The organism is Paraburkholderia phytofirmans (assembly GCF_046028095.1).
Lineage (GTDB): Bacteria > Pseudomonadota > Gammaproteobacteria > Burkholderiales > Burkholderiaceae > Paraburkholderia > Paraburkholderia phytofirmans_A.
This window is the reverse complement of record NZ_JAQQDJ010000003.1, coordinates 1-56,287: the sequence shown is the minus strand read 5'-3', so window position 1 is coordinate 56,287 and position 56,287 is coordinate 1. Positions and strand designations below refer to the sequence as shown.

At 61.6% G+C, this 56,287-nt stretch carries 54 protein-coding genes and 1 pseudogene (1 of these 55 cut by a window edge); 20 read left to right on the top strand and 35 right to left on the bottom strand.

From position 1 onward, the window contains the following. The 4 genes in view from PQR54_RS09125 to PQR54_RS09110 are tightly spaced (at most 41 nt apart) and all read left to right on the top strand, a layout consistent with a single transcriptional unit that may run on beyond the window. Positions 1–97, top strand: partial view of a dihydrodipicolinate synthase family protein gene (locus PQR54_RS09125; RefSeq protein WP_408245070.1) — the 3' end only. Its footprint begins 1,073 nt before the window's first position; the window shows 97 of its 1,170 coding nt (coding positions 1,074–1,170); its start codon lies off the left edge, out of view; the stop codon is at positions 95–97. A gap of 2 nt (positions 98–99) precedes the next feature. Further along, the gene (locus PQR54_RS09120) at positions 100–519 is read left to right on the top strand and encodes a Dabb family protein (protein WP_408245069.1); all 420 of its coding nucleotides are present in this window, start codon (positions 100–102) and stop codon (positions 517–519) included. Beyond that, positions 434–1,285, top strand: a complete 852-nt coding sequence (locus tag PQR54_RS09115; RefSeq protein ID WP_408245068.1) for a sugar phosphate isomerase/epimerase family protein — start codon at positions 434–436, stop codon at positions 1,283–1,285. Before PQR54_RS09120 ends, PQR54_RS09115 begins: the two co-directional genes overlap by 86 nt. A 41-nt stretch (positions 1,286–1,326) precedes the next feature. Beyond that, entirely contained in the window at positions 1,327–2,295 is a 969-nt protein-coding gene (locus PQR54_RS09110) for a Gfo/Idh/MocA family protein (protein ID WP_408245067.1), read from the top strand. A gap of 68 nt (positions 2,296–2,363) precedes the next feature. Here PQR54_RS09110 and PQR54_RS09105 read toward each other — a convergent pair whose 3' ends face one another. From PQR54_RS09105 to PQR54_RS09080, 6 genes are all read right to left on the bottom strand, one after another. After that, positions 2,364–3,473: a porin gene (locus PQR54_RS09105; RefSeq protein WP_408245066.1), complete on the bottom strand. Its 1,110-nt coding sequence runs from the start codon at positions 3,471–3,473 to the stop codon at positions 2,364–2,366. 121 nt (positions 3,474–3,594) lie between these two features. After that, a complete protein-coding gene (locus PQR54_RS09100) occupies positions 3,595–4,701 on the bottom strand; it encodes a hypothetical protein (protein ID WP_408245065.1) in 1,107 nt (368 codons plus the stop codon). After that, on the bottom strand, positions 4,688–6,007 hold the full coding sequence (locus PQR54_RS09095; RefSeq protein WP_408245064.1) for an MFS transporter: 1,320 nt from the start codon (positions 6,005–6,007) through the stop codon (positions 4,688–4,690). The genes PQR54_RS09100 and PQR54_RS09095 overlap by 14 nt, the downstream gene beginning before the upstream one ends. A gap of 90 nt (positions 6,008–6,097) precedes the next feature. Continuing rightward, positions 6,098–7,249 carry a DUF5624 domain-containing protein gene (locus PQR54_RS09090; protein WP_408245063.1) on the bottom strand — a complete coding sequence of 384 codons (1,152 nt, stop codon included), beginning with the start codon at positions 7,247–7,249 and terminating at the stop codon, positions 6,098–6,100. Between the two features lie 15 nt (positions 7,250–7,264). Next, complete coding sequence (locus tag PQR54_RS09085) at positions 7,265–8,143, bottom strand: amidohydrolase family protein (protein WP_408245062.1); 879 nt, start codon at positions 8,141–8,143, stop codon at positions 7,265–7,267. Positions 8,144–8,166: 23 nt separating this feature from the next. After that, a complete protein-coding gene (locus PQR54_RS09080) occupies positions 8,167–8,943 on the bottom strand; it encodes an HpcH/HpaI aldolase family protein (protein WP_408245061.1) in 777 nt (258 codons plus the stop codon). Between the two features lie 108 nt (positions 8,944–9,051). Between PQR54_RS09080 and PQR54_RS09075 the strand changes: the two genes are divergently transcribed. Then, the gene (locus PQR54_RS09075; RefSeq protein ID WP_408245060.1) at positions 9,052–9,939 is read left to right on the top strand and encodes a LysR substrate-binding domain-containing protein; all 888 of its coding nucleotides are present in this window, start codon (positions 9,052–9,054) and stop codon (positions 9,937–9,939) included. A gap of 27 nt (positions 9,940–9,966) precedes the next feature. On the opposite strand, the gene PQR54_RS09070 is transcribed toward PQR54_RS09075, so the two are convergent. The 4 genes from PQR54_RS09070 to PQR54_RS09055 all read right to left on the bottom strand — a co-directional run bounded on the left by PQR54_RS09070 (position 9,967) and on the right by PQR54_RS09055 (position 14,954). Further along, positions 9,967–11,265, bottom strand: coding sequence for an L-fuconate dehydratase (locus PQR54_RS09070; protein WP_408245059.1), 1,299 nt, complete (start codon positions 11,263–11,265; stop codon positions 9,967–9,969). 110 nt (positions 11,266–11,375) lie between these two features. Further along, complete coding sequence (locus tag PQR54_RS09065) at positions 11,376–12,314, bottom strand: ABC transporter substrate-binding protein (protein ID WP_408245058.1); 939 nt, start codon at positions 12,312–12,314, stop codon at positions 11,376–11,378. Positions 12,315–12,399: 85 nt separating this feature from the next. Beyond that, the gene (locus tag PQR54_RS09060) at positions 12,400–13,425 is read right to left on the bottom strand and encodes an ABC transporter permease (protein ID WP_408245057.1); all 1,026 of its coding nucleotides are present in this window, start codon (positions 13,423–13,425) and stop codon (positions 12,400–12,402) included. Between the two features lie 17 nt (positions 13,426–13,442). Then, positions 13,443–14,954 carry a sugar ABC transporter ATP-binding protein gene (locus PQR54_RS09055; protein WP_408245056.1) on the bottom strand — a complete coding sequence of 504 codons (1,512 nt, stop codon included), beginning with the start codon at positions 14,952–14,954 and terminating at the stop codon, positions 13,443–13,445. Here PQR54_RS09055 and PQR54_RS09050 point away from each other — a divergent pair. Continuing rightward, complete coding sequence (locus tag PQR54_RS09050; RefSeq protein ID WP_408245055.1) at positions 14,953–15,090, top strand: hypothetical protein; 138 nt, start codon at positions 14,953–14,955, stop codon at positions 15,088–15,090. The genes PQR54_RS09055 and PQR54_RS09050 overlap by 2 nt on opposite strands. A gap of 183 nt (positions 15,091–15,273) precedes the next feature. Here PQR54_RS09050 and PQR54_RS09045 read toward each other — a convergent pair whose 3' ends face one another. Further along, positions 15,274–15,480, bottom strand: a complete 207-nt coding sequence (locus tag PQR54_RS09045) for a hypothetical protein (protein WP_408245054.1) — start codon at positions 15,478–15,480, stop codon at positions 15,274–15,276. 203 nt (positions 15,481–15,683) lie between these two features. On the opposite strand from PQR54_RS09045, the gene PQR54_RS09040 reads away from it, so the two are divergent. From PQR54_RS09040 to PQR54_RS09030, 3 genes are all read left to right on the top strand, one after another. Then, entirely contained in the window at positions 15,684–15,854 is a 171-nt protein-coding gene (locus PQR54_RS09040) for a hypothetical protein (protein WP_408245053.1), read from the top strand. Between the two features lie 121 nt (positions 15,855–15,975). Next, on the top strand, positions 15,976–16,710 hold the full coding sequence (locus PQR54_RS09035; protein ID WP_408245052.1) for a TetR/AcrR family transcriptional regulator: 735 nt from the start codon (positions 15,976–15,978) through the stop codon (positions 16,708–16,710). A gap of 106 nt (positions 16,711–16,816) precedes the next feature. Then, positions 16,817–18,154 (top strand): sensor histidine kinase, encoded by a 1,338-nt coding sequence (locus PQR54_RS09030; RefSeq protein WP_408245051.1) that lies wholly within the window; start codon positions 16,817–16,819, stop codon positions 18,152–18,154. Positions 18,155–18,172: 18 nt separating this feature from the next. Here the strand turns inward: PQR54_RS09030 and PQR54_RS09025 are convergent, their stop codons facing one another. Next, a complete protein-coding gene (locus tag PQR54_RS09025; protein ID WP_408245050.1) occupies positions 18,173–18,433 on the bottom strand; it encodes a hypothetical protein in 261 nt (86 codons plus the stop codon). Positions 18,434–18,672: 239 nt separating this feature from the next. Continuing rightward, a complete protein-coding gene (locus PQR54_RS09020; protein WP_408245049.1) occupies positions 18,673–19,254 on the bottom strand; it encodes an LOG family protein in 582 nt (193 codons plus the stop codon). Positions 19,255–19,515: 261 nt separating this feature from the next. Here PQR54_RS09020 and pdxR point away from each other — a divergent pair, with 261 nt between their 5' ends. The 3 genes from pdxR (at position 19,516) to sugE (ending at position 22,015) form a co-directional block, all read left to right on the top strand. After that, entirely contained in the window at positions 19,516–20,937 is a 1,422-nt protein-coding gene (pdxR, locus tag PQR54_RS09015) for a MocR-like pyridoxine biosynthesis transcription factor PdxR (RefSeq protein ID WP_408245048.1), read from the top strand. 123 nt (positions 20,938–21,060) lie between these two features. Continuing rightward, a complete protein-coding gene (locus tag PQR54_RS09010) occupies positions 21,061–21,516 on the top strand; it encodes a carboxymuconolactone decarboxylase family protein (protein ID WP_408245047.1) in 456 nt (151 codons plus the stop codon). Positions 21,517–21,694: 178 nt separating this feature from the next. Further along, positions 21,695–22,015 carry a quaternary ammonium compound efflux SMR transporter SugE gene (sugE, locus tag PQR54_RS09005; RefSeq protein ID WP_408246024.1) on the top strand — a complete coding sequence of 107 codons (321 nt, stop codon included), beginning with the start codon at positions 21,695–21,697 and terminating at the stop codon, positions 22,013–22,015. A 209-nt stretch (positions 22,016–22,224) separates the two neighbouring features. On the opposite strand, the gene PQR54_RS09000 is transcribed toward sugE, so the two are convergent. The 8 genes from PQR54_RS09000 to PQR54_RS08965 all read right to left on the bottom strand — a co-directional run bounded on the left by PQR54_RS09000 (position 22,225) and on the right by PQR54_RS08965 (position 32,401). Beyond that, complete coding sequence (locus tag PQR54_RS09000) at positions 22,225–23,859, bottom strand: M48 family metalloprotease (RefSeq protein ID WP_408245046.1); 1,635 nt, start codon at positions 23,857–23,859, stop codon at positions 22,225–22,227. A gap of 74 nt (positions 23,860–23,933) precedes the next feature. Beyond that, the gene (locus PQR54_RS08995) at positions 23,934–24,314 is read right to left on the bottom strand and encodes a hypothetical protein (protein WP_408246022.1); all 381 of its coding nucleotides are present in this window, start codon (positions 24,312–24,314) and stop codon (positions 23,934–23,936) included. 2 nt (positions 24,315–24,316) lie between these two features. After that, a complete protein-coding gene (locus PQR54_RS08990; RefSeq protein WP_408245045.1) occupies positions 24,317–26,029 on the bottom strand; it encodes a CHASE2 domain-containing protein in 1,713 nt (570 codons plus the stop codon). Between the two features lie 419 nt (positions 26,030–26,448). Then, the gene (locus PQR54_RS08985) at positions 26,449–27,552 is read right to left on the bottom strand and encodes a nucleoside hydrolase (protein ID WP_408245044.1); all 1,104 of its coding nucleotides are present in this window, start codon (positions 27,550–27,552) and stop codon (positions 26,449–26,451) included. A 122-nt stretch (positions 27,553–27,674) separates the two neighbouring features. After that, positions 27,675–28,607: a ribokinase gene (gene rbsK, locus PQR54_RS08980; protein ID WP_408246020.1), complete on the bottom strand. Its 933-nt coding sequence runs from the start codon at positions 28,605–28,607 to the stop codon at positions 27,675–27,677. Positions 28,608–28,745: 138 nt separating this feature from the next. Further along, complete coding sequence (locus tag PQR54_RS08975; protein WP_012426058.1) at positions 28,746–29,747, bottom strand: ABC transporter permease; 1,002 nt, start codon at positions 29,745–29,747, stop codon at positions 28,746–28,748. A 2-nt stretch (positions 29,748–29,749) separates the two neighbouring features. Beyond that, positions 29,750–31,363: a sugar ABC transporter ATP-binding protein gene (locus tag PQR54_RS08970; protein WP_408245043.1), complete on the bottom strand. Its 1,614-nt coding sequence runs from the start codon at positions 31,361–31,363 to the stop codon at positions 29,750–29,752. Between the two features lie 72 nt (positions 31,364–31,435). Then, positions 31,436–32,401, bottom strand: coding sequence for a sugar ABC transporter substrate-binding protein (locus PQR54_RS08965; protein ID WP_408245042.1), 966 nt, complete (start codon positions 32,399–32,401; stop codon positions 31,436–31,438). 191 nt (positions 32,402–32,592) lie between these two features. On the opposite strand from PQR54_RS08965, the gene PQR54_RS08960 reads away from it, so the two are divergent. Continuing rightward, a complete protein-coding gene (locus PQR54_RS08960; protein ID WP_106278522.1) occupies positions 32,593–33,465 on the top strand; it encodes a LysR family transcriptional regulator in 873 nt (290 codons plus the stop codon). Positions 33,466–33,485: 20 nt separating this feature from the next. Here the strand turns inward: PQR54_RS08960 and PQR54_RS08955 are convergent, their stop codons facing one another. Next, positions 33,486–34,442: a nitrilase-related carbon-nitrogen hydrolase gene (locus tag PQR54_RS08955; RefSeq protein WP_408245041.1), complete on the bottom strand. Its 957-nt coding sequence runs from the start codon at positions 34,440–34,442 to the stop codon at positions 33,486–33,488. Between the two features lie 92 nt (positions 34,443–34,534). Between PQR54_RS08955 and PQR54_RS08950 the strand changes: the two genes are divergently transcribed. The 4 genes from PQR54_RS08950 (at position 34,535) to PQR54_RS08935 (ending at position 37,665) form a co-directional block, all read left to right on the top strand. Then, positions 34,535–35,434: a LysR family transcriptional regulator gene (locus PQR54_RS08950; protein ID WP_408245040.1), complete on the top strand. Its 900-nt coding sequence runs from the start codon at positions 34,535–34,537 to the stop codon at positions 35,432–35,434. Positions 35,435–35,764: 330 nt separating this feature from the next. Then, positions 35,765–36,589, top strand: a complete 825-nt coding sequence (locus tag PQR54_RS08945) for an isocitrate lyase/PEP mutase family protein (protein WP_408245039.1) — start codon at positions 35,765–35,767, stop codon at positions 36,587–36,589. A 171-nt stretch (positions 36,590–36,760) separates the two neighbouring features. Next, on the top strand, positions 36,761–37,204 hold the full coding sequence (locus PQR54_RS08940) for a hypothetical protein (RefSeq protein WP_408245038.1): 444 nt from the start codon (positions 36,761–36,763) through the stop codon (positions 37,202–37,204). 77 nt (positions 37,205–37,281) lie between these two features. After that, complete coding sequence (locus tag PQR54_RS08935) at positions 37,282–37,665, top strand: hypothetical protein (RefSeq protein WP_408245037.1); 384 nt, start codon at positions 37,282–37,284, stop codon at positions 37,663–37,665. A 29-nt stretch (positions 37,666–37,694) separates the two neighbouring features. On the opposite strand, the gene PQR54_RS08930 is transcribed toward PQR54_RS08935, so the two are convergent. From PQR54_RS08930 to PQR54_RS08880, 11 genes are all read right to left on the bottom strand, one after another. Continuing rightward, positions 37,695–38,282: a PqiC family protein gene (locus tag PQR54_RS08930; protein WP_408245036.1), complete on the bottom strand. Its 588-nt coding sequence runs from the start codon at positions 38,280–38,282 to the stop codon at positions 37,695–37,697. Continuing rightward, entirely contained in the window at positions 38,279–39,880 is a 1,602-nt protein-coding gene (locus PQR54_RS08925) for a PqiB family protein (RefSeq protein ID WP_408245035.1), read from the bottom strand. The genes PQR54_RS08930 and PQR54_RS08925 overlap by 4 nt, the downstream gene beginning before the upstream one ends. Next, on the bottom strand, positions 39,873–41,180 hold the full coding sequence (locus tag PQR54_RS08920; protein ID WP_408245034.1) for a paraquat-inducible protein A: 1,308 nt from the start codon (positions 41,178–41,180) through the stop codon (positions 39,873–39,875). Before PQR54_RS08920 ends, PQR54_RS08925 begins: the two co-directional genes overlap by 8 nt. After that, entirely contained in the window at positions 41,177–42,727 is a 1,551-nt protein-coding gene (locus tag PQR54_RS08915; protein ID WP_408245033.1) for an efflux transporter outer membrane subunit, read from the bottom strand. Before PQR54_RS08915 ends, PQR54_RS08920 begins: the two co-directional genes overlap by 4 nt. 1 nt (position 42,728) lies before the next feature. Beyond that, positions 42,729–45,962, bottom strand: coding sequence for an efflux RND transporter permease subunit (locus tag PQR54_RS08910; protein WP_408245032.1), 3,234 nt, complete (start codon positions 45,960–45,962; stop codon positions 42,729–42,731). Positions 45,963–45,974: 12 nt separating this feature from the next. Continuing rightward, positions 45,975–47,213: an efflux RND transporter periplasmic adaptor subunit gene (locus tag PQR54_RS08905; RefSeq protein WP_408245031.1), complete on the bottom strand. Its 1,239-nt coding sequence runs from the start codon at positions 47,211–47,213 to the stop codon at positions 45,975–45,977. Positions 47,214–47,230: 17 nt separating this feature from the next. Then, entirely contained in the window at positions 47,231–47,644 is a 414-nt protein-coding gene (locus PQR54_RS08900; protein ID WP_408245030.1) for a hypothetical protein, read from the bottom strand. 29 nt (positions 47,645–47,673) lie between these two features. Continuing rightward, a complete protein-coding gene (locus PQR54_RS08895; protein ID WP_408245029.1) occupies positions 47,674–48,150 on the bottom strand; it encodes a YMGG-like glycine zipper-containing protein in 477 nt (158 codons plus the stop codon). Between the two features lie 190 nt (positions 48,151–48,340). Beyond that, positions 48,341–48,727, bottom strand: coding sequence for a response regulator transcription factor (locus PQR54_RS08890; protein ID WP_408245028.1), 387 nt, complete (start codon positions 48,725–48,727; stop codon positions 48,341–48,343). A gap of 189 nt (positions 48,728–48,916) precedes the next feature. After that, a complete protein-coding gene (locus PQR54_RS08885) occupies positions 48,917–49,552 on the bottom strand; it encodes a response regulator transcription factor (RefSeq protein ID WP_408245027.1) in 636 nt (211 codons plus the stop codon). Between the two features lie 6 nt (positions 49,553–49,558). After that, a complete protein-coding gene (locus PQR54_RS08880; RefSeq protein WP_408245026.1) occupies positions 49,559–50,707 on the bottom strand; it encodes a PAS domain-containing sensor histidine kinase in 1,149 nt (382 codons plus the stop codon). A gap of 871 nt (positions 50,708–51,578) precedes the next feature. Here PQR54_RS08880 and PQR54_RS08875 point away from each other — a divergent pair. Next, positions 51,579–52,028, top strand: coding sequence for a DUF3734 domain-containing protein (locus PQR54_RS08875; RefSeq protein WP_408245025.1), 450 nt, complete (start codon positions 51,579–51,581; stop codon positions 52,026–52,028). A 39-nt stretch (positions 52,029–52,067) separates the two neighbouring features. Here PQR54_RS08875 and PQR54_RS08870 read toward each other — a convergent pair whose 3' ends face one another. Beyond that, a complete protein-coding gene (locus tag PQR54_RS08870; RefSeq protein ID WP_408245024.1) occupies positions 52,068–52,352 on the bottom strand; it encodes a hypothetical protein in 285 nt (94 codons plus the stop codon). A 210-nt stretch (positions 52,353–52,562) separates the two neighbouring features. Between PQR54_RS08870 and PQR54_RS08865 the strand changes: the two genes are divergently transcribed. Then, positions 52,563–53,540, top strand: coding sequence for a transporter (locus PQR54_RS08865; RefSeq protein WP_408245023.1), 978 nt, complete (start codon positions 52,563–52,565; stop codon positions 53,538–53,540). 64 nt (positions 53,541–53,604) lie between these two features. On the opposite strand, the gene PQR54_RS08860 is transcribed toward PQR54_RS08865, so the two are convergent. Continuing rightward, positions 53,605–54,366 (bottom strand): bestrophin-like domain, encoded by a 762-nt coding sequence (locus PQR54_RS08860; RefSeq protein WP_408245022.1) that lies wholly within the window; start codon positions 54,364–54,366, stop codon positions 53,605–53,607. 259 nt (positions 54,367–54,625) lie between these two features. On the opposite strand from PQR54_RS08860, the pseudogene PQR54_RS08855 reads away from it, so the two are divergent. Then, a pseudogene (locus PQR54_RS08855) lies at positions 54,626–56,287 on the top strand (hypothetical protein); the annotation flags it as partial.

Sequence of the window (56,287 nt, the reverse complement as noted above, 5' to 3'; positions counted from 1 at the left end):
CTTCCGCCTCGCCGATCGAGCCCGCCTTCTGCGTGATCCCGCGGATGCCGTCGCGCGCATTCGCCGCGTCATGGCGCCCCTCGGTTGCGGAGACTGACGATGAGCCGCCCGACCGGTCCTGTGCGGCACATGGTGTTCTGCCGGTTTCGCGCCGACGTCACGCCGGCGCGGCGGCTCGCGTTCTTCGGGCAGATCCGTCGGTTGACGGAAGTGCCCGGCATTGCCTTCACGAACTTTCAGTGCGGGCCGAATGTATCGCCGGAAGGCTACGGCATGAACTTCGCCGACGGCTTCATGATGGACTTCGAGAGCCGCGCCGCCTGCTTCGCGTATCTTGCGCATCCAACGCATCAGGCGATCGGCGCGCGTCTGCTCGAAGCGCTCGATGGCGGCGCGCAAGGCCTGCTCGTGTTCGATATCGATCTGGAAACTTATGAGAAACCTGCAAGGAAGACTCGACCTGTGCTCCATCAATACCGCGACGCTGGGGCATCGGGAGCCGCTCAGCCGCACGATTGACCGCATTGCCAAAGCCGGATTCGGCGGGATTGCGCCGTGGCGTCGCGAAGTCGAGGAAACCGATCTCGCGCAGATCGCAAGACAGATCAAGGCGCTCGATCTCACCGTGACCGGCTATTGCCGCTCGACTTACTTGCCGGCGGCGACGTCGGTGGAATTCATGGCGAATGTCGAAGCTAATCGCGCTGCGTTGCGCGATGCGGCCACTCTCGGGGCGCGTTGTTTTGTGATGGTGGTAGGCGGATTGCCCGAAGGCCGCCGCGATCTGGACGGCGCGCGAAACCAGGTCATCGAAGGCATTGCGATGCTGCTGGAAACCGCTCGCGATTGTGGCGTGCCGCTTGCGCTCGAGCCGCTGCATCCCGTGTACGCGGCCGACCGTGCGGTGCTCAACACCATCGCGCAGGCGTTGGACATTTGCGAGCGCGTGGATAAAGATCGATCGGGCATGCTCGGCGTTGCCGTCGATGTCTATCATTGCTGGTGGGATCCTGCCCTGACGGCTTCAATCGAAGCAGCGGGACGCGCTGGGAGAATTCTTGCGTATCACGTATGTGACTGGCTGCGCGAAACGCGAGACGTATTGCTCGATCGGGGCATGATGGGCGACGGCGTCATCGACCTGCCTGCCGTGCGGCAAACTATCGAAAGTGCCGGCTACGATGGGCTGGTCGAGGTCGAGATTTTCTCCGCGCAAGACTGGTGGCTGCGAGATCCAGATGAAGTTCTGGCAATCTGTGCGGACCGCTTGCAGAACGTCTGCTAACAGCGCGACGCGCGCATCGCATCAACCATAAAGGAACGACAATGACAGACAGAGTCCGCTGGGGCGTATTGGGCGCCGCAAAGATCGCGAACAACTTCCTGGTGCCGGCTTTGCAGCGATCGCGCAATGGCCGGGTGACGACGGTAGCCAGCCGCGATCTCGCCCGCGCACAAGCGTTCGCGACGAAGCATGACATCGCCCATGTATCGGCCAGCTATGAGGAAGTGATCGCAAGCCGGGACGTCGACGCGATCTATATTCCACTACCGACGGCAAGCCACTTCGAGTGGTGCAAGAAAGCGTTGCTCGGCGGCAAGCATGTGTTGTGCGAGAAACCGATTGCCATGAGCGCTGGCGAGGTTCAGGAACTGATTGCTTTGCGCGATCAGACGGGCCTTGTATGCGGCGAAGCGTTCATGGTCGCGCATCATCCGCAGTGGGCCTATGTGCGCGACAGTCTTGCGCAAGGCCTGATCGGCGAACTCAATCTGGTGGAAGGCTCTTTTACCTACTTCAATGACGACCCCGGCGCGCTCAAGAACAATCTCGCGCTGGGCGGCGGCGGGGTGCGAGACATCGGCGTGTATCCGGTCGTCACCACGCGTCTTGCGACCGGGCTCGAACCGGATCGCATTCAGGGCAAGATCGTGTTGGACCCGCGTTTCGGCACTGACCGCTTCGCTCGCTGCGTCGCGGATTTTCCGGGGTTCACGCTGAGCTTCTATTGCGGCACCCAGATGGCGCGCCGCCAGCACATGATCTTTCACGGCACCAAAGGATGGCTGAGCGTCGACGCGCCTTTCAATCCAGGTAGCTATGGCCCCGCACAAGTCCGTCATCGTTTGGATGCAACCGGTAGCGAGCACACGCAAGAGTTCAGCGATGTCGACCAGTACCAGGCGATGGTAGAGGACTTCTCGGACACCGTCTTTGGCCGTACAACAGGGCTCGCATTTTCTCTTGAGAGTTCGCTTGCCAATCAGCGCGTCATCGATCAGATACTGCGCTGAGGATCTGAACGTCAGGGCGCCCGATCGACGGAACGACCGCCGATCAGGCGAACCTGTCAAACGGAAGCCTAAAACAACGTGCGAAGGCCAATGCGTACCGCCGTCGACGATTGGCCAGTACTCACATACTCGCCATTCGCAAACACAGGCGCCGCGCCACCGCCGAGAAACACAGGCGCGGCGCCGCCCGAAGCACGCAGATACGTGGCGCTCGTATAGACGTCGGTGCGCTTGGACAACGCATAGTCGAGCAGCACCGTCACGTTCTGCCATTTCTGCGCTTCGAGCTTGCTGTACCAATAGCCGCCCATCAGCGTAGTGGCGGGCGTGAGCTGGAATACTTCGTTAGCCTCGTAAGTGGTCATCGAACCGCTGTCATTGCGAACGCGGAAATGCGTATCGGTGAACAGCAGACGAGTCAGGCTGCGGCCAAAGCGGTAACTGCCGCCAATGCCGAAACTACTGACGCTATTCGCAATCACCGGACCGGCAGGCAGATCGGGAAACAGCGTGGTGCCCGCCTGCGTCGGTGCATTCACACCGAGGTCATGCGTGTCCGTATAAGCCGCGCCGAGATTCAGCGGGCCGTTCGAATAACGCAGTCCGAAGGCAATCACACGGCCAGTGCCTGCGGTGACCGACTGAGAAGGAAACGCGTACAACGTGCCCGCGGAAAAGCCGCCATAGTTCGGCGACGTATATTTGAGCGCGTTGTTGATATGCAATGTGCCCGCAAGGTGATCGAAGTCACCCGGATGCCATGCATATTGGCCCGCAACCTGCCCCATCGCGAACTGCGTGAGGTTGTCCCAGAAGAAATCATATTGCTTGCCGAGCGTGAACGTGCCGTACTTCGGCGCGCTCAGACCCAACCACGCCTGACGGCTGAACAGAACGCCGGATTGCACCATCGTCCCCGAATAGAGATTGAAACCGTTCTCCAGGACAAAGACGACTTTCGTGCCCCCGCCGATATCTTCCACGCCGCGCAAGCCCCAGCGATTGGACTGAATCGAGCCGTCGTTCGCGACGAATGTGCCATGGCCGTTCAGATTGCTGAAGTACGTCAGGCCGGCGTCGATAATGCCGTACAACGTGATACTGCTTTGCGCATGCGCGACGTGGCTGCTCAATGCCAGCGCTGCGGCCGTGCTCAAACTCAAGGCAAACTTTTTCATTGCTCGTCTCCAGGTTTTATTTTTTAAAGGCAAAGCGGCGCCCTCCCATGCCGAAGGGATATCGGTTCCCGTTGGGGATTGCCCGGCGGGCCGCCGGGCCAGTCAGTGCTCGGCCCGGCCGCTAACCGTTGAAGCGGTACACGGACGAATCGATACGAAAGCGAATGTCCGCGCTCAGGCTATTGCTGACAGCGAGATAGCGCTGCCCGTCGATCATGAAACTGCGGGCGTCTGTTGCAGCCGAAGTCTCGAATGTCTCGACGAGTTCGAAACGGTCCTCACGCCATTTAAAGATCTGCGATTGCGGCACGACCGTCGGTGCTTTCGGCGTGCCGGTGATAAAGCACACGCGCACCAGGTAAAGGCCCTGCTCGCCGTCGATCAGACAGAGCTCGCGCCCGCCCGCCTCGCCGAGTACCTGCACGGCCACGAACTGCGTGCCGTCGAATCGGTACAACGTGGTGTGCTCAAGCAGATTCGCGTGAAGCATCCAAAGCGCAGCGTTCGCTTCGAAAAAGCGAAATGCGCGGCCACCGTTTTCGTCGAACATCTGGAACGTTTCGAATCGCTCGCCGTTCCAGCGATAAACCGGCGAACCGCCGACATGATCCGCATACGCGAGATAGTGTTCGCCACCGAAAGAGACAAATGCGAAGTTGTAGCCCCACTGTCCGTCGAGCGTCTGAAACGGCACGAAGCGCTTGCCGTCCCATTCGAAAATGCGCGACGTGCGGGGATTTTTGGGTTCCACGCCTTCGATCACCACGCCTTGCGCCAGCGCGAGAAAATGCCGCTCGCCGAGCGAGAACGCGAACCATTGCTTCGCGGCGAAAGCCGGAAAGTGCTGCAACGGTATCCATTTCCGCTCGATTCGTTCGTACAGTGTGGCTTCGCAATCGAGTTCGTACGGGCCCTTGCCCGTTCGAATTCCAGCCGCCGCCAGAAACTGCCGTCCGCCGATCCTGAAGTAAGCGAGATCTTCGCCGCCCGGCAAAAACAGTGCTTCATGTTCGACAAAGCGGCCATCCTGCCAGCGGTAAATCGGCGCATCGGTGTCGCTGTCGCCGCCGTTCATGTACGGCGCTTCGCCGGCCACGTCGATTGCCAGTTGCGGCACGCCGACGAACGTGCCCTCGTCGTTCGTGAAGACTTCCACGGCGCGCGCGCCGCTCGTCGGTAGATGCTGCAGCGGTGTGAGCAGAGATCTGCTGCGCTCAGTGTTTGCCATTCCCTAACTCCGAACCTGTGATCGCAAAAGACGCAGGCGCGAGCGCCGCTCCACTTTCTTCGCGTGGCCGCCACATATTCGCGAGACCGATACCCAGCGCACCGCCCACCGCCAGCAGCGCGGCGACCATGAACAGCGTGTCGAACGGCAGATGCTGCGACAGCAGAATGCCGCCCACCAGCGGCCCGATGATCGAGCCGGTCCGACCTATCGCCATCGTCCAACCGATACCGGCCGCGCGAACGTCGGCGGGAAAGAGGCGGCTCGCGATCGCGGGGATCGTCAGCTGTCCGCCGACAAGACACGCGCCCACTGCGAACAGCATGGCGAACGCCACATTGCCCGCGCCGATGATGTGTCCCAGCGTGAACGTCAACAGCGCGCCGCAGAGAAACGAAATCGCCACCGGAACGAATGGTCCGCGCTTGCCGACCACGGTGGAGATCACCAGCGCGCCGGCGATCGCACCGACGTTCAGCACGACCGCGCCCAATGCGGCACGCGCCGGCGCCACGCCGTTCATGTTCAGAATGGTCGGCATGAAGCTGACGAGAAAGCCCGACAGGATCATGCTGCAGAGCACGCCGCCCCACAGCGCCAATGTCGCGGCGAGGCGGCCGCCGGCAAACAGATTGCCGAATAGCTTGCCGGGCAGGCCGGTTCGCTGTGCCGCGCTGCGCTGCCGCGCCGCGGCCAGTTCAGCGCGCGAAACGGTCTGCCGTGGAATCACCAGCAGCACCGGGATCAAAGCGATCAACGCGGAGACACCGCCCATGACGAACACGAACGGCCAGCCGAAGCGCGTCATCAACGCGGCGGTAATCGCGCCGCCCACTACCGCGCCGAGCGGAAAGCCGATGAACATCAAAATCACCAGCGACGAGCGGCGTTGTGGGGGACTGCTCTCGGCAGTGATCGCCGCCACCGGCGGAATCGCGCCCCCCATTCCGAGGCCACCGAGAAAGCGCAACGCAGCCAGCGTCGTCGCGGAAGTGGCGAACGCACAGCCGAGCGTGAAAATGCCGGTCACGCACAATGCGAGTACCAGCATGGGCCGGCGTCCGAAGCGGTCCGCCAGCGGCCCCACGATCAGCGAACCGAGCACGGTGCCGACGAAGCCAGCGCCGAATACGCGTCCCAACGACGCGTGATCGATCTGCAACGACTTCGCCAGCAGGGGCGCGACGAACGACAACATCAAAGTGTCGAAGCCGTCGATCATCGACACCGCGAAGCACACCAGCGTGATGCGCAGCACGTTGTTCGACGGCGGCCCGGCGGATTGCTCCGACCCAAAAGCGTTCATGACTGTCTCCATCCATCAAGGGCATTCGATTCAGCCAGCGCGCGTGCCCTGACGCGCCGGTCGTTTTTTTAACAGCCGGCAGGCATGCCGTTACGGCTTCACGACGTCCGGATACGACACGTTGGTGAAACCGGGAATCGCCACGTTTTGCGGCTGATTGCCGTTGTCATGAAGCTGATCGACGATGTAGTCCGCCACGCAATTCGACAGCAACTGCGCGGGATCTTCCATGATGCGGCGCAGCCGTGCGGCGGTGGCGTCGCGGTCGTCGAGAGAAGTGATGGGCGGCATGCCGTCGGCGGGCGTCGGCTCGACGCGATACGCGCGCTGCTCGGGAAACAGCAAACGCGCCACGTCGATGCTCGAACGCGTGTTGAGCCACAGGTGGCGATACGTGCGTTCGAGTTCGGCAAGCCCGGCCCCGTCGCCGACCTCGGCCACCGAGAACGACGGCGCGTGCGGTGCAACGAGAATCCGATCCGGTGGCAATACACGCTCCGACGCGCGCCACACCAAGTAGCACATATTGTTCGACGCCCACGTCGCGCCCGCCGTCGGGCGGCCGGATTGGCCGCTCACCAGCACCATCGCGCGTTGCCAGTCGATCGACTGCTCGCGCAGCCAGTTGCCGATCCGATAGGCGATGTCGAGGAACGCGAGCCCGAAGGTGGCGAACATCACGTCGTTCATCGGCACGGGCAACGCAGCGCTTAAGGGCGCGGCGAAGTACTCCGCATTCAGGCGCTCGAAACTCAGAACCTCCGGATCCTGTTCGGCTCGCGCAAGCCAGTCGATCGCCGCGCCGCAGGTGTAATCGACGAGGTTGGCGATCTTGCGCTCATGACCGCTGAAGCTCTTCACCGCAACATGATCGCGCCACAAGGCGACCGAGTTGGCCTCACGCACGGCCTGCGCGTGTTGGCGCAAGCGTGCCGCGTCGCTTTTCCACGTGTCGTCGTGCGGCGCCACTTCGCGCATTCTCGCCAGATAGGCCAACGCCAGCGGCAAATGCGACACCGCGGTCAACTCGATAAAGCCACGCGTCGATTGGCGAAAACTTTCGATCGACGGCGCCCGTCCGCCGCCCGGAAACAGCGCGATATCGCTGCCGGTCGAGACGAGCATCGCCGCGTCGTCGGCTTGCTGCGCCATCTGTTGCGTCAGATGTACGCCGATGCTCTGCGGGTCGGACGTGAAGGCACGAAACAGACCTGCAAAAGCTGCGTCGGGTTGATAGGCCATAAGCTTGCGTGCTCTCTAGTAATCGAACAGACGCGCCGGATTGTCCGACAGAATCAACTTGCGAACCTCTGCTTCGTCAGTCCATGCACCGAGCAGATTCAGCAACTCGCCGGTGTCGCGCGTCGAATCGGGAATGTGCGGCCAATCCGAGCCCCAGATCACTCTGTGCGGCGCCGCTTTGATGATCGCCTCGGCCATTGGCGCGACTGCTTCATAGCCGCGATGTTTGGCGATGCGATACGGTGCGCTGAGTTTAAGCCAGCAGTTGCCGTCTTTCAGCAAGCTCAATAAGCGGTCGAAATCGGCTTGCGTGAGACCGTCTTCTTCCAGCATGTAGCCCATGTGGTCGATAACGAAATCGCTCTGTACGTCGGCAAGAAACGGAATCAGATTGCGCACGATCCAACCCGGCGCATAGAACTGCACATGCCAGCCGAGGCTCGCGCACAAACGCGCCATACGCGTGATGTATTGCTGGATCTCCGCGGTCGGCAAGCCGGAGCGTGCGAACAGGTCGAGCCTTACCGCGCGCACACCGGAAAGATGAAAACTGTCGAGCGTCGCCGCGCTGGTGTTCTCCTCAATCATCACGACGCCGCGTGCGATCGATCCCGCCACATGCAGCGCATCGATCATGCAGCGGTTGTCGGTGCCGTAAAAACTCGGTTGCACGATTACGAAGCGCTTCAGTTGCAGCACGCTCATCATCTGCAGATAGTGCGAGAGCTTGCCGTCCGGCAGCGTGTAGTGCGGATGCTCGACCTTCGGATATTTGTCCTCGGGGCCGAACACATGCATGTGGGCGTCGCAGGCGAGCGCGGGCATGGTGAAAGACGGGCGCGAGAGCGTGTCGTAGTCGCGCATCGGCGTGGAAATCAGCGGAGTTTCTGCCATGATCTAAAAGTAGAAGTGTCGAGTTAGAGTTGACGTGCCTGCTCGGCGCGCTCGCGCAGCGCCGCGAGATAAACATCGCTGTCGATGCCGCCAAAGATGAACGGCGCCGCGCCGTCGCGGCGCAGTTCATCAAGCGCCGCGCATTCCGGCATGCCGCCGACGATCACCACCTTGCCGTGCCGCTGCGCCGCCGCGATCACCTGGCGGCACGCGGCCACCACCTCGGGATGCGCCGATTCGCCGGTGTAGCCCATATCGGCGGACAGATCGTTGCAGCCGAGCGCGAGCACGTCGACGCCTTCGATCGCCGCGATCGCGTCGGCCGCTTCCACGCCGGCGCGGCTTTCTATCAGCACTTTGAGCACGGTCGCGTCGTTCAGACGTCGATTGAGTTCGCGAGCGGGCAATTTTTCGAAGCCGACGTAGGGCAGCGTCGCCAGTTGCGAGCGCTGGCCGAGCGGCGGAAAGCGCGTCGCAATCACGGCGTCGCGCGCCTGCGCCGCCGTTTCGACGCGCGGCACGATGATGCCAAGCGCGCCGCCATCCAGCACGCGGTTGATCGTGCCGTAGTCGCGCTCCGGCACACGCACCCACGGCATCAGGCCGAGGTCGACCGCGCACGAGCAAAGTTGCGAGACGGTGTCGACCGGCAGCGAACTGTGTTCCATGTCCACCCAGATCGTGTCGTAGCCGGCGGCTTTGGCCCAACGGACGGCGTCCGTGGTGCGCGAGGCGCGAATGCCCAGCGCAATGATTTTCTGCCGCGCTCGCAGGCGCTCGACGAGTTCCGCACCGTTCATGCTGTCTCCCTTTGGTGTTGGCGTTGATGTTGGTGGAAAACAGTATCGCCCCGGAAACAGTTTTGATTTATTCTCTAAAGCAAGGTTATTGATTTACAGAGCAAATCAATGAATATCCGCCATCTGGAATTTTTCGTGGTCCTCGCCGAGGAACTGCATTTCCGCCGCAGCGCCGAGCGGCTGGGCATTACGCAGGCCCCGCTGAGTCTGGCGATTCAGGCGCTGGAGGCGGAACTGGGAGCGCGCCTGTTTCACCGCACCCGCCGCACGGTCACGCTGACCGAGGCGGGGCTGGCGCTGGTCGACGACGCGCGGGCCATCCTTGCGCGAATCGAGCATGCGAAAGAGAGTGTCTGGGAAACGGTCAGTGGCGAGGTGGGGCGTTTGCGGGTCGGCTTCACGAATGCGTCTTCGTTGTCGCCGCTCTTTCCGCGTCTGATTCACGCTTACCGCACGCAGCGGCCGAAGGTGAATATCTCGTTGCTCGAACTGTCGTCGTCGTTGCAGATCGAGGCGATCGAACAGCGTGAGCTGGATGTCGGTCTGTTGAGGTTGCCGGACGACACGCCGCGGACCGAACTCGTCTTCACGCCGTTAATGGATGAGCCGTTGCTCGTCGCCATGCATGCGGGTCATCGCCTGGCGAAAGCCGCGTCGATCAAGATCAAGGATTTGCGCGGCGAACCGTTTATCGCCTATCCGCGCGCAGCGGGTGTGGCCGTGTCGCAGCAGATACTCGCGCTGTGTGCGAAACGCGGCTTCGAGCCGCACGTGGTGCAGGAAGCGCAGCAGGCTTCGACGCTGATCGGGCTGACTGCCACGGGCCTCGGAATTGCCCTCGTGCCCGCTACGTTGCAGACCATCGCGGTGCCCGGCGTCGTGTTCAAAACGCTCGATGAGACCGACACTACGACCACGTTGTATATCGCGCACCGTTACGGCGATGCGAATGCGCGGGCCATGCAGTTTGCGGAGCTGGCGCTGGGGTTGCGCTGAGTGATCGAACCAAGGACGAACGCCGCCTCACCCCTTCCACGCCGCCCCCTCCGGAAAGTCATATTCATCGAGCGACGCCGCATGCATCTCGATGCTGTAACCCGAACGCTGCGGCGGCATATAACGGCCATTGCGGATCACGACCGGATCGACGAAATGCTCATGCAGATGATCCACGTATTCGAGCACCCGGTTTTCCAGCGACGCTGACACGCAGATATAGTCGAACAGCGAAATATGCTGGACGTACTCGCACAATCCGACACCGCCCGCATGCGGGCACACCGGCACGCCGAATTTCGCCGCCATCAGCAGAACGACGATCACCTCGTTCAAACCACCCAGCCGGCAGCTATCGACCTGACAGAAGTCGATGGCCTGCGCCTGCAGCAACTGCTTGAACATCACCCGGTTTTGACAGTGCTCGCCGGTCGCGACGCCGATCGGCCGAAGCCGTTGACGGATGGCCGCGTGGCCGAGAATGTCGTCGGGGCTCGTGGGCTCCTCGATCCACCACGGATCGAATTCCGCGAGGCGCCGCATGTTCGCGACCGCTTCGTCGACATCCCACACCTGGTTCGCGTCCATCATCAGCTTGCGGTCTTCGCCGATTTCTTCGCGCAGAATGCGGGCGCGGCGCATATCCTCGTCGAGGTTGCCGCCCACTTTCTGCTTGAAGTGCGTCCAGCCCTGCGCGACACCTTCACGCGCGAGCCGGCGGATTTTGTCGTCGTCGTAGCCGAGCCAGCCCGCGGATGTCGTATAGGCCGGATAGCCCTGCGCAAGCATTTCCTTTTCGCGTTCGCCCCGTGTCTTCGCATGACGATGCAACATCGCGATCGCTTCCTGCGGCGTGATCGCGTCGGTCACGTAGCGGAAGTCGAGGCAGCGCACGAGCTCTTCGGGGCTCATGTCGACAAGCAACTTCCACACGGGCTTGCCTTCCGCTTTGGCCCACAGATCCCAGGCCGCGTTGACGACAGCCGCCGTCGCCAGATGAATCGCGCCCTTGTCCGGGCCAATCCAGCGCAACTGGCTATCCGAGGTCAGCGCGCGCCAGAAAGCGCCCATGTTCGCGGCGATATCCTCGAGCCTTTTACCGACGATCAACGGAGCCAGCGCCTGAACCGCGGCCACGCAGATCTCGTTGCCGCGCCCAATCGTGAAGGTGAGGCCGTGGCCGGTAAGCGCGTCGGGCGAATCGGTTTCGAGCGTGACGTAGGCGGCGGAGTAATCCGGCGCGGCGTTCATCGCATCTGAGCCGTCCAATAAGCGCGAGGTGGGAAACCGAATTTCACGGACGGACAACCTGGTGATCGTGGGCATCTGAACACTCTCCTCTGCGACAGTCTTCGACTTCGTTCTAAATGCAAAGAGGGCCGTGGCATCGAACGACGCCGCGACCCTTGCCTCTCCACACGCTCAAAAGGCAGCGCTCAATCGTAGAGCACGGCTGCGATCTTTGGATCGGTCATATTCGTCTTGTCGTACCAGTAGAAGCCCGTGTCGACTTTCTTCGGCAGCTTCTCGCCCTTGAGCGCCTTCACCGCGGAGTCGACCACGCACTTGCCGATGCCAACCGGGTTCTGCGTAATGGCGCCCGCCATCAAGCCCGAGTTGATATCGTCCTTCTGCTCCTTGCCCGAGTCGTAGCCGATCAGCACCAGCTTCTTGCCCGATTCCTTGACACCGATCGCGGCGCCTTCCGCAGAGCCTTCATTCGCGCCGAAGATGCCCTTGAGATTGGGGTTCGCCTGGATCATCGTCTTGGCGATTTCCGCAGACTTCAAATGGTCGCCGCCGCCATATTGAACCGAGACGATCTTGATGTTCGGGTGCTTCGCTTTCATTTGATTGAGGAAGCCGTCGCGGCGATCGATGCCGGTGCGGCTCGTCTGGTCGTGCACGATCACGCCGACCTCGCCGGCATTGCCGATCATCTCGGCCATCTTGTCGGCAGCGAGGGCGGCCGCTGCGAGGTTATCGGTCGTGCACGTTGTCAACGGAATATCGCTGTCCACGCCGGAGTCGAAAGCGATCACGGGTATCTTGCCGGCCTGTGCCCGCTTTAACAGTGGAATGGCCGCCTTGCTATCGAGCGCGGCGATGCCGAGCGCCTGCGGCTTCTTGGCGAGCGCGGCCGAGAGCATGTCGATCTGTTTATCGACCATGGCCTCGGTTTCCGGACCCTCGAAGGTGATCCTGACGTTGTGCTCCTTCGCCGACTGTTCGGCGCCGGATTTGACGGCCTGCCAGAACTGATGCTGGAACCCCTTCGAAATAAGCGGGATGTAGGTGTCCGCATATGACACGCTCGTCCCGCCGATGAGAGCGCCAACGCCAACCACGACACCGATTAGTTTTCTTTTCAACATGGTGTTTCTCCTCCTAAGATGGGCTATCGACTTCAGCCGTTGGGGAGCTTATGGCGCTCCATTCCTTATCCTGTCCCGCGTCGCGTCAGCTTTTCTTGCGCCGCAAAATATCGCCGTAGACCGCGAGAATAATGATGAGACCGGTCACCACGATCTGCCATTCCTGCGCAACGGACATGATGCGCAGACCGTTGGTCAGCACACTCATGATGAACGCGCCGATGATCGTGCCGAGAATCGTGCCCGCGCCGCCGCTCAGCGACGTTCCGCCGATCACCACGGCCGCGATTGCTTCGAGTTCGTAACCTTGGCCCAGCGCCGGCTGCGCCGAGTTCAAACGCGAGGCGATCAATAGTCCAGCAATGCCGCAAATCGCACCGCTCAAACCGTAGATGGCGATCTTCCACCGATCGACATTTACGCCGGACAGGCGTACCGCTTCTTCGTTGCTGCCGAGCGCGAAGGTATAGCGGCCGAGCGCCGTGCGATTGAGCGTGATCGAACTCGCCACCGCCAGGAAAAACAGAATCAGGACCGCGTTCGGCACAGGCAAGCTCGGCAGCAGATCGCCGATCAGCGAATCCTGCGAGATCATGTAGAAGTTTTCGGTGTCGGTGAAATAGATCGGCTTGTCGGCCGAGACGACCAGCGACAGCCCTTTCAGCAGCATCATCATGCCGAGCGTAGCGATGAACGGCGGTATTTTCATTTTCGCCGTCAGCGTTCCCGAGACGGTCCCGCAGATCGCGCCCGTGCCGATCGCGGCAAGGACGCCGGTCCACATCGGCAAATGCCAGTAGGTCAGAAATACGCCGCAAATGACCGCCGTGAAAGTCATCAACGTGCCGACGGACAGATCGATACCGCCGGTAATGATGACGAACGTGCAGGCAATCGCGAGCACGCCGTTGACCGCCGTCGCCTGCAGAATTCCGAGCATGTTGTCCATCTGCATGAATGCGGGGGACGCGAAGCTGAAAAACACCAGCAGCAGAATGAGGCTCCCAAAAGCGAGCAGCTTTTGCAAAGCGGTCGGCGTAAACAGGCGTGCTCTGAGGCCCGAAGAGGTCTTCTTATTACCCAGCGCCGAAGTATCCGATTGCATTGTCATGAAAGACCTCTCGAGGCTTACGCCACGTTTAGGGGTTCGCGCTGCGTCGCCAGTTCCATGATGCTCTCCTGGGTCGCTCCCGACGCCGGAAGTTCGCCAGTGATGCGGCCCTCGCACATCACGACGATGCGGTCGCTCATACGCAGGATTTCCGGCAGTTCCGACGAGATCATTACGATTGCCTTGCCCTGGTCAGCGAGCGAGCGCAGAAGCTTGTAGATTTCACTTTTAGCGCCGACGTCGATGCCGCGTGTCGGCTCATCGAAGAAGAGCACGTCGCAGTCGCGCTCGAGCCATTTCGCAATGACGATCTTCTGCTGATTGCCGCCCGAGAGCAGCCGCACCTCCTGCGTCGCCGAAGGCGTGCGAATGGCGAGCAGATTGATGAAATGCGCAGCGGTCTTGCGAATCTGCGCGCGGCGCAGGAAAAAATTCAGCGACAGGAATTTGCGCAAGTTCGACATCACGATGTTCGATTCGACGCTCATGCCGGTCGCGAGGCCGAAACGCTTGCGGTCTTCCGAGAGATAGCCGATGCCGCGCGCCACCGCATCGCTCGGATTCCTGATCGATGCTTTCACGCCTTTCACGACGATCTCGCCCGACTCGATCGGATCGGCACCGAACACCGCGCGGGCGACCTCGGTGCGGCCGGCGCCCATCAAGCCCGCGAAGCCCAAAATCTCGCCCTTGCGCAGCGAGAAGCTCACGTCTCTGACCAGCGGGCCGGCATTCAGGTCGGTGACTTCGAGCGCGACCTCGCCCTGGTTGGCGATGTGCTGGGAAGGCGCTGCGTCGGTCAAGGTTCGCCCGACCATCATGCCGATGATCGCTTGCACGGTCGTGTCTTTCGCCGCGACCGTCGCCACATATTCTCCGTCGCGCAACACGGTAACGCGGTCGGCAATCTGCTTTAACTCATCCATCTTGTGCGAGATGTAGATGATTCCGACGCCCCGGTTCTTCAGCTCGCGAATGATGCGGAACAGCTCGGCGATTTCGGCGTCGTTGAGCGCCGAGGTCGGTTCGTCCATGATCAGCACGCGCGAATCGAACGACAAAGCCTTGGCGATTTCGACCATCTGCTGCCTCGCGACCGTGAGCGTGCTGACCACCGCGCGCGGGTCGAGGGTCACGTGCATGCGGGAGAGGATGTCGTGCGCTTGTGCGTTGAGTTTGTCTTCGTCGAGGAACAGGCCGAGACGTCCACGCGGCTCACGGCCGATGAACATGTTCTGCGCGACGGTCAGATGGTTCATCAGCTGGAGTTCCTGATGAATGATGCCGACGCCCACGGCCTGCGCCTCGCGCGGGCTCTGGAAATCGACCGGCTGGCCGTCATAGAGAATTTCGCCGGTATCCCGCGTGTACACGCCGGCGAGGATTTTCATCAGCGTGGACTTGCCGGCGCCGTTCTCGCCCATCAGCGCGTGGACCTCGCCCGCCATGAGTTCGAACTGGACTTCGTGAAGCGCCCTCACGCCAGGAAAGCGCTTGCTAAGCCGTTTGACGGAAATGAGCGGGGTCATGATGCGGATCGAACGACAAATCCGCGAGCGCCGCCGGCCTCATTGCGAGGAGCGGATCGAAAAAGCATGGAACGCCGCCTCGCCGGGCGCCGCCGGGTATCGCACTGCAAAGACGGACGGTGCAAAGCGCGGTTGAAATCGCAACGAGAAGCCAGACGCATTGCTGGGCCCTCAAATCGATGTGCCACGATTTTACGACGCTGGACGTCGGCGGCTCAAGCTTAGGCATTCCCTAATATCATGAGGCGAATGCGCCGCGGCGCCTGCTTCCCACTATTTGATTTGCCGCCGATTTCAGACCGATTCGTCGGCTTCGCTATCAGAACAGTTGGGCGCCGAGTTCGCGCAGGCTGTTCCATTTCACAGTGCTGACAAACGTGCGGCCCGAGGTGTCGAGCGATTCGATCATCGCCCGTTGGCCGCGCGCTTCAGCGACGACCCGCACGATGCGCGCCTGATAGCGCAGCAGCGCGCCAATCGGCGGGCACAGCGTTTCCCGGCTAATCCGCGATCGTTTCTTTTCCATACTCAATCTATATAGATGTCCAGCGAGTTGCAGGGCCGCCGACTAGCCACGGCGTCTCTGCGCGTGATGCTACCAGGTTGGCCGGCAACGGTCCAGGCCGTCGAGCGACGCACGACGAAGCTTACGTTGGTCTGAAGCCGTGCTAATTCATCGCTAATTCAAGCCCGATACGATCATCGTCATGGTAACGAAGGGGACCACCCATGGCCGACTTGCTTGAATGGCTCATAGATATGTCGGTGGCGAGCGCGAATGCCGCGGCCACCGGTTCGATCTTTCTGCTGCTGGTCGGCGTGGCCGGCGAAACGCGCCGGTATGTCGTCAAACGTCGCTCGGGTACCGGCTGCATCGGCTGGACGGCAGGTGGGCCTTGAAGTATGCCTGCAACCGGCACAGGAGGCCCGCAGCGTGAAGCGCTCGCGCGTCTTTGACTTTTCCCTGTCAGCCCGTCAATATATCTTTTCATTGTAAAAATACCGACCGCGACCGGGAACCATGAAAGAAGCAACGTCACGCCGCAAAACGTCCGCGCCGCCTAAAGCCCCAGCCCCAGCCCAAACCTCAGCCGACCACGCATCGCGCGAGAAGCCCTATCATCACGGCGCGCTGCCCCACGCGCTGCTCGAAGCAGCGGAGGTCGTGCTACGGCGAGACGGCATTCGCGGCCTGACGTTGCGCGCTATTGCACGTGAAGCCGGCGTATCGCATACGGCGCCCCAGCATCATTTCGGCGACACAGCCGGTGTGTTGAGCGAACTTGCCGCGAGCGGACACCGGCGGCTCGCCGCCACCATGGCGGAGCAGGCCGACGGCATCGAAGCGGGCCAGGTGCGGCGCAAAGCCATCGCCCGCGGCTACGTGAGCTTTGCGGTGGCCAATCCGGATTTGCTGCACCTCATGTCGCGCAACGAAATGCTAGACGCCGCGCGCCCGGCCCTCGTGCAGGCGCGGTTAGCGTCGGCGCGCGCCCTGGCCGGCGTAGTCAGCGCGCCCACAGAACGCGCGGAAGAAGACAAATCCTCTTTCGTTCGAACCACTGCGGCTCAGGCCATTGCCATGACCGCAGCCTGGGCGTACGTTCACGGGCTTGCTTTGCTTCTGATCGACGGACGCCTGAATGCGCTGGCCGCATCCGCCGACGGTATACGCAGCGCCGAGGATCTGGTGGAAGCCGCCATCGAGCACGTCCAGATCGTTCCCGCCGACCCCACAGGCAAAGGCCGAAAATGAACGGGGGGCTCGTATCGCGATGCCGGAGCGCCTTACTCACGTCAATGCCAGGATGGCACACATCCTCTCGCGGTTCGGTCACTCGCTCTTCTTATCGCCCACATACATGCTCAAATCGCTCCGCAACCAACTCGTTATTGCAATCGGCGCCGTGGTGAGCCTGTTCGCCATTCTGCAGGGCGTCAGCTCCTACCAGTTCTGCGTGGCCGGCATGAGCGCGGTACTCGACCTGCGCATGGAACAGGTTGCATCGCGTTTGCGAGTGGGCTTTGGCGACGGCATCCCCACAGTCCCGGCGCGCGGCTCGCAAGATGCGCGCGATATTTTCATCGTCATCTGGAAAGATGGCGAGAGCCAGCCAGTGCGGACCACTGAGCCTTCGTTGCTCCTGCCGCGCGATGCGGCAGCGGGCTTCACGTCGCCGGTCGTTAATGGTGAAAAGTGGCGGATCTACACGGCTCGCGACGGCGCTCAGACCGTGCAGGTCGCGCAGCGCCTTTCCGTACGTCATGAGATCGAGGAGGCCGCCGCGACCAGGACGCTATGGCCGATCGTCGTGTTCATTCCGCTCGTTTGGGCCGCGGTCATCCTTGTCGTGAACCGCTCTTTGCGGGAACTGAACAGGCTTGGCAACGAAGCTCGCGTGATCGATGTGAACCATCTGCAAGCGCTCCCCGTTGCGGGTGTGCCCACCGAATTGCTGCCGTTTATCCGCTCGATCAATCTGATGATCGAGCGGCTGGCCCGCTCCATCGAGAATGAACGCAAATTCATTTCCGATGCCGCGCACGAGTTGCGAACGCCGCTCACGGCTCTGCAATTGCAGGCCGATAATCTGCAACGCGACATCATGCCGAGCAATCAGGAACGGTTTCGCGCGCTTCAAGGCGGCATCACGCGGAGCAGCAATCTGATTTCGCAGTTGCTGCGGCTCGCGCGCGCGGACGCGCCGCCCGTCGGGCAATCGATGACACGGGCAATGGTCAGCGTCGATGTCGCGGCCGCCGTCGTCAATGCCATTTCCGATGTGCTGCCGATTGCCATGCAGCGTGGCATCGACATCGGCGCGGACGAAATGGTCAGCGCCAATGTGCGCGCAATCGAGCTCGACATCGGCACGGTGATCAAGAACCTCGTCAGCAATGCGGTTCGCTATACGCCCGACGGCGGCACAATCGACTTGTCGACCCGAGTGCACGACGGCATGGTCTCCGTCGAAGTGAAGGACACCGGTTCCGGCATCGACGAAACCCTGCTGCCCCGCGTGTTCGACCGGTTCTTTCGCGCCAATACCGACATTGAAGGCAGTGGTCTCGGACTGTCGATCGTGAAGGCGATTGTCACGCGGTACGGCGGGACGGTGACGCTGCGCAATCGTGATGATGGACAGTCCGGCATCGTGGCGACGGTCAGTTTGCCGATCGAGCCGGACGGTGCCGGTTGATGAGTTTCATATCCGGCTTTAGTGGCGCAAGTAAATCGACTTCAGACCCACGTCATAGCCCGGACGCAACAACTCGGCGGGACTTGCGCTCGCATGCGTGCCGCTGTTGCCGATAGCGGGAGCAGCATGCGTCGACATCTGCGGTGAATCGACACCGACCACTTCATAGGCCACCATCTCGACCTGCATTTCATCGATCTGCGTGACGGGTTGTGCGAACGCCGCAGTCGGCAAAGCGATCAGGCCGGCGATCAGTGTGGTGCGCAAAAACTTGTTCATGGTCATTCTCCTTCAAGGTTGCAGCTTCATTCTGGGTATGGAATACGGCTCGCGCTATCGCGAAGTTGCTGGCCGGGTTATTCGCGGCGTCGTTCCCGATTGAACGGCGGTTCGTTGCGAAGTACCCCGGCCAGCCACGAATACATATTGCGAGCCCAGAATTAGCGCTGAATGAGGGAGTTCGAATTGCCCGGTTTGCCCTTCGGCCAGCCCCGCAATGGCTTCCGCCGACGAAAATCCTATAGCCATTTGGGCACGTCGACTCGTGCGTAGCTGTGAAGATTTTCTATCAAGGCGTTTGCGTCTACATCCACGGATATCGAATGCCGATGCGCCGCCGGCAGGAATTTCGCGTCGACCATGTGGTCGATAAACCCTAAAAACGCGGCAAAAAAGCTGGCCGTGTTCAACAGACCCACGGGTTTGTCGATCTCCGAAAGTTGGTTCATCGTCCACACCTCCATCAGTTCTTCAATGGTGCCGATGCCTCCCGGCAGGGCGATGAACGCATCGGCAAGCTCGACCATTCGTTCTTTTCGACTACGCAAGCTCTGCACGATTTCGTGGTGAGTCAGACCTGAATGCGATTGCCCACGCAGATGCAGGCTTTCGGTAATCACACCATGCACGTTGCCGCCGGCAGCCAACGCGGCATCGGCGACAACGCCCATCAGACCTTTTGTCGTTCCGCCGTAGACGAGCGTTATTCGTGCTGATCCCAGAGCGCGACCGAGTGCTCGCGCACCGTCGGCGAACTCGTCGACAGCGCCGTAGTTCGATCCACAGAACACGGCAATGCTTTTGATTGAACGTATCGGCATATCGCGTGAACTCCACTATGGCGACGAAAAGAGATTGCCTGCAGATCCGAGGCCGTCCAACGCGCGGTGCTACTCTGACGCGCGAGACAGGTGATCATTCTACGAACCGCATGGTCCATCAAAAAGGTCCATGAATCGACATACAATCTGATCCATGATTCGGTTGGCTTGATGACGGTCGTTTTAAATAACGTCGAGCCGTCACTTCGGGTCATCACGGCGCAATCCTTTTCCACTGTTTTGCAGAGTTGACCCGTCCCTATGCCCCTCGCCAAAAGCAGCACTATCTCGCCGTTGGATCCGACAGCGGCCGCCCCTTTTTATCGACAGATCTACGATCGGTTTCGTGCCGCCATCGCCAGCGGCGTGTTGAAGCCAGGCGACCGGATACCCTCGGCACGCGCGCTGACCAAGGAACTCGGTCTGGCTAGAGGCACGATCGAGGCCGCTTATTCTTTGCTGGCTGCTGAGGGATATATCCAGGCACGTGGCCAGGCGGGAACCATTGTGACGCCTGACCTCAAACCGCGAACACCCGTCGCCGGTGTGACGCCACGGCCCGAAAGCAACATGGCCGCACCAAGTTTTCGTCCGGATTCGATCTGGCCGTTCCAGATGGGATTGCCCGCTCTGGATGCCTTTCCTCGAAAAATCTGGGCACGCCTGGGCGCCCGATGTATACGGGCCATGCAACCATCGGACATGGTTCATCCGTCTGTATTCGGTCTGCCGGAATTGCGCGCGGAAATCGCCGCCTATCTACAGGTGTCGCGCGGCATCAACTGTTCGCCTTCGCAGATATTCGTGACGTCGGGATATCGTCACACCATCGAGTTGATTGCTCATGCGCTGCTGAAGCCGGGCGATCGCGTTTGGCTTGAAGACCCTGGCTATCCACCTACTCGCGAACTCCTGGGGAATATGAATATCGCGGCGGTCCCGGTGCCTGTAGACCGGGACGGAATGGTCGTCGCCGATGGACTCAAGCTTGCCCCACGGGCTCGTGCGGCGGTGGTCACGCCCGCGCATCAGAGTCCGCTTTCCGTGTCTTTATCGTTGCCCCGGCGTCACGCGTTGCTGGACTGGGCCGCACGTAACAATGCGTGGATCGTCGAGGACGATTACGACGGCGAGTACCGCTATGTCAGCCGTCCTCTGCCCGCTCTAAAAAGCCTGGACCGCGATGGACGAGTGCTCTATGCGGGCACGTTCAGCAAGGTACTTTTTCCGAGTATCCGGCTTGCCTATCTTGTCGTGCCCGAAACGCAAGTCGAGAGGTTTGAGCAGATCATTCAAGCTTTTGCGGGCGGCAGCCCCGAGCTGACTCAGGCTATCGTCACGGCCTTTATCAAGGAAGGGCACTTCGCACGCCATATCCAACGGATGCGGAAGCTCTACGCAGAGCGTCGGGAGGCGACGGTCGCGGGCCTGGAAAGCGTGCTGGGAAAACACATGCGGATCGATTCGCAACCGGGGGGAATGCACTTGCTCTTGCGATTGCAAGCTCGGCGCTCGGATCGTCGGCTCGTCGCACGCATGCGGGAAGACGGGCTGTACGCGGAAGCATTGACCGACTGGACGATGGGTCGCGATGCAACGTCGGCCTTGCTTTTGAGTTTCACCAACATCGATGCGCAGAGTACGGCCGAGAAACTCGGCAAGCGCATTTTAAAGCTGATTTAACGGCGACGGGAGCCGTCAGGCGCGCAATCATGGACTAGTACGCAAGCCCGATCATGGTTCTTCTCGCATAGGCCAAGATGCATCACGATGGAGTCTCTCAATCATCAAACAAAGGGATTCGTCATGAGCCACCGTATCGACTACGCCAAAGCTTCGCCTGAAGGTTACAAGGCCTTTGGGGCAGTGTACGTCACGCTTCAAAAGTCTGGCCTTTCAAAAGAACTCGTCGATCTCGTGTATCTACGTGTTTCGCAGATCAACGGTTGCGCATATTGCATCGATATGCCTACTCGCGACCTGCTCAAGTTCGGCGTGACGGTCGACAAGCTCGTACTCGTGCCCGTGTGGCGTGATTCGGGTGAAGTCTTCAGTACCCGCGAACGGGTCGCGTTGGCCTGGGCGGAAACCGTGACACGTGTGGCCGAAACCCACGTTCCCGACGCGGACTATGAAGCCGCGGCCGCGGAATTCAGCGACAAGGAACTCGCGGATCTGACTTACGCAATCGGCTTGATGAACGCCTTCAATCGATTGGGGATCACGTTCCGCACGCCGCCTGCCGCAGCTTCGAAAGCTTGAGCCCTGCAAGCGGACGCTTTACCCATGGAAATGTCTATTCGGTAGCGTTCACTTCTTCTTCAAGCGGTGGCCAGGGTTGAAGCTTTCCGGTCCATATTTGCGGCAGCGGATCGAGCCGGATGTCGCTTCACTGCGCTGGCCGAAACTTCTGGCGATTCAACGAACGGATTTGTCATCCATGTCATGGATATTGCTCAGTATCGCAGGCGTTCTTGAGATCGCATTCGCTTTTGGCATGAAGTGGTCTGACGGCTTCACGCGATTGACACCCGCACTGTTCACGGTCGCCACCGGCCTGTCGAGTGTCTTTCTTCTTTCCATCTCGCTTCGTACGCTGCCAGTGGGCACCGGCTACGCGGTGTGGACCGGCATCGGAGCGGCGGGCACCGCGATACTGGGAATGATCGTGCTAGGCGACTCTGCTGCGCCGATGAGGGTGCTTTGCATTGTGCTTATTCTTGCAGGCGTTATCGGACTCAAGCTGGTGTCCGGAAACTGAAGAGAGCGCCGGTGGTCGAGTGAGCGCCGGCGTATCGCACCACTCTGGAAATATTGGCAACCCGGAATGTTTGGGAAGTCGTTTATCGGCGTCGAGCAGGCGCTCAGACGCCGACGGGCGAGTGACAGCTTCGGTCGATGATGAAGCCGGGTGACGTATTTACCTTCCCCATGCTCCGCGACAACTCGGGCGACAGGCCACTCGAGCCATCACTTCGGCAACAGCCCCTTAGCCTGGTCGAGCATTTTGTCGACCGCCTTACTGAAGCCGCCGGCCTGATCATCGCTTTTCTTTTGTGCGGGCGCCTGCGAAGCGGCGACGCAGGCAGCGCGCATTTCCGGATGTTCTGTCCAGCATGTGTTGGCCAACTGCTTCGCGCGATTGATATCGCCATGCTCGCGATACCACGAGATCACATTGGGCCATGTCACCGACGTCCGGCCGAAGTAATCGAACTGCTGCAACAGGAACGCTTCACCTTGCTTCGGGTCTTTCTGTCCGATGCGGTTGGCAAGATTGGTTTGCACCGCCCATGAACGGTCGCGTGAAGCCAGATTGCGCCGCAGCACCTGCGCCTGCGTATCCGGCGGCGCCGACCGTGACAGCGTCATCATATTCGACAACAGAAACACGGGATAAGCGTGGTCCGCTGTCGGGCCTGATGCGACCGTCAACGCCACTTGCAGCGCTTGCGAGTAGTTGCCTGTGGCTTGCAGATCCTGCATGTCGGAAATGGATTTGTAGTGGGCCAGAATGAGCGGAGTAGAGCCGCGCTTGCGGGCGGCGTTCCACGGCTCGGTCCGTGCATCGGGCAGTTTGTCGCCAAGCATCGGGCGCACGAGTGCGGTCAGGTTATCCTCGCGAGCGGCCGGATCGCCGTGATCGTCATGCAAAGTTTCGAGTTGCGCCGAGATCTGATCGTCGATTACCGCACGGGCATCGAAGAGATTTTCCGCGACGCTCGCCTGCGCGCCCGCACGCGCGGACGTGTACTGTGAGACCGCGTCGCGCAGTTCGCCTATGCTGGTGAGCTGATTCACCGTTTGCGCTGCGCCGCCGCCGACGGCCGGCGCGATCGGCTGAGTACGCGCCTGCGCCGCGGCCTGCTGTCCGGCCTTCTCCCGCCCTGCTTGCAGTTGCTTCTCACGCAGTTTTTGACGTCGTGCTTTGGCATCCTGATCGTACGCGATGACGCGTTCGAAGAAAGCCTTGAAACCGTCCACGTAGGAATAGCCGCAACGCAGACTGATCGTCGCGCCGAACCGGTCCGCTTGTTCTTCGACGCTGCGTTGCCAGGCAGGGAACAGCACGCGTGTGCCGAGCGTCTGCACAACGGCGATATTGTCCACTCCGGTCCACGTGGTTGATGTCGGCGATTTGTTCGTCACTGTCCAGGCGAGCGACACGATGGCAAGCGACGTATCGCCAGCCGTGCGCGCGTCAAAAATCGCGTGATGGTTGAGGTAGATATGGCCGAACTCGTGAGAAAGGATCGCAAATATCTCGTCCTCCGATTCGGCTGACTGCAACCAACCGATCGACACGAAGATATTGCCGCCCGCACTTGAATTCGCGTTGAGTCCGGTCTCAGAGATGATATGCACGGAGCCCGGATAGTTCGGCGTCGCCGCGGTTTTCTTGATCGTCGCGAGCAGGCCGTTGAGGTAGGCCTCCATCTCGGGCATGGGGACGAGACCCCAGCCGTCGGCTCGCGCGTTCATCAGGTCGAGTTTGATGTCGGGCCAATCGCGCGCGGGTGGCGGCGGAATGGAGCCGACGGTGTCGAGGGTTGGTCCTTTCGCAGAACTGCCGCCGATGTTCAGGTTCGATAGAGCGCTTGGCATTTTGACGTCCGCGCATGCGCCGAGTAGAAGGCTTGCGCATGCGCCGCAGAAGTATCGGCGTCCGGTGGGCATGATTATTTGCACCGGTTAGTGGCGGCGCCAAGCGTGGCGGCGGATTGAACGCCGGCGGACTCGCTGCATTGCGCCTGGGCTTTGCGACTCACCTTGACATCCATGCCGTTCACCCAATAGGGCCGGCCATTGACTGTCACAGGATAGAACTGATTGTGCGAAGGGCCTGTCGCGTGAAGAGGCAGACTCGGGGCATCCATTGCACTTTCCTTGTCTCCCGGCGCGTTGTACAGCTTCACCGTCGCGCCAGGTTGCGGCGCATAGATATAAGGCTGTTCGTCGGCAGCGGCAACATTGCCGAGGGTTAGCGCGATCACCGAGAGCGACGCTGCGGCGAGGGAAGCGTGTCTGAGCAGCGGCTTGGTATCTCGAACTTTATTCACGATCAATCCTCCTTGCTGTCGGTGATCCAATTGAACAGGTGCTCGCTCCACTCGAGCCATTCGACTGCGATAGTGCAGGCGAGGACATGCGAAATCAGAAGGAATGGGACTAGCATCCAGTTGCCGAGCAGGATCATCACGACGCCAAATGCCACGAGTACGATAAAGCTGGTAACGAACAACGTGATATTGAAAGCAGCGGTCGCGCCCTTTGCGGCCCACCAGTGCAAGTGGAGAGGTTTCCTCCAATGCGTGCGCTCGCGATGGAACCTGGCGAACTTCTTTCTGGCCTCTTTCTTGAGAAGCACGGTGAAGAAGATCAGCCCGAAGCCAATCGCACCCAATAACAATAGCCTGCCCCACCGATTTGCGGACGTGTGGGAATCAAGCTCCCAGGCTTCGACGTTCTCCAGTTTTTCGCCACGGCTCAACAGATTGTCCAGAGCGACAGCGTGCAGAAACACACCCGGTATGCGGTCCTGGAGAGGCGAGAGGATGAGGTCGTTCGAATAGGCGAACGACGTGCCGATCATCACGAAGTGATTGCTGAACGCCTTGCCCAGATCTTCGGGGCTCATCCGCTCAAGCTGGCTTGCGTGGATGGTTCGATAGTGCACGCACAGCGGCCTGCTTGTCGGACGGAAAAGCGCGCGTGCCTCGGCACGCTTTAGCAGGGTCGACAGTTGGCCGCTTGACGTGCAGTACATCTCGTCATCGTCGTCGCCGAGATCCGCTCGCAGGATGCGCGGCATATGGTGACGTGCCTCGCTCTCTTCATCCGCGGGTTCCTGCCAAAGCAGGCCATCCGCTGCTGTATCGAGCGGCCACGTGATCGACATGGATTTTGTCTCGTTGCAGGGCACTGTGAGTTTCTTGTCCTTGTCATACATCTCGCTGAAGATTGCGAAAGCTGCACTCGCCGTGCATTGGCGTTTCGATTGCTCTGGAAGATCCGGCACGGCCGCACTGGCAGAAACGGGGTGCGTCGTTTCGGTATCGCCCGGTTCCTTGCCGGCGTAGACAAGCGGATACGTCCATGCGAGCCGGTCTACCGAATGGGCCGAAAATTCAACGCCAACGCGCCGCAAAGACTTCAACTCGCTATCGCTATCGAGGGCGGCGTTCGTAACCAATGTGTTGTCTGGCTCCCGGCGTGCAGCCAGAAACACAGGTATTTTGTTCGATGTCAGACCGGTGAGTGCCTGCCTGAAATCGCCAAAATCATCAATGTCGTTGGTGCAATAACAAGCCTTGGTTTTCTCGACACCGCTAAACCCGGCGGCCTTGCCGCCACCGTCGCAGTCCTTGTTCCGTGGTTGGGAAAGAATCACATCGATGAACAGACCTGTCGGCCGATACTCGTTCAGATAGCCCAAAAGCCAACTGTAGAAAGGGTAACGAGCCGGCCAGCCTTCGCCACGCGCCCTTAGCGCCTCGCGATCGATCGCCAGCACGGTGATCTCGCGCTGTTTCCACTGAACCGGATCTTTCGCGGCCGCTTTCCCGCGCGCGGTGTCGAACAGATAGCCTGAAAACGGCGCGGCGTAGCGTGCCATGGTCTGAGCACCCATTTCTTCGGTAAAGCGTGTCGGCACCACGACGGCAAGCACGAGACCTAACAGCACGGACAAAGCAGCCCTACCGAGCAAATGCAACCACTCGATCCCTTCGACTTTTTCACCTTGCGGACCACGTTTTTTCTTGTGCGTCGTCATCGCCCGGCCCGAGGTGTCATTGGAACGGATCAACAGAAAGGAGTCTAGAAAATCATCGACCTTTGCGTGCGCTTATTTTTCACCGGGTAAACACGAGCGCGATATCGATCCGCTACGTTTTGATCTGGATGACTAATATTTTGCCATTCAGAATCAATCGTTCTAAAAAGCTCGACTCTGGAAACTTCAGACGATAGTTAGCAATTTGCCGCCATGTTCATGCCGGTTGGACGTGAACATGGCGAAGGCGGCACACGGCTTTTCAATCCGAACGGATCGACTCATGGGGGGAGGTGGGGAGATGGCGGATAACGACTATTTACTAGCCGCAATCCGCTCTTTCTCTGTGAACGACCATTAGGTAAATGCAATGCAACATACGTAAAGACTTTCCGTATGCTTCACACCGCAACACACCGTCAGGGCAATGTAATCGGCACAGGCCGCGTCAACAGATCAACATAAAGACCAAAAAACCGGTTGTTATCAAACTGCGTGACATAAGTGATCTTCTGCGGCGAAGCCCCCGCTGCCGGCTGATCCGGATAAACCATCACATGTCCCTGATCTTCACCGCTCGTAGTATCGATATCCAGATACGCACTCTTCGTCTGCGTAGCGTAAGTAGGATCGAGGAAATACGCGATCGTCAACGTATCAAACAAATCCGTATTACTAGCAAACGCCCCGGCATTGGCAATCCCATACGCCCTCGTTACCGCAGTCTGCTTGCTCGGATTATTGACGATCTGGTCATACACACTTTGAGTCAGCGGCACCGTGTTTGTCACGTCGAGCGGAATCACGGCTTGTGGAATCGAAGTCTGCAACACAGTACGCACAGCCAGCGGATCGAACCACCAGTTAAGCTCGCCCACGGCGTTCGCATTGCCCGGCACCGCCATCGCGCCGCCCATGTAGACAATCCGCTTGATCAGCGGCACGATCTCCGGCGCCTTCCGGATCGCCGTGGCAAGGTTGGTGGGCGGCCCGAACTCGAGAATAGTGACCTGGTTCGGATAGCGCTTGATGGTCTGAATCATGAAATCCGCCGCGCCCTGCGCCTGCAGTTTCGTCGATACCGCGAACCCGTCCGGCGGCGCAACGAGTTGAGACTGCTGAGTCGGTTCAGGCCGGCTCCACGCGCCGAAGTAGCCGTTCGGATTGGCCGCCTGCTGCGCGCGAATACTCGCTACGTCGTATTGCAACGGATAGTCGGCGCCGCCGTACACACCCACCACGTTCTGCACACCCATGCGCTCCACAGCTTTGAGCGCATCCGACTCTTCCTGCAGCAACCAGTCGTTGCCGGTAACGACGGTGAGTCCGAGCAGATTGACCTTGCCCTGACCCATCAACTGCGTAGTCATGGCGAAAAGCTGCCCGTCGTCGCCCATCGTGTTGAAGTCTGAATCGATGATGACCTTCGGCGCATTGGCGAGAGGATCAGTGGTCGATATGCTGCCACCGCACGCAGCGAGTCCCAACGACATCATCAGTATGCCTACACATTGTGATTTCATGTTTCGTCCATTCGAGAGCGTGATTAACAAGGGAACACCATCGTGAGATGGTGCCGATAAATCAACGTCGAGCCACCGAAAGTGGCAATACGGACCGCCTCATGTCACAACCGGCATCCGTGTCAGGCTGCGCTATCGACTTCCGCGCGTGTCGGTATCGAAGGCTGCGCGCCGGCGCGCGTTACTGAAATCGACGCCGCGCGTTGCGCGAGGCTGATCGCGCCTTCCAGCGGCTGCCGTGAAGCGAGTTGCGCGGCGAAGACGCCGATAAAAGTGTCGCCGGCCGCAGTCGTGTCGACCGCTTGTACTTGCGGCGCGGGGAAATGCATGCCCTCGCCGCCTTCCACCAGCAGATAAGCGCCCTGCGCGCCGAGCGTGACGATCACATTGCGCGCGCCGCCCTGTTGCAATTCCGTCGCCGCGCGCCGCGCGCCGCTTTGCGATTCGACCGGCAGGCCGGCCAGAATGGCGGCCTCGACCTCGTTCGGCACGAGGTAGTCGACCAGCGGCAGCCATTCCGCAGGCAACGGCCCTGTGGCCGGCGCCGGGTTCAACACGGTGATCTTGCCGAGCCGGCGAGCGAGCGCGAGCGTCGCGTGAACGGAATCCCACGGCGTTTCCAGTTGGCACACCACGACGTCGCAAGCCTTGATAGCCGCTTCATGGCGAGCTACGCTCTCCGGCGTGAGTTCGCCGTTGCTGCCGGCAACCACGACGATCGTGTTCTGCCCATCGTCGGACACCGTCACCATGGCGACACCGGTCGGCTGGCCCGGATGAACCTCGACGCCGCTACAGTCGATCCCTTCCGCTTCCAGATCCTTGACACGCTGCGCGCCGTTCGCGTCTTTGCCGACGCATCCGACCATCGCCACCTGTGCGCCGATGCGCGCGGCGGCGACAGCCTGGTTCCCGCCCTTGCCGCCCGCGACCTGCGAGAATTCATGTCCGCCAATCGTCTCGCCGGGACGCGGCAGATGCGGCGCGCGCGCGACGAGATCCGTATTGATGCTGCCCACTACCAGCACCCGGCCTTGCTTCGTTTCTTTTGACACTTTCATTTTCTCCTGTCGACCAGAGTTAGTGCTTTAGCACTTACTCTGGTCCCATGCAAAGCGGTCGACCAGAGTTGGCGCTTTAGCGCTTACTCCAATCCCATGCAAAGCTGCTGACCATCCACGAAACGGTCCCAATTACCCGGCGCGACGCCGGCTTCGATAAGTATCCAGCACGACAGCCACGACAATCACAGCTCCCGTAATGATGCGTTTGGTCGGCTCCGTCGCGCCGATCTGCGCGAGACCCGCGGCCAGCACCGAAATGATCAACACGCCGAAGAACGTGCTCGTCACCGAACCACGTCCGCCCATCAAACTCGTTCCGCCGATCACCACCGCCGCGATCACCTGCAATTCGATACCTTGCCCGGCATTCGGGTCCGCAGCCTCGAGCCGCGAAATCTGGAACAGCGAAGCCAGGCCGGCCAGCAAACCCATCATCGCGAACACGGCGATTTTGTAGGGGCGCGGATTAACACCCGCGAGCCGCACCGCTTCCTCATTCGTGCCGATGCCGACCAGATATCGGCCGAAAACCGTACGCGTCAACACGAACTGCGCGGCGACCATCACCACAATTGCAATGATGAACGCCGGCGAGATGCCGAACGCGACCGGATTAGAAAGGAAATCGAAGGCATCGCCGATATAGGCCGTGCGCGAGTTGGTCAGCTGATACGCGAGACCACGTGCCGCTTCCAGCACGCCGAGCGACACGATGAACGACGGAATCCGCCACGCCACGGTGATCGCGCCGGTCACGCAGCCGGTCAGCGTCGCGCCGGCCATGCCGAGCAAGGCCGCGGGCAGCGCCGGCCAATGCCACTGCAAGGCCGCGACGCTCGTGAGCGCCGCGCCGAGCGCCAGCACCGAGCCGACCGACAGATCGATGCCGGCAATGATCAGCACGAACGTCATGCCGATCGACATCACGACGAGATCAGGGATCTGGTTGGCGATCGTGCTGAATGTGTCGTAAGTCAGGAAATGCGAACTCAACAACGAGAACAAAACGATCATGCCAAGGAGCGCGCCGAGCAATCCAAGGTAGTTCGACAATCCGAGTCGCGTGCCGAGCGGCTTCGCGTTTTTGGGCGGTTCGTTCTGCAGCGTAGGCAGGCTGGTTTCCACGGTCATGCTCAATACTCCACTAATTTACTTTCGTCGGGCGCCTTCGCGTCGGGTTCGATCGGCTCGTGCAGCATGTCATCGCGTTTCGCGTAGCCTGCGAATGCCGCCGCCAGCAGCGCGTCCTGAGTCCAGCTGCCGCGCTCGAACAGGCCCGTCATACGTCCCGCCGACATCACCGCGATCCGGTCGCAAATCGCCATCAATTCGCGCAGATCGCTCGATACCACCACCAGCGCGCGGCCTTCGCGAGCCAGCGCGCCCATCAAGGCATAAATGTCGAACTTCGCGCCGACGTCGATGCCGCGCGTCGGCTCATCGAACAGCAACACGGTGCAATCGCGCGCCAGCCACCGGCCGATCACCACCTTTTGTTGATTGCCGCCCGACAACTCGGACATCGGCTGCGACGGCCCGGAACTGCGAATGCGCATTGCGTCGATCTGCTGGTGCGCCAAAGCCGCTTCACGACGGCCGTCCACCACGCCCTTGCTCGACACCGAACGCAAGTGGCCCAGCGAGATGTTGGCGGCGATCGGCTGGGTCAGCAAAAGACCCTCGCCTTTGCGATCTTCCGTGATCAGCGCGATGCCGTGCTTCACGGCGTCCGACGGCGAGGCGATCGTCACGGGCTCAAGCGCGCCGCCTTCCCTCCCGATCGACACAGTGCCGACGTCCGCGCGGTCCGCGCCATAGATGAGCCGCATCAACTCCGTGCGCCCGGCGCCGATTAGTCCGCTGATGCCGAAAATCTCGCCGGCCTTGACCTCGAAGGACACGTCGCGCACCACCGGATCGCGCGTCATGCCGTCGACCTTGAAGGCCACCTCGCCGATACGCCGTTCGCCGAGATCGATCCGGTCGCCGATATCGCGGCCTACCATCAGGGTCACGAGACGGTCGGTGGTGAGGTTGGCCATCTCGTCGACATGCACGAGCCGGCCGTCGCGCAACACGGCAGCGCGCCTCGCGATACGCTTCAACTCTTCCAGCCGGTGCGAGATGTACACGAGCGCGACGCCGCGCGCCTTTAACCGCTCGACCTGCTCGAACAGCAGATCCACTTCGCGGGCGGTCAGCATCGCGGTGGGTTCGTCGAGAATCAGCACGCGGCAGTCGCCGATCAGATTGCGCGCAATCTCGACCATCTGTTGATGCCCGATACCCAGCGTGCCGACCAGCGTGTCGGGATCGATCGCGTCGAGGCCGACTTGCGCCATGGCGTGCCGCGCGTCCTCGCGCAGTTTGGCGCGGTCGATCCAACCGAATATGCCGCGCTGCGGCAAACGGTTCAGAAACAGGTTTTCCGCCACCGAGAGCGTGGGCAGCAGGTTCAGCTCCTGCATGACCATGCGCACGCCGAGCGCCTCGGCGTCCTTGCGGCTGGCTGGCGTATAGGCCGCGCCGGCGAGAGTCATCGAACCGGTAGTCGGCGTGACGAGGCCACCGATAATCTTGGACAAGGTGCTCTTGCCCGCACCGTTTTCGCCGGTCAGCGCCAGCACTTCGCCCGCGCGCAAGTCCAGCGAGACGTCGGCGAGCACGGGCTCGGCATAGGTCTTGCCGATACCGTGCACGCGCAGCACGGGCGCGGCGTCGGCAAGGGATGAGATGGGAGTGGACATCAGATTGATTCAGGCTGGACAGAAATCAGTCGGCGTGGCCCCTTGCGGAGCGGGCCACACCTTGCACCCGTCTTACTTGGTGACCAGATCGACCGGCGTTTCGACAACGCCGGACAATTCAGACTGCTTCTTGTGTTCGGAAAGCGCCTTCAAAGCCGTGTCGATGCCGAACACGGCCTGCTTGGCTGCGTATTGATTGGCGGTGGCGAGCACGCGGCCGTCTTTGAGCATCGGCTTGATTGCGTTGATGTCGTCATAGCCGACCACCTGCACCTTGCCGGCCTTACCGGCCGCGCGCACGGCCGACACGGCGCCGATCGCCATGTTGTCGTTGCCGCACAGCAGAGCCTTGACGTCCGGATTCGCGTTGAGGATCTGGCTCGCGACGGCGTTGCCCTTGTCGATTTCCCACTCGCCCGATTGCTGTGCGACGACCTTCATGCCGCCCGCCTGCATGGCCTGCTTGAAGCCGGCCGTGCGTTGCTGCGCGTTGGTCGTGGTCGTGACACCTTCAATAATGCCGACGTTGTCGCCCGACTTCAGATGCTTGGCCAGGTAGTCACCGACCTTCTGCGCGCCCTTCGCGTTATCCGGCCCGACGAACGGGATGTTCAGGTCTTTCGACTTGAGAACGTCGTTGTCCAGCTTGTTGTCGATATTGACCACGATGATGCCGGCATCGACCGCTTTCTTCAGGACCGGCACCAGCGCCTTGGAGTCAGCCGGCGCGATCACCAGCGCGTCGACCTTCGAGACGATCATCTGCTCGACGATGCGGATCTGGTTCGCGGTGTCCGTTTCGTCCTTGATGCCGTTGGTGACGAGGTCGAACTTCGCCGGATTCTGCTTCTGATAATCCTTGGCGCCCGTTTCCATGGTCAGGAAGAACTCGTTTGCCAGCGACTTCATGACAAGCGCGACTTTCGGTTTATGGGCGGCCTGGGCGAAGGCTGCCGGCATCGGCAAAATCGACACAGCGAGGAAAGCTGCGCCGGCTGCGATGGCGCGACGGCGCGCCGGTAGGAAATGGCGAATCATTGATGTCTCCGTATCGCTCGTTCGGTCTACTGAGAGCCGTTGAGTCGTGTGATGGGTAGGAACGCCGCACTTGCCGCGACTGGCTGAACCATCAGGGTCGTCCCGTATGCTGGGCAAGTATGGCCAGCTCCAATCCTATCTCCGCGAACTGCGTTATGCTATGTCAAATTTCAAAACCTATCGTTTCAAAAATGGAACACGTCGATTGGGACGACCTGCGGATTCTGGTGGCGATCGCCCGCGAAGGCACCATGCGATCGGCCGCCGCGGCGTGCGACCTGAGCGCGCCGACCCTGTCGCGCCGCCTGACCGAGCTCGAGCGGCGGCTGGGCGAACCTTTGATCGACCGGGTACCGTCGGGCTGTACCGTGACGGCGTTCGGCGCCAAGGTGCTGGCCTGGGCGGAGCAGATGGAGGACCTGGCGCACCAGATCGAACGCGCCGCTGACGTGAACGGCGGCGCGCCCGCGCATGGCACGGTGCGGATCAACGCCGTCGAATGGCCGTCGTACATTCTGCTGAAACTGCTCGGCTCGTTTCAGGACCGGCTGCCCGGGCTCGCAATCGAAGTGCTGACTTCGCGGCGTCCCTATAGCCTTGCGCGGCGCGAGGCGGACATCGCGCTGTGGTCCGAGTGCCCCGAAGAGGGCGACCTGTACGTCCGCCGGATCGGCAGGATCCGCTTCGGGCTGTTCGGCTCGCGCGACTACTATCTGCGCCACAAGGCCGCGATCGTGAAGAAGGAGTGGGACAAGCTTTCGTTCGTCGGCTACGACGACCGTCAGCCCGATCACCCTGCGACGCAATGGCTGAAGGCGCTGCCCGGCGCGCCGGCGCCGTCGCTGCGCAGCAGCTACGGCATGGGCGTGTTCGACGGCGTGCTGGGCGGCTCCGGGCTCGGCATACTCGCCCAGCTAGCCGGTGACACGACGAGCGACCTCGTCTGCGTGGAGAAGCACATCAAGGCACTCGATCAGGACGTGTGGATGGTGCTGCATCCGGCTCTGCGCGACAGTGAGCGAATCCGGACCGTGGCGAACCTGATTGCCGAGATCTTCCGCTGACGTCACCTGACGAACGAACGCTAGCGTAACGGCCGATTACGGCTCACCTGCGCAAAACTGAGCGCGATCGCGCCTCGCGAAGAGGCGCCGCGTGGCTCGAATTCCGCCGCACGATGGTCGCCGGATCGGGTCAGTAAGCCGTAGAGTTCCGGGCGGCGCGCCGTCAGCCATTGCTGCCCTGCACTTCCATGGATCAGGCCTCTGTCCAGATCGGCGGAAACAAGTGCGTCTCGCGCGCGGCTCGCGGCGAGCACGTGGCCGCATGGATCGACGATCATCGCTGCCCCGCTCGACCGTTCTGAGCCGCCGGTCTCCACGCCTTCGCTGAAGACAATGAACATGCCGTTGTCACCGGCCCGCGCCGACAGCAAGCGGCGCAGCGATTGCCCCATCGAACCCGCTTGCCTTTGGCGATCGTCAGTCCGGTTCGCGCCGTCGCTGCAATGCGGCGCGATCAGCAGTGTCGCGCCCATGAGCGCCGTCATCCTCATGTTCTCGACCAGATAGTTGTCGCCGCCGATGAGGATGCCCACGCGAACGCCCCACGCCGTATCGAACACGGTGAACCGGTCGCCGCTGCTGATCCGCTTATGCCCGAACGCATGCAGCTTGCGGTGACAATGGCGCACGCCACCTGGCAGGCACACCACGTAGCTGTTGAACAAACGTCCATCGGCTGCGCGCTCCAGGAAGCCGACGCCAGCCGCCACGCCGGAGCCTTCGACCGCATCGGCCACCGCGCGGATCGACGGTCCGTCGAGCGGCTCGGCAAGCGCATCGAGCTCGGCGCGATGAAGCTTCGTCGTGCTTCCGTAGCCGCCGATACAACTCTCCGGAAATACCACCAGCCCGATGTCTTTCTCAGCCGCAAGCGCCAGGCAATCTGCAATGCGCGCGACGTTATGCGCCACGTCGCCGGGACGTGAAACGAGCGACGTAGCCGCAACGCGAAGCGATGGAACAGTGGAGGCGAACATCTTCACGACCGGATGAATAGAACGCCACCATTGGACCGCTCCCCCATCCATAAGTAAAATGAAAAATTCTATGTATTCAATCACTTGCCGGAATGGAACTCAAACTCCTGCGCGCCTTTCTGACCGTCGCTGAACTCCGCCACTTCGGGCACGCCGCCGAAGCGCTTTATGTCAGCCAGCCCGCTCTGAGCAAGCAGATCGTGGCGTTGGAAGCGAGCCTTGGCGCGAGGCTGTTCGAGCGCGGCCGGCACGGCGCGGAACTGACGATCTTCGGCGAAGGATTTCTTGCCGACGCCGAGGCGCTGGTCCGCGACGCGGACAATATCCTCGCGCGTGCGCGCGAGGCGAGCAGCGGCACGCGCGGCTATCTGCGCGTCGGCCTCGGACTGTCGACGTTGACCGAAGCGCCGCAACTGATCGCCCAATTCCGCAAGCTCCATCCGAATGTCAGCGTCACGCTCAACGATCTGTCTTCCGCGGAGCAATCGCGGCGGCTTCTCGGCGGCAAGCTCGACGTCGGCTTCCTGCGCTTGCCCGCGGACGCCGGCCTGTCCACCTTGCCGATACTCGACGAGGCCCTGGCATTAGCGATACCGCAGTACGCGCGCTGGAAACGCGTTCCGTCGAATCTGCAGGAATTGAACGAGCTTGGCTTCATCGCCCTGTCACGCGGACGCGGCCCGGGCCTCGCGGCACAAATCGATCACTGGTGCGGTGAACATGGCTTCGTGCCCAAAGTGATCCAGCAAGCCGACGATATTCAATCGGTTCTCGCCGGCGTGGCGGCGGGCGTGGGCGCAGCGTTTCTGCCGTCACGCGCGCAATACCTGCTACGCGACGCCAGGGTGCTGCCGTTGCGCGATGCCGCCGCACGTTGGCGGGTGGCGCTGGCGTGGCAGACCACGCGCGACGATCCCGTGGTGGCGAATTTCGTCGCGTTCGTTCGCGCGGCGAAGAAGTCGCTGCGTGCCGGGTCCACTGCGCCGGGCTGATAGATAACGCGTCGTCGGACTTGCCCGGCTGGCGACGCCTTCGCCGAACGTCGCGCGGGGAAGTCACCGAGCTGCCTCGTCATTGCGAGCCGAACGGCGCGCTGAGGCCGGCGAGCGGAGAAGCCCGTCCGAACATACGTATGTCGCACACAACGACAACGATTTCGCGGATGATGGGACCCGCCACAACCCGCTCCATCAGACGCACTACGTCCACCACGCCGGCGATCCGCGTCCAGCGGACACCGGAACCGACATCCCGGTCGCGAACCTCGAGGTCGCATAACCAGCACGGGCAGCTCAGGCTCGTCCGTTTTCAGGAGATACGCCATGTCCCGCACCGTCGCCGAAAAGCGCGCCGCGTTCAAAGCCCTGCACACGTCCGGTTGTTTCGTCCTGCCCAACCCGTGGGATGCGGGCAGCGCGCGCTATCTGCAAACGCTCGGCTTCCAGGCGCTCGCCACGACCAGTTCCGGCTTTGCCTGGTCCACCGGACACGCCGACAACAGCTTGCCGCGCGACGCGATCCTCACGCATCTGCGCAAGATCGTCGAAGCGACCGACTTGCCCGTCAACGCGGACTTCGAAAACGGCTTCGGCAGCACGCCGAACGAGGTCGCGGAAAGTGTCAGGCTCGCCATCGAAACCGGCGTGGCCGGCCTGTCGATCGAAGACTCCACCGGCGACGCCGCCGCGCCGCTTTTCTCCATCGAGGTTGCCGTCGAGCGAATCAGCGCCGCGCGCCGCGCCATCGACGAAAACGGCGGCGATACGCTGCTGGTCGGCCGGGCGGAAAACTTCTTCGCCGGCTCGCCCGATCTCGACGACGCGATCGCGCGACTCAAGGCCTATTCGGAGGCCGGCGCCGACTGTCTGTATGCACCGGGCATTCAGACGCGCGAACAGATCGAGGCGGTGGTCGCCGCCGTGGCGCCGAAGCCCGTCAATCTGCTGATCGGATCGACGTCGGCGTTCACGCTGCAGGACGTGGCCGCGCTCGGCGTGCGGCGCATCAGCGTCGGCGGCGCGCTGGCCCGCGCGGCGTGGGGCGGTTTCATGCAGGCGGCGCAGTCGCTCGCCCAAGGCCGCTTCGACGGCTTTGCGGGCGCGGCGCCGGGCTCGCAACTCAACGAGCTGTTTGAGAACCGCGGGTGAGTTGAGGTGTCGCGAGGTGGACGAGGCGAGGGATCGACAGCGCCTCAGTCCGAATCCGGTTGCGGCACCGCCATCGTTCGCTGACGCACGTACGCAGTTCGCGTAGTCGTGAGAGACTGATGTCTAGCGTGCGTTCAGCCTGCCGACGCCCGCAGTTGGGGCACGTCAGCCATGGAATCTCGTCCTTTCAGAGTGCTTGCCGCACTCCTCGTCTCAAGCGTCGGCTTCTGCCCGGCGGTATCGCATGCCTACGCGCTCGACGCACAGTTCGACTGTCAGGCGCGTCCCCACGCGTTCATCACCCAACTCATCGACGACAACTACATCGAGTCCAATCCGATGCGGGTCGACACGAACTCGGTCAACGCGTTTCGTCCCGTGCACGGCAGCGACATGACCGTGTTCGGCTTTCGCGTCTACGCGGTGCTCGGCTACGAACCGGACGACGGCATGTTCAAGAAAGGCCGCGGTCAGGCACTCGCGGGCCCGTTGTACGGCGTCGTGCTGTCCGCACCGAGCGAGTCGGTCGAGACGCGCGTGCGCGCGGCCGGCAGCACCGCCAAGGTGCACTCGGTCATTCCATTGCTGCTGACCGCGGTGGTGTGCACCGGTTGACAGAAGGCAGGCGGCCGAGCTGCGCGGTGCTATGCTTTTCGCTCCTCATCGCCCAAATCGCCAAGGTCTTCACGCCGATGCCCTCGTCTGTCCGCAACTCGCTCATCTGGATCTTCGACGCGTTCGAGCGCGATCCGACTTACATCAGCAAGCGGATGTTCGGCAGCGACGCCGCTTATATCGATGGGCTTTTGTGCCTGATTGCCGCGGATCGCGACAAGCCGTGGAATGGCCTGCTGGTGTGCACGTCGCACGAGCGTCACGCCACGCTCATCGATGAGATGCCGGCTTTGCGGCCGCATCCGGTGCTCGGCAAATGGCTCTACATAGCGCAAGACGATCCGGCGTTTGAAAGCGTGGCCGAACAATTGACGGCGCTGGTGCTCGCCCGCGATCCGCGCGTGGGCGTCGAGCCGAAGCCGCGAGCGCGCGGCAAGCAATCCAAGCTGCCGAAAAAGTAGCGCTTCGCGCCGTCCACGCACGGGTGCGATCAGGGCGAAACCGGCCGGATCGCAGCGGCAATATCGCGGCTCACCGTTGCCAGCGCCACACTGTATGCAGCCACTACCGCATCGAAGCCGGCGCCCGCGCAAGGCTCACGCACAGTGCTGCGTCCGCTTAGCAGTGGCTTTTTCCCGGGCGGGGATACCGACCACAACACGTCGACCGTCACAGCGTCGCCGAGCGCCGCATCGAAGCGCTGAATATCCAGTTGAACCCGAAAAGCCGACGTCGGATCGCCGCCCATCGCGTAGGTCGATACCAGCGGGCTGTTCAGCAAGCGCGCGAGGTCGGCGCGTATCACGCCGGGAATCTGACTTTTCAGCGGATCGGCCCAGCGGGCAAATTCATTGATATCGACCTTGTTGTCGCCGGTACGAACCACGATTTGTGGCCGGTCGACGAGTTCGGGCACGCTGACCACGCCGATCAGCACGGTAATCGGCGTTGCGGGCGGATTGGTCGCCTGCGGCGCCACCGGGCTCAGCGTATAGAAGTCCGCTTTCGGCGATGAAGCGCAAGCGCACAGCATGCCGGCGATGAGTGCCACGGCGACGGATAGCGAAAGGCGCTTCATTTTTTATCCTCCAGCTTGCCCCGGATCAGCGCTTCTGGATGGCGTTCGAGATAGTCCGCCAGGGTACGGAAGGCCGCCGCCGTGCGTGCCAGCTCCTTCATCGCGTCGCCGGTGTTCTGCGATAGCGCGGAATCCGGCTGCAACGCGTTGTTCGCGGAATCGAGCGCGGACTTCGCCGCCGCAAGGGTCTGTGTCGCTTGTGGCGCGACTTCCGAATCGAGCCGCTTGAGCAGCGCGTCCGCATCACGTAGCGTCTGATGCGCGTCCTTGCCGATCGCTTCGAACGGGATCTTGTTCAGCTTGGCGATGAGCGTCGTCACCGAATCCTGCAGCGATTGCAATCCGCCTGCGACAGTCGGCAATGCGGGCGGGTCCGAACTCCAGTCCACCTTCGCTTTGGGTGCGTTCGGGAAGAAATCGAGCGCCACGTAAAGTTGGCCGGTCAACAGATTGCCGGTACGCAATTGTGCCCGCAGGCCATGTTCGACGAGCGCTCGAGCAAGTTGCTGCCGGTCGTTGGTCACCCTGCCGCCGGCTACGCCGGACGCGAAGCGCGATGTGAAGCGTTCGGGATACAGCTTGATGTCGACCGGGATGCTGAACTGTTTGGTGACCGGATCAAAACGTGTATGAATGGCCGCCACTTCGCCTACCACGATGCCGAGAAAATCGACCGGCGCGCCGACCGTCAATCCGCGTACCGATTCCTTGAAGTTCAACACGTACCTGTCGATGATCCGGTCATGGCGTTTCATCGCCTCCGTCTTGTCGGAGAACAGATCGAACGTCGTGTTCGCAGCGGCCGGCGGTTCGTCGGCGGTGTCGTCGGGCGACTCGAAGGCCAGTCCGCCAATCAGGATCGCCACCAGCGATTGCGTGTTGATCTTCACCCCGTTCGTATCGAGCGACACGTCGATGCCGCTTGCCTGCCAGAAGCGCGTATCGATCTGCACGTACTTGTCGTAAGGCGCATTGACGAAGACATGCATCGTCACGCCTTTGCCATTGTCGTCCAGCTTGTACGAGGTGATCTGCCCGACTTGCAGCCGTCTGAAATAGATCGGCGAACCGATATCGAGCGAGCCCATATCGGTGCCCTTCAGGATGAATTCACGCCCCGGCACGCCGCTCGCGAACACCGGCGGCGACTCGAGCCCGACGTAGCTGCGCCGCGCCTTGGTGGAAGTACCCACGTCCATGCCGATGAACGATCCGGATAGCAAGGTACCGATGCCCGAGACCGTGCCGCCCGAAATCCGTGGACGCACGACCCAGAAGCGCGTGTCGTCCACCAGCAGGCCGGTGGCATCTTTGGAGAGCTCGGCGGTGGCGACCACACTGCGATGATCGGTCGACAAGGTCACGCTTTTGACCACGCCAATGTCCACGTTCTTGAACTTGAGCTTGGTCTTGCCCGCTTCGAGCCCTTCGCCAGTTTCGAAACTGATGGTGACGGTGGGGCCCTGTTCGAGGATCGCCTTGACCGCGAGCCAACCGCCGATCAGCACGGCGATCAGCGGCACCAGCCACACCACCTGCATGCGCCAGCGCGAGCGCGGCGTCGCCACCGCTTCGGGTAGCTCGGGTGGCCTAGACATGATGATCCTCCGTCGCGTCCCAGATCAGGCGCGGGTCGAACGACATGGCGGCGAACATCGTCAGCACGACGACCGAGCCGAACGCAATCGCGGCCGGTCCCGCCTGGATCGTGGCAAGCGCGTTGAACTGCACGAGCGCCACCAGAATAGTGATGACGTAGATATCGAGCATCGACCAGCGGCCCACCAGTTCAACCAGCCGGTAGATGCGGGTGCGCTGCTGCGTAAGCATGACTGAGCGCCGCTGCGTGGAGATCACGAGGTAGACGAGCGCAAGAATCTTGAGCATCGGCACGGCGACGCTGGCGATGAACACTACCAGGGCAAGCGACCACGAGCCCGAGGTCCAGAGATAGACGACGCCGCTCATGATCGTGTCCTTCTCGGAGCCGAACAGCGAACTTGTGTTCATCACTGGAAGCGCATTGGCGGGGATATATAGCACGATGGCGGCAATCAGGAACGCCCAGGTGCGCGCGATGCTATTGGGTTTGCGCGCGTGCAGATGGGAGCCGCAGCGTGGACAACTTGCGCCGTGCTCGTGGGCCGTCGCTTTCACCAGCAGGCCGCAACTGTGACAACTCAGCAGCCCGCAACGCAGGGCCGTATGAGCCGAAGCGGCGGCGGATGCCTCAGTTCGGGAGGCCGTATCGTCGAAGCCGCCCATGCGCTGCCATAGCGCGCGCGGATCGAATGCGGAGGCGGCGGCGGCGAGCAACAGCATCAACGCGCCGAACGACCACAACGCGACACCCGGCACTACGCTGGCAATGTGCGCCAGCTTGACCAGTGCCACGAGCATGCCAAGAATCAGCACCTCCGTCATGCCCCATGGCTGCGCCAGATGCATCAGGCGAAACACGAGATCGGCGCGATACGGCGCGCGCTTCAGCCACATCGGCACCAGCAGATAGGCCATGCTCGCCATCTGCAGCAGAGGCATCAGGAAGGTCGTCGCGAGCACGAGGCCCGCCAGTGGCCACATGCCGTCCTTGTAGAGCACGCGCACCGCGCCGAGCAAGGTCGTCTCGACGAGGTCGCCGTTGACGGCCAGCCCAACGATCGGATACAGGTTGCTGATGACGAACAGCACGATGCAGGTCAGCGTAAAAGCGAGCGCGCGGTCGGTGCTGTCCGGATGCGCGCGATAGAGTTCCGCATGGCAGCGGCAGCAACGCAGCGTGCCATTGCCCGGCAGTTCGGATTCACGCTGCAGCAGATCGCATTCTTGGCAGGCAACGAGGGAAATGGGCTCGGCCGGCGCGGGCGTGCCAGTGGGCGCGTTCGTCACCGTCGTCATTTGGGCTGCTCCGTGGCGGCCGGTGCCGGTGCCGGACTTGCGGGCTGAGCCGGCGACTCTGCTGGCAATTGATTGGCAGCCTGCCTGCTCGCCTGCACGCCGGGCCCCTGCCCCATCACTCTGCCCGTCATGGCTTCCGCCTCGACAACCCAGCCGCCGCCCATCGCCTTATAAAGACTGATCAGCGAATTGAACACGAGGCCGTTGGTTTGCGTGTAGCTGAGTTGCGCGTTGAACAGACTGCGCTCGGCATCGAGCACCTCGATATAGCTCGTATAGCCGCCTTCGAAACGCAGCCGGGCGAGCCGCGAATACGTGCGCAACGCATCCACCTGGCGCCCCTGGACCACCAGTTGTTCACGCGACTTCTGCACGGCGATCAGCGCGTCGTCGACCTCCTGGAACGCGGTCTGGATGGCCTGCTGATACTGGAACAGCGCCTGTTGCTGCTGCGCTTCCGCCTGACTCACCTGGCCGCTGATGCTGCCCGCGGTGAAGATCGGCACCGTCAACGAGCCCGCGTACGACCAGATGCGCGCAGGTCCGGTGAAGAGCTTCGAGAACTGCCCGCTGGCGGTGCCGAACAGGCCCGTCAGCGAAATCTGCGGAAAATAGAGCGCACGCGCGGCGCCGATCAAGGCATTGGCGGCGACCAGGTTTTGCTCCGCCTGCAGCAGATCGGGGCGGCGTTCAAGCAGATCGGACGGCAGACCCGCCGGCACCGCGGGCAATGCGAGGTCGGTCAGATCGCGGCCACGCAGAATCGGACCTGGATTGCGCCCGAGCAGGACCGACAAGGCGTCTTCCTGCTGGGCGATCTGCGTCTCGAGCTGCGGAATCGTGGCGAGCGATGCTTCGTATTCAGACTGGCTCTGCGCGAGTTCCATCTGCGAGACATCGCCGCCTGAGAAGCGCGCCTGGAATACCTTGACGGATCCCGCGCGGCTCTCGGTTGTCGCCGTGGCAATGGCCAGTTGCTGGTCCAGATCGCGCAGATTGATGTAGGCGGTAGCCACCGAAGCGACCAGCGAAAGAATCGTCGCGCGGCGGCCCTCTTCGCTTGCGAGCAGGCTCGCGCGCGCCGATTCGGTCTCGCGCCGCACGCGTCCGAACAGATCGATTTCCCAGGCCGCCATCAACGGTGCCTGGAACTGGTTGAAGACGGGGCTGACGCCGGCGGGCAGCGTGTTCAAGCCCGCAATGGACGCACGTTGACGCGAGGCGTCGAAGCCCGCGGTGATTTGCGGAAACAGCGCCGAGCGCGTCGTCACGAACTGGCCGAGAAACTGGTCGACGCGGGCGGCGGCGATCTTCACGTCCTTGTTGTCCGCGAGCGCGGCCAGAATCAGATCGTTCAGGACCGGGTCCTTGAACTGCTCCCACCAGGCCGCATTGGCGACCTCGGCGGTTTCACCGGTCGCGAAACGATAGTTCGCGGGTGTCGCCACGGTCGGGCGCACATAGTCAGGTCCGAACAGACAGCCGCTCAGCGCGAGGGCAAGCAGCGACGCGGGGACTAAACGCAGCGGGAGCGCGAGGCGTCGCATGTCAGTCATCCTCACGTTGCGCGGACGGCGTGGTCGTGGGGCCGCCTGAAGCCGGCGGCGACACGACCACTGCACCACCGGCCGTGGTGCCGCCGCTCTCATCCGGCTTTTTCTTCTTGCCGCTCTTTTCCGACATCGTCTCGAGCACGTAGAAGAACATCGGGATGAAGAACACGGCGATCACCGTCGCGCCGAGCATGCCGCCGATCACGCCGGTGCCGATCGAGTGCCGGCTGTTGGCCGATGCGCCGAGCGCAATGGCGAGCGGCACGCAGCCGAGAATGAACGCGAGCGAAGTCATTACGATCGGCCGCAGGCGCTCCGTTGCCGCTGTAACAGCCGCGTCGTACACCGACTCGCCGGATTCGCGATTGAGCACGGCGAACTCGAAAATCAGAATCGCGTTCTTGGCCGCCAGCGCGACCAGCATCGTCAAGCCGATCTGGAAGTACACGTCATTTTCAAGGCCACGCAACAGAATCGCGAGCAATGCACCGAACAAGGCAAACGGCACGGCCATCAACACGCCGAACGGCAAGCTCCATTTCTCGTATTGGGCGGCGAGAATCAGGAACACCATCACGAGACCGAACACGAACACCAATCCCGACGTTCCGCCCGACTGACGCGCTTCGTACGCCTCACCGCTCCAGCCGACGCCATAACCCTGCGGCATCACCTCCGCGGCCACCTCCTCCAGGGCGGTGATGACCTGCCCCGAGCTGTAGCCGGGCGCACCGTTGGCCGTGATCTTGACCGCGGGAAAGTTGTTGAAGCGCGTGACCAGATCCGGCCCGGTGACGTACTTCGACGTCATCACCGCCTTGAGCGGCACCATGCTGTTCGTCTTGCTGCGCACGTAGAGCTGGTCGAGGTCCAGCGGCGTCAACCGATACGACGGCTCAGCCTGCAGAATTACCTGCCACAGCCGGCTTGAACGGTTGAACTGCGAGACGTACAGCGAGCCGAACATGGTCTGCATCGCGCTATACACCTCTTCGATCGGCACGCCGAGCGTTTCGGATTTATCGCGGTCCACGTCGACCAGCAGCTGTTGCGCGGAAGCGTTGAAGGTGGACGTCACACGCGCCAGTTCCGGCCGTTTTTTCGCTTTCGCGACGAAATCGTCCACCACCCCGGCGAGTTGCGAGGTGGTCGCGTCGCCCTGGCTCTGAATCCACATCTCCGTGCCGCCGGTCGTGCCGAGGCCCGGAATCGACGGCGGATTGACCGGCAGAATGATGCCTTCCTTGACCCGCGAAAGATGCTCGTACGCGTCGATCAGCACGGCACGCGCATTCTGGGTCTTGATGTTGGCGAACTTGTAGCGCTCGTCGAAACCCTTGAAGCCGATGAAGAACGCGCCCGCATTGTTCTTGTTCTGACTGTCGAGCAGGCTATAGCCGTCCACGATCGTCACGCTGCTCACCGCCGGCTGTTTCATGAAGTAGTCGGTGACATGCTGCGACACTTCACCGGTTCGATCGAGACTCGCCGCGTCCGGCATGATGACCGCACCGAGCAGATAGCCTTGGTCCTCGGGCGGCAGGAACGAGGTCGGAATGGTACGCATCATGATGACCGCCAGCACGATCATGCCGACGAACAGGAACAACGCGATTACGAAGCGCTTGATCACCAGCTTGACAACGGACGTGTAGCGATCCGTCATCTTCGCGAAGTTCCGGTCGAACCACCTGAAAAAGCCTTTCTTCTCGTGATGCCCAGGCTTGAGCAGCAAAGCGGCCAGCGCGGGCGACAGCGTCAGCGCGACCAGCCCGGAAAACACCACGGAAATTGCAATCGTGATGGCGAACTGCTTGTACAACTGCCCGGTAATGCCGCCCAGAAACGCAACCGGCACGAACACCGCGCACAGCACGAGTACGATCGCGACCACCGGTCCGGCGACTTCGTCCATGGCGCGGATGGCCGCGTCTTTCGGACTCAGCTTGTGCACGTTCATATTCCGCTCGACGTTCTCGATCACCACGATCGCGTCGTCCACCACGATGCCGATGGCGAGCACCATGCCGAATAGCGTCAGCATGTTGATCGAGAAGCCGAGCGCGAGCATCCCCGCGAAGGTGCCCATGATGGAAACCGGCACCGCCAGCACCGGGATCAGCGTCGCGCGCAGACTTTGCAGGAACACGAACACCACGATCACGACCAGCACGAGCGCTTCGAAAAACGTGTGCACCACATCCGAAATGGACGCGCGCGTGAACTCGGTGGTGTCCATCGCCACGCTGTATTCGAGCCCTTCGGGAAAGGTCTTTTGCATTTGCGCGAGCGTCGCGCGAACCTGCTTCGAGACGTCGAGCGCGTTGGCGCCCGGCTGCTGATACACGGCGATGACCGTCGCCGGTTTGCCCTGGAAGCGGCTGCGGATCGAATAGTCCTTCTGACCCAGCGCGGCGCGTCCGATGTCTTTGAGGCGCACGATGGCCGCGTCGCCACTGGCTGCCCGGATGATGATGTTGTCGAACTCCGAGGGATCGCTCAGGCGGCCCGTGGTCGTCACGGCAAACGACTGCTCGACCGGCGCGCCGGTCGGCGACTGCCCGAGACGGCCCACGGCGAATTGCTGGTTCTGGTTGGAGACCGCTTTCTGCACGTCGCCTGCGGTGATGCCCAGTTGCGCCATGCGGTCCGGCTTGAGCCAGATCCGCATGGCGTAGTCCGGCGTGCCGAAAATGCTCGACTGGTTCGCGCCAGGAATGCGCTTAAGCGCATCGAGCACGTAGATATTCGCGTAGTTGGCAATGTAAGTCGCGTCGTAACGCTCGCTCGGCGAGTAGATCGCGATCACCATCATGAACGCCGACGACTTCTTCTGCACCTGAATGCCCTGCGACTGCACCGAAGTAGGCAGTTGCGGCAGCGCGAGGTTGACGCGGTTTTGCACGTCGACCTGCGCGAGCTCCGGATTGGTGCCGATCTGGAAGTACGCGTTGACCGTCAGATTGCCGGTCGATGAACTCGACGAGTTCATGTAGATCATGTTGTCCGCGCCGTTCACCTGCTGCTCGATCGGCGCGGCGACGTTATTGGCCACCACATCGGCGCTGGCGCCTGGATAGTTGGCGGAGATAGTGATCTGGGGCGGCGTGACGTCCGGGTACTGCGCGATCGGCAGATTGAACATCGCCACCGCGCCGCCGAGCGTAATGATGATCGAGAGGACCGAGGCGAAGATCGGGCGTTCGATGCAGTAGTGGGAGAGGCTCATCTGGCGGTCTCCTTACTGCGTCGCGGTCGTGACGGACGGAGACCCTTTCTCGCTGCCCGCGCCAGCCGCCGAAGTGTCGAGCGCCGCGTGCGCAGGCAGCGCCGGGACGATTTTCAACGGCACGTCGGCGGCCACGCGAATCGCGCCGTCGACCACCACCCGTTCGCCCGGCTTCAGCCCCTGGGTGATGAACCAGTCGTCGCCGTGCCACTCGCCCACTTCCACCACCCGCTGATGCGCTTTCGAGTCGTTGTCGACGACCCACACGAAGTGGCTCTTCGCGCCCTGCAGGACCGAGCGTTGCGGCACGAGAATCGCATTCGGGCGGGACGCGCCGGACACGCGCGCCTTCACGAACTGACCAGGGCGCAACACGCCTTTTGCGTTGGCAAACGACGCGCGCACGAGAAACGTGCCGGTCTGGGTGCTGAAGGCGGGATTGGTGAAACTGATATGGCCGTGGTTCGGAAACTCGCTGCCGTCCGCCATGATCAACGTCACTTCGAAATCGTCATTGGCGGGAAAACGCAGGTGGCCTTTTTCGATCTCGTCGCGATACCTCAATAACTCGTTTTCCGAAATGCTGAAGTTGACCCACATCGGATCGAGTTGGTAAATGTAGGTCAGCAGACCTGACGCGGAAGCGGTCACGAAACTGCCGTCCTGTTGCCGCGCAAAGCTCGACAAGCCGTTGAGCGGCGACTTGATGGTCGTGTAGCTGAGATTGAGCTGCGCCGTCTGCACCTGGCCTTGTGCGGCGATCACCGCGGCGGCGGCCTGCTTCTCGTTGCCGGTCGCGTCGTCGAGATCCTTCTGGCTCAGCGCGTTTTGCGCGGCCAGCGGAATCACGCGCGCGAGGTTCGCCTTCGCGACCGTCAGCCGCGCCTGCTGCTGCGCGAGTTGGCCTTTGGCGGTTTGCAGCGCGGCGTCGAAGGGCTTCGAATCCATCAGGAACAGCGTCTGCCCCGTGTGAACCATTTGCCCTTCGGTATAGAGCCGCTTGTCGAGAAAGCCGTCCACGCGCGCGCGAATTTCGACTTCGCGTGAACTCTGCGTTTGCGCGGTGAATTCGAAATCGACCGGCGTGTCGGCCTGCTTGACCGGCATCACGGTGACCTCGATCGGGCCGGCTGTCGGCAGCGTGGGCGCCTTGTGGCACCCGGCGAGACACAAGGCGAGCGCGGCCAGTGCCAGACAGGCGCGGGCCGACCGGAAGCGTGACGGGGAGATTGGGAAGCTGGCTGATTTCATGGGATTACCCGTTGCGGCTACGAGGCAGTGCAGGCGCCGAACAGCACGAGCGTGTCTTCGTGATTGACGAGCGTGACGGTCATCGTGCCTTGCGCCTTATCGAGTGCGATCGTCCATGCGTAACCCATCTCGGTGCCTTGCATCAGGATCTGATCGGGTCCGCTGTCCATGAAGCGGATCGCCGTGGTGCGTTCCGGTCCAACCACGGTTTTCTTCGCGAAGTCGATACGCAGGAATTGCGGCGCGCCGAGCTCGGCGGGCAATGCGCGAAGACACAGTTCGCCGGCATCGCAGTCGTGGCCATCGATCGTCGCGCACAGCAGCGGCTTGCTGCCGTCGACCGGTGCAGCAGAGGCCGACAGGACCGTCAAGCCGAACCCGCTCGTCAGCGCCGCAACCGCAAGCGCGAGACGTATGCCTTTCCTGTTCATGGAAATTCCTCTCCCGCTGCCCGCGAGTTTTACTGGACCGTGTAGCCGCGCCCCGTCATGCAGGCCGCGACTGCGCGGTTGTAAGTGGTCAACGACTGTTGGGTTTGCTGCTGGTTTGCCTGCGTTTGCGCGGCAGCGTTCTGCTGGCTGCGCCTTGCTCGCATGCCGCCGGCCGCCGTGCCGGTGATCGCGCCGATGGCCGCGCCCTTGCCCGCGTCGCCCGCCACCGCGCCGACCGCGGCCCCTAGCGCCGCGCCGCCGGCTGCGCCCCGCAGCCGCTGGCCCTGCGGCTGCTGGGCGCTGGGCTGGTTGGCGCCCTGCTGTGCAAGCGCGACCGGATCGACACCAGTCGTCTGCGTCGCCCATAGCTGGCATTGCGCGGTATCGTTCTGCTGCTGACCGGCACTTTGGCCTTTGGCCGGATAGACGATGGGCTGCTGTGCGGATACAGAGCACGCCAGCGCCAGCGCAAGCACACCTGTCAACCGCCGCATGTTCCGTAGCATGGTGGGAGTCCCGTTCGATTGTCCGGCCGCTGGGCCGCCGACTCATCCATGCATGCGAACGGCAGCGAGTCGGAGGCTGCCGGCGTCGACCTTTTCAGTTGAGTCAATTATTGGATTTCGCTTCGTTCGATAGCAATTGGCCTTTGGTCCCATAGCGCCGGCTTGCACGGCGCGCGCCAAGGCGATCGATTCAGGCCGGCGGAACGCCATCGAGTGCGGCGCGCACGGTCCTGACAAACAGTTCGTCGTCGAACGGCTTACGCAGATACGCGACCGCGCCGCCTGCGAGCGCGTGCTCGCGCACGCCGATGTCATCGTGCGCGGTGATGAAGATGACGGGGATAGCTCTGCCCAACAGACGTTGCTGCACTTCAAGTCCATTGAGCCCCGGCATCTGCACGTCGAGAATCGCGCAGTCCGGCTGATAGGAAGGCAGCGACGCGAGGACGTCGAGAAACGCATCACCGCTCGCGAAGGTTTCGGAGGCGATCCCGATGGAGCGCAGCAATCGCTTGATTGCCCGGCTCACCGATTCATCGTCATCGACGACGACAACGAATGGTTTGATTTTTCCCATTGAGGTAGTCCGGTGTCCGGGAGCGCACAGGTGACGCACTCCCCCACACCACAGCCTATGAGGCAGAGAGGCTCCGGTATAGTGGACCTTGGTCCCGTGAGGACACATGCGAAGCGCGATGAGCGCGCGAGGCGCACCCGGATCGATACGGCCCGGGTGGCCAGACGCCTCTGATGGACTGACCTTGCCTTAGCCCGTCGCGCGGATTGCGCCGGCCTCGCCGACGCCGGCCTTGTCCGCGATGCGGACCAGTTGAGCTAGCGACGTGACTTCCATCTTCGCCATCACGCGGGCGCGATGAGCCTTGATGGTTTTCTCGACCGTGCCGAGCTCGCCGGCCACCTGCTTGTTCAGGCGGCCCGTCACCACGAGCGCCATGACCTCGCGCTCACGGGGCGTGAGCTTATCCAGACGCACGCGGATCGCGTCCAGTTCGCAGCGCATCGCATAGGTTTGCTCGACGCGTTCGAAAGCCGCCTTGATCGCGCGCAACAGATCGACATCGTTCACGGGTTTCGCGAGGAAATCCGTCGCACCGGCTTTCATCGCGCCCACGGTCATTGCAATATCGCCGTGGCCTGTGATGAAAATGATCGGCAGCTCGGCCTTGAGCTCGCGCTGCAAGGCCAGACCGTCGAGATCGGGCAGTTGCACATCGAGCACGAGACACGCCGGCGAGGTCGTCGCGGGCAGCCGTTCGAGAAACGCACGGGCAGTGGCGAACGCTTCGACACGATAGCCCGCGGAGTGGATCAGGCGCGCCAAGGCGCGGCGCACGGAATCATCGTCGTCGACGACGAAGACAAGCAAATCGGAATCAGTCATGGCCTTTTATCGCGACTCATTCTCTTCGATTGCATTGCCGGCCGGCAATGCCACGTAGAAAGTCGCGCCTCGATCGTCGTTGTTTTCGGCCCATAGTCGCCCGCGATGCATGTCGATGATGGAACGGCTAATCGACAAGCCCAAACCGAGCCCTTGGGGTTTGGATGTAAAGAACGGCTTAAAGATCTTGTCCAGCTTATCGGCGGTCAAACCATGGCCGCGATCGCGAACCGCGGCCAACACCATGCCGCTGTCCATCGATTTGAGCGTGACGGACACGGCCCGGTCCACGGGCGGCACGTCGGCCATCGCATCGAACGCGTTCAGCAACAGATTGAGCATCACCTGCTGTAGTTGAACCCTGTCTCCACGAACCAGTGGCAACGCGTTGTCGATATCGAGCGTCACGCGCGTGCCGCGCACGATCGCGTCGCTGTGGACGAGCGCCACTACATCGCGCACGACGGCCGCGAGGTCCAGCAGAATGACGTCGAGATCGCCTTTCTTGACCACGGCGCGAATGCGGCGGATCACCTCGCTTGCCCGGTAATCGTCCTGAACGATATCGTTCAGAATCTCACGCAACTCCGCCAGATCGATCGGATCAGCCGTCATAAATCGCTGGGCAGCCTGCACATTGCTGAGAATCGCCGTGAGCGGCTGGTTCAACTCGTGAGCGAGCGACGACGCGAGTTGTCCCATTGTCGACACCCGCGTGAGATGCGCGAGGTCTTCTCGTTGACGGCGCAATTCGTAGCGGTCGGTCTTGTCGATCACGAAGGCGAGCGTGACGTTCGCGCCGTCAAAGCGAAATGGATTCAATTCGATTTCGACACGCAACTCGGTGCCGTCCTTGCGGCGTGCGCAGAGGTCGTCCAGGGGCACGCGTCCGCGCGATTGCGGTATCACGAACGGCTCGGCCCAGCGCCCGGCATTGCTCTGGAAACCCAATCCATGAACTAGTAGTTCGACAGGCTTGCCGACCAGTTCCTCGCGCTCGTAACCGAACAGGCTGTGGGCCTGCGGGTTAACCATCGCCATCAGGCCGCGCTCGTCAAGCATCAGAATTCCGACCGGCAGCAAGGTCAGCGCTTCACGAAAATAATGCTCGCCGCTCACGGGGGCGGCAGCATCGGCGGTGCGCGTATTGTCCATGCATGGTTGCGCATGCGCGGGTCTCGCGGATGTCATGTTGCGCAGCCGTTCGGTAAAGCGGCGCCGCACACGTGACGCGGATTGAGTGCTGTCCGGCGCACCGGAAAATTCGGCGGCATTGCGGTAATGTTCGCGATTTGCGGGCCGCGACTGACGAGGTTTTATTGGCGATTCGCTTAAATCCGCGTTATTCGCCATAACCACAAGAGATTGCGGTGCCGCACATCCATCAACCGTCGCGCATTCGAGACTATTGGCGTGGACAGTTGGCGATTTAAGCCTGGCTAGGCATAGCGATATGGCATGCCCGAACATGCGCATCAACAACCACAGAATGATCGTAGTTTGCAGAACGACGATAGCAGGCATGACGATACTCATGACCGAACTACCTCTTTAGAGAGTCGGCACCGCGAGATTGGCGGCCAAAACTTCGTGCTGGACGACGACGTGAGGATACGCTTCTGGACGAGGAAACCTGTTATTGAGCCAGTCTCGAAGAACCGGCTTATGGTCCCGCCACACTGTTAATGAATTAACGAAAAAATATCCCGGCGTGCGGCTTCGGGCCAAATGACCTGGGCCGGTAATAGTTGCGATTCACAAGCAGTTCCGACCAGTAAAATTTATCCTAGTACGGAATCAGAAGCATGTAAACAAAAATAAAGTATTTCGTTTACACCTATTCCGTGCCGGTTGCCAAATAGGGCTAAAGTCCAATTGCTCGTATACCACATTGACGATACATTGGATAACTTAATAATTCGCATCTGAGAATTGTGAATACACACAGATCGACGGCCAATGGTATTGGGACGGCGGCATCGCGTGTAACTCACCGCTTTGGTATGTCCTCGACGAAGACTTCCGTATGAGCGCGCTGATCTTGCAAATCGATGTATTCAGCGGTGCCGGCACCTTACCCACCAGCCTCGGAGAGGTGCAGGAGCGCTGCAAGGACATTCAATACGCGAGCAAGACGCGATTCAACAGCAGCCGGATCAGCGAAATTGAAGGGCTGCGGGTCTCGCTGCGACGTGTACTCGACAAATTGCCGGCTTCCCTGCAGACGGATCCGGACGTGCAGAAACTCAGCGCAATCAGTACGCGCGGCGCGGTCGCACTTGTCCACTTCATCAACCGGCACAACACGCGTTCGGCCAACTTCAAGGATTATGAATTCTCACGTGCAACTGTCATGGAGCTGTGGGATTTTGGCCATCAGGACGCCCAGAAATCGCTTGCCGATCCGCAGTGGCGGGAAGCCAGGGATCTGGGCAATGGCGTTCACGTTTACGATCTGACGGGCGCGGCCGGTTGACCTTGCGCGCCACGAGCCCAAGGACTTACCGCTTCCGTTTCAATTACAGCCCTGACTGTTGGCGGTGCGGTAGCAGGTCTTGCCGCTGGGACTTTTATATACGCCCTTACCGTTTTTTGTCTTTGCTTCACCGCCTTTGCTTGTCGTGGTCGTGGCGACACCGTTCGCATTCCTTTGCGACTTCCATGCATTGCCGGTTTTCGGGTTATAGCCTCCGGCCGCCTGCCCGTTATTGCACTCGGTCATACCGCGCGCGTTAGTGACGCATTCCGCGAATACGCTGGAAGACAGCGCGATGCCTAACACCATGAACAGCACTTTCATGAACGTCTCCAAATACAGCAAGTGTCGACACGGCTGTGCCCTTGACCTTCTTCAGATTAGCCCCATCCCCACTCGTACGCATTGGACCTTGGTCCTATTGTCGGAAGCGGCATTCCTGTCGCTTCATGGAGCCGTGCCGATGTGCCTGCGTTCGTTCTGCCTGTGCACCGCCGCCTCCTCCAGCACCTCGCCTGCCTTATCGGGTCCTTCATGGAATTGGCCTTTGCCGCCGTGCAGCCGCGCTCGATCCGATCACGCCGCCTGGACCGGTCCGCACAGCCTAATGTTTACCCGTGGTTCGGCGTCGTTCTGCTGGTTGCCGTTTCGGTGACTTCGGCTCATGCGCAGGAGATGGAGCCGCGTGCCTATTCCGCCGTGCCGGTCGGCACCAATTTCGCTGTGTTCGACTATGCACGCTCGAGTGGCGATGTGTCTTTCGACCCGTCACTGCCGATCACGAACGTACAGGCCCGCATCAACATCTTTTCGCTCGGCTATTCGCACAGCTTCGGCGTTGCGGGGCGTACCGCGACCGCGGCCTTGTCGGTTCCCTACGCGAACGCCAACGTGACGGGCGACGTCGCGCGGATCGCCCAGCATCAATACCGTTCAGGAACGGGCGATTTGCGCTTCAGGTTCGCGATGAACGTACTAGGCGACCCCGCCCTCTCGCCGGAAGAATTCGTACGGCGCGCACCTAGCACGATTCTTGGTGTCAGCCTGACCGTGGTGGCGCCGACCGGGCAATACGTACCGGCGCGTTTGATCAATATCGGGGCCAACCGCTGGTCCTTCAAGCCGGAGATCGGGCTGTCGCAGCCGTTAGGCAACTGGTTCGTCGACGGCGCGGCAGGCGTCTGGTTCTTCACCGACAACAGCGATTTTTTTCGCGGACATCGGCGTAGCCAGGATCCGATGCCGACCTTCCAGTTGCACGGCGGTTACACCTGGCGCCCCGGCCTGTGGCTCGCTGCGGATGTCACTTACTTCACGGGCGGACGGACGAGCGTGAACGGCCTCGAGGATCAGGACGTCCAGATCAGTGTGCGATACGGACTCACGCTGTCGGTGCCGATTACGAAGACATGGTCCGCCAAACTGGCATGGTCGCGTGGGCTGGAGACACGAGTCGGCGGCAATTTTCAGACTGTCTCGGTCGCGCTTCAATACAGGTGGTTCAATCACTGATCGACGACGGGCTATGCGGGCCGCGCAGTGATCATGCATCAGCGGCCGATTTAATGGACCGTATTTAATGCCCGAGAATGTCGAGCGCCGCCTTCAGGGGCGCGAACGAAAGTTTGACGATGCCACCGAGCGGCGTATTCATTTCCATAATCAGGAAGATCGCCCCGGACGTGGATAGCGCGCACATCACGAGCGCTGTCATGGTCGTGCCATTACGCGGCGCGAACAGACCGAACGTGCCGAAAAGAATCGCCAGCCATGACACGAGAATGATGAGCAGCGGCAGCGGAATCGTGCCGGTTTGCTGAAGCAACGCGAGCCAGCGCGTCGCCAGCACATCGTCGACCAGTAGCAGCGCCCGCGCTTTCAATTCACGCTGCGAGTCGTCGCGTGGCGTGAGCCCTTCTACCTGGCGCTGAAAGGCTTCTCCGCGCGCGACTGCTTCGGGGCCGCTCAGTCTGGCAATTTGCGAGGGATCGCCCGAGGACATGATCGCCATGGACGCTTCGGTCGTGCGTTTCAGCGCAACGCGGATTTCCTGCGTTTCCGGACCATAGTGAGCGAGCACGCGGTCGAGTCGAATGATCTCGGCCGCACTATGCAGAAGCTCGTTATTCATTGTGTCGAACGAGCCTTTCGCCGACGAGATCAGCAGGCCGAGCACGAGTGCGGCCATGGTGGCGACAAGCCCGGTCGCGAGTTTCACGACGCCGGTCGATTCATCGGTGAGGTGGTGTTGCGGCAGAACGAGGCGCAGATACGAGCCGAGCAACGCGCTGCCGACGACGCAAACGAAAACGATCAACGCGTCGAAGATATGGTTCACCGTCCTGCCCTCCGGCTTCGATGAGGTACTTTGCGCTTCGACATCTTGCTCGCCGCACTGCAGCGTGCAATTGGACCAAGGTCAAATTGCACGCTCTCCGATACCGCCTTATGGTTAGAGTTGACCTGCCGTGGGGCAAACGACCCTGCCCCACTACGTTGCTTGCGGGCCGGCGATCTGACTCGCCGTTTCTCGCCGTTTCTCGCCGCGCTCGCACTGAGCCCGTGCTGTCATTCCGCCTGGCGCGGTGAGGTGCACCATGTCCAACCTGAAACTGCCCAGCCGTGTGTTGACGCTGGTGCTTGTGTTGTCAACGATACACGCCGGCCGCGCGGCCACACTGGACCCGGGTTGGCCGCGTGAAATCGTGCGCGACGATGCAACGCTGACCTACTATCAGCCGCAGATCGACGAATGGAAAGACTTCAGGGAACTCACCGGCCGAATGGCGGTGAGCGTGACGCAGCGCGGTGGCAAGCCGCAAGTTGGCGTAGTCACGATCGAGGCGCACACCGATGTGGATATCGACAGCCGCAACGCGCGCCTGAGCAATCCGCGCATTACAGGCACCTCCTTTCCTGGCGCGGACGACGCGACAGCTCAAAAGCTCGATCAGGTGGTGCGAAAGTTTCTCAATCCGCAGGCGTCGCTGACCTTGTCGATGGACCGGCTCGCGGCCAGCCTCGATAAGAAACAGACTGCGCCGGTCGTGGCGATCAAAAGCGAGCCGCCGGTGATCTTCGTGAGCTTCGGCCCCGGACTACTGCTCTTCGTCGACGGCGATCCGGTGCTGGCGCCGATCAAGGATTCGGATATGGCGTTCGTGGTCAACGCGAGTTGGCCGCTATTCGTCGACAATGCCAGCCACCAGTACTATTTGTTTACCGGCAATGGATGGCTCGTGTCGACGGATATGAAGACCGGCTGGGCGGAAATCAGAACGCTGCCCGGCAAGATGACGAAGGTGTCCGCCGACCCTACCTGGACCGACCTGAAACCGTTTATTCCGACGCCGGCGAAACGTGCCGGCAAACCCCCTGCGGTGTTCTACAGCAACACGCCCGCCGAGTTGATCAGCTTCGACGGCCAGCCGGTCTATGCGGCGATCCCAGGCACGGGGCTCGTCTACGCGAAGAACACCGATAGCGATGTCTTCGTCTACACACCGACGAAGACTTATTACTATCTGACCGCGGGACGCTGGTTTTCATCGCCCGCGCCGGGCGGTCCGTGGACTTACGCGACGGACAAGCTGCCCGCCGATTTCGCCGGCATTCCACGCGATAGTCCCGCCGCGCGTGTGCTCGCATCCGTGCCGGGCACGCCCGAAGCCAACGATGCGGTGCTGCTCGCGCAGATTCCGACCACCGTCGAGGTCGATCCCGCCGCCGCGGCGGCGCAGGTCAAAGTGGCCTACAGCGGCGAGCCGCAATTCGCGCCGATTGAAGGCACGCAGCTCGCGTATGCGACCAACACGCCTGACAAGATCATCAAGGTGCAGAACCACTACTATCTTTGCTCACGCGGCGTATGGTTCGATGCGCCCGCGCCGGACGGTCCGTGGACCACCAGCACGTCAGTGCCGCCGGTGATCTATACGATTCCGCCGGCGTCGCCTGTTTATAACGTGACGTACGTGACGCAACAGGTCGTGCCGGGCGGTGCCGTGCAGGCGAGCTATACCGCCGGCTATCTCGGCATGTTCATCGCGGGCGCCGCGATCGGTGCGATCGTCGCGCAAGGCAACGGCTACTACTATCCGCCCTATGTGCGGGTCGGTTACGGGCCGTATCCGGTCTACTATCCGCGACCCGCGCCGTACGGGTATCCGGTCTATAATCCCTACACAGGCGCGAGCGGCGTACGTGGCAGCGTGTATGGCCCGGCTGGCAGCGCCCATTGGGGCGCGTCGTACAACCCC

Bases quoted from the DNA above. Each gene is read 5' to 3' on its own strand.
- PQR54_RS09120 (WP_408245069.1), top strand. From the start codon at position 100: ATGAGCCGCCCGACCGGTCCTGTGCGGCACATGGTGTTCTGCCGGTTT.
- PQR54_RS09115 (WP_408245068.1), top strand. From the start codon at position 434: ATGAGAAACCTGCAAGGAAGACTCGACCTGTGCTCCATCAATACCGCG.
- PQR54_RS09110 (WP_408245067.1), top strand. From the start codon at position 1,327: ATGACAGACAGAGTCCGCTGGGGCGTATTGGGCGCCGCAAAGATCGCG.
- PQR54_RS09105 (WP_408245066.1), bottom strand. From the start codon at position 3,473: ATGAAAAAGTTTGCCTTGAGTTTGAGCACGGCCGCAGCGCTGGCATTG.
- PQR54_RS09100 (WP_408245065.1), bottom strand. From the start codon at position 4,701: ATGGCAAACACTGAGCGCAGCAGATCTCTGCTCACACCGCTGCAGCAT.
- PQR54_RS09095 (WP_408245064.1), bottom strand. From the start codon at position 6,007: ATGAACGCTTTTGGGTCGGAGCAATCCGCCGGGCCGCCGTCGAACAAC.
- PQR54_RS09090 (WP_408245063.1), bottom strand. From the start codon at position 7,249: ATGGCCTATCAACCCGACGCAGCTTTTGCAGGTCTGTTTCGTGCCTTC.
- PQR54_RS09085 (WP_408245062.1), bottom strand. From the start codon at position 8,143: ATGGCAGAAACTCCGCTGATTTCCACGCCGATGCGCGACTACGACACG.
- PQR54_RS09080 (WP_408245061.1), bottom strand. From the start codon at position 8,943: ATGAACGGTGCGGAACTCGTCGAGCGCCTGCGAGCGCGGCAGAAAATC.
- PQR54_RS09075 (WP_408245060.1), top strand. From the start codon at position 9,052: ATGAATATCCGCCATCTGGAATTTTTCGTGGTCCTCGCCGAGGAACTG.
- PQR54_RS09070 (WP_408245059.1), bottom strand. From the start codon at position 11,265: ATGCCCACGATCACCAGGTTGTCCGTCCGTGAAATTCGGTTTCCCACC.
- PQR54_RS09065 (WP_408245058.1), bottom strand. From the start codon at position 12,314: ATGTTGAAAAGAAAACTAATCGGTGTCGTGGTTGGCGTTGGCGCTCTC.
- PQR54_RS09060 (WP_408245057.1), bottom strand. From the start codon at position 13,425: ATGACAATGCAATCGGATACTTCGGCGCTGGGTAATAAGAAGACCTCT.
- PQR54_RS09050 (WP_408245055.1), top strand. From the start codon at position 14,953: ATGATGCGGATCGAACGACAAATCCGCGAGCGCCGCCGGCCTCATTGC.
- PQR54_RS09055 (WP_408245056.1), bottom strand. From the start codon at position 14,954: ATGACCCCGCTCATTTCCGTCAAACGGCTTAGCAAGCGCTTTCCTGGC.
- PQR54_RS09045 (WP_408245054.1), bottom strand. From the start codon at position 15,480: ATGGAAAAGAAACGATCGCGGATTAGCCGGGAAACGCTGTGCCCGCCG.
- PQR54_RS09040 (WP_408245053.1), top strand. From the start codon at position 15,684: ATGGCCGACTTGCTTGAATGGCTCATAGATATGTCGGTGGCGAGCGCG.
- PQR54_RS09035 (WP_408245052.1), top strand. From the start codon at position 15,976: ATGAAAGAAGCAACGTCACGCCGCAAAACGTCCGCGCCGCCTAAAGCC.
- PQR54_RS09030 (WP_408245051.1), top strand. From the start codon at position 16,817: ATGCTCAAATCGCTCCGCAACCAACTCGTTATTGCAATCGGCGCCGTG.
- PQR54_RS09025 (WP_408245050.1), bottom strand. From the start codon at position 18,433: ATGAACAAGTTTTTGCGCACCACACTGATCGCCGGCCTGATCGCTTTG.
- PQR54_RS09020 (WP_408245049.1), bottom strand. From the start codon at position 19,254: ATGCCGATACGTTCAATCAAAAGCATTGCCGTGTTCTGTGGATCGAAC.
- pdxR (WP_408245048.1), top strand. From the start codon at position 19,516: ATGCCCCTCGCCAAAAGCAGCACTATCTCGCCGTTGGATCCGACAGCG.
- PQR54_RS09010 (WP_408245047.1), top strand. From the start codon at position 21,061: ATGAGCCACCGTATCGACTACGCCAAAGCTTCGCCTGAAGGTTACAAG.
- sugE (WP_408246024.1), top strand. From the start codon at position 21,695: ATGTCATGGATATTGCTCAGTATCGCAGGCGTTCTTGAGATCGCATTC.
- PQR54_RS09000 (WP_408245046.1), bottom strand. From the start codon at position 23,859: ATGCCAAGCGCTCTATCGAACCTGAACATCGGCGGCAGTTCTGCGAAA.
- PQR54_RS08990 (WP_408245045.1), bottom strand. From the start codon at position 26,029: ATGACGACGCACAAGAAAAAACGTGGTCCGCAAGGTGAAAAAGTCGAA.
- PQR54_RS08985 (WP_408245044.1), bottom strand. From the start codon at position 27,552: ATGAAATCACAATGTGTAGGCATACTGATGATGTCGTTGGGACTCGCT.
- PQR54_RS08975 (WP_012426058.1), bottom strand. From the start codon at position 29,747: ATGACCGTGGAAACCAGCCTGCCTACGCTGCAGAACGAACCGCCCAAA.
- PQR54_RS08970 (WP_408245043.1), bottom strand. From the start codon at position 31,363: ATGTCCACTCCCATCTCATCCCTTGCCGACGCCGCGCCCGTGCTGCGC.
- PQR54_RS08965 (WP_408245042.1), bottom strand. From the start codon at position 32,401: ATGATTCGCCATTTCCTACCGGCGCGCCGTCGCGCCATCGCAGCCGGC.
- PQR54_RS08960 (WP_106278522.1), top strand. From the start codon at position 32,593: ATGGAACACGTCGATTGGGACGACCTGCGGATTCTGGTGGCGATCGCC.
- PQR54_RS08955 (WP_408245041.1), bottom strand. From the start codon at position 34,442: ATGTTCGCCTCCACTGTTCCATCGCTTCGCGTTGCGGCTACGTCGCTC.
- PQR54_RS08950 (WP_408245040.1), top strand. From the start codon at position 34,535: ATGGAACTCAAACTCCTGCGCGCCTTTCTGACCGTCGCTGAACTCCGC.
- PQR54_RS08945 (WP_408245039.1), top strand. From the start codon at position 35,765: ATGTCCCGCACCGTCGCCGAAAAGCGCGCCGCGTTCAAAGCCCTGCAC.
- PQR54_RS08940 (WP_408245038.1), top strand. From the start codon at position 36,761: ATGGAATCTCGTCCTTTCAGAGTGCTTGCCGCACTCCTCGTCTCAAGC.
- PQR54_RS08935 (WP_408245037.1), top strand. From the start codon at position 37,282: ATGCCCTCGTCTGTCCGCAACTCGCTCATCTGGATCTTCGACGCGTTC.
- PQR54_RS08930 (WP_408245036.1), bottom strand. From the start codon at position 38,282: ATGAAGCGCCTTTCGCTATCCGTCGCCGTGGCACTCATCGCCGGCATG.
- PQR54_RS08925 (WP_408245035.1), bottom strand. From the start codon at position 39,880: ATGTCTAGGCCACCCGAGCTACCCGAAGCGGTGGCGACGCCGCGCTCG.
- PQR54_RS08920 (WP_408245034.1), bottom strand. From the start codon at position 41,180: ATGACGACGGTGACGAACGCGCCCACTGGCACGCCCGCGCCGGCCGAG.
- PQR54_RS08915 (WP_408245033.1), bottom strand. From the start codon at position 42,727: ATGCGACGCCTCGCGCTCCCGCTGCGTTTAGTCCCCGCGTCGCTGCTT.
- PQR54_RS08910 (WP_408245032.1), bottom strand. From the start codon at position 45,962: ATGAGCCTCTCCCACTACTGCATCGAACGCCCGATCTTCGCCTCGGTC.
- PQR54_RS08905 (WP_408245031.1), bottom strand. From the start codon at position 47,213: ATGAAATCAGCCAGCTTCCCAATCTCCCCGTCACGCTTCCGGTCGGCC.
- PQR54_RS08900 (WP_408245030.1), bottom strand. From the start codon at position 47,644: ATGAACAGGAAAGGCATACGTCTCGCGCTTGCGGTTGCGGCGCTGACG.
- PQR54_RS08895 (WP_408245029.1), bottom strand. From the start codon at position 48,150: ATGCTACGGAACATGCGGCGGTTGACAGGTGTGCTTGCGCTGGCGCTG.
- PQR54_RS08890 (WP_408245028.1), bottom strand. From the start codon at position 48,727: ATGGGAAAAATCAAACCATTCGTTGTCGTCGTCGATGACGATGAATCG.
- PQR54_RS08885 (WP_408245027.1), bottom strand. From the start codon at position 49,552: ATGACTGATTCCGATTTGCTTGTCTTCGTCGTCGACGACGATGATTCC.
- PQR54_RS08880 (WP_408245026.1), bottom strand. From the start codon at position 50,707: ATGGACAATACGCGCACCGCCGATGCTGCCGCCCCCGTGAGCGGCGAG.
- PQR54_RS08875 (WP_408245025.1), top strand. From the start codon at position 51,579: ATGAGCGCGCTGATCTTGCAAATCGATGTATTCAGCGGTGCCGGCACC.
- PQR54_RS08870 (WP_408245024.1), bottom strand. From the start codon at position 52,352: ATGAAAGTGCTGTTCATGGTGTTAGGCATCGCGCTGTCTTCCAGCGTA.
- PQR54_RS08865 (WP_408245023.1), top strand. From the start codon at position 52,563: ATGGAATTGGCCTTTGCCGCCGTGCAGCCGCGCTCGATCCGATCACGC.